Source organism: uncultured Nitrospira sp., from assembly GCA_902500695.1.
Lineage (GTDB): Bacteria > Nitrospirota > Nitrospiria > Nitrospirales > UBA8639 > Nitrospira_E.
In genome coordinates this window covers 1-57,671 of the sequence record CABVRQ010000004.1, presented here as the reverse complement: position 1 = coordinate 57,671, position 57,671 = coordinate 1, and the positions used below count along the sequence as shown (strand labels likewise).

Sequence of the window (57,671 nt, the reverse complement as noted above, 5' to 3'; positions counted from 1 at the left end):
TCTGCGATTGGAGGGCTATTGCGCTGGACGGAAACACGTCAGAACCCTGATGAAACGGATGGGCATCGAGGCGCTCTATTGCCAGCCTAGGACGACGCAGGCGCATCGTGGCCACACCGTGTATCCGTACTTACTCAGGAATCTGTCCATTACGCACTCCAATCAGGTGTGGGCCTCGGATGTCAGCTACATCCCAATGGCTCATGGATTTGTCTATCTGACCGTGATCCTCGACTGGTATATTCGCCGCGTGCTGGCATGGCGCGTGTCGGTGACAATGGATGTGGAATTTATCATGGATGCCGTGGAAGAGGCGCTTGAGACATATGGTTGTCCAGCCATCATGAACACCGATCAAGGCAGTCAATATACCCGTGCGCGATTCATTCAAGCGCTTCAAGATCAAGGCATTCAAGTGAGCATGGACGGCAAAGGCGCGTGGCGTGACAATATTTTTGTTGAACGATTATGGCGATCCGTCAAGTATGAGGATATTTACCTGCACCCCTATGAGACCCCGAACGAGGTCAAGCAAGGGCTGAAACGGTATTTTGCATTCTACAATTCCAGGCGCCCACATCAGGTACATACTGGACTGACCCCAGACACCGCGTATTTCACCCGGTTGCCAGTGGCTGAGGTCGCATAATTTATGGGGATGCGTATCCACTTAAGAATGGGGTTCGAGTGTGCAGAGAAAGGGAACCACCTCTTAACGTCATTTTATTGGGATAACTTTTTCACTTCGGGATGGGGCCAAAGCCAGGCGCTGACGGGAAACTCGCCTTTACCTTACCCATGGGTGACAAAAAACTTCCCGGCATTGCCGCAGAGGATATCGGCAGGTGTGCCTATGGCATTTTTAAGAGGGGCAGGGAATATATCGGCAAAACGGTCGGTGTGGCAGGGGAACACTTGACGGGAAAAGAAATGGCCCCGACTTTCACTCAGGCTTTAGGGCAAGAAAGTCACTACCATGATGTATTTCCGGAATTATATTGAAGCTTTGATTTTCCCGGGGCAGACGACCTCGGAAATATGTTCCAATTCAAACCGGATTTTCAGGAGGTATTTTGCGAGGCCCGTGATCCTGCAGTGGCTCGCGCAGCCTCAATCTTTCACTCCAGACCTTTGCACCCTGGTATCGTTCAATAAACATCGCATTCCGCTGGCGTGAGTGGATCAATATCATGTCTTGTATTGGGTCATCCTTCGTTTCGCTCTTCATCCTTCGTGGCTGTCTCGCCCTCATAGCCCGTATTCCACAATTTCTTTTCCGATCATATTCGGAATCCATCCAATTACCTGGTTAACCGTGGTTTCTCCACATTCGGCCATCTTTTGCCAACAAGGCATCGGCTTCCGGCGGTCCCCAGCTACCTGAGCTATAGGGACGAATGGCATGCGAGCCCAGGCTCTCCCACACTTTGACGATGGGATCGACGATACTCCAGCCCACCTCGACGCTATCACTTCGCTGGAAAAGTGTGGCGTCTCCAGCCATCACGTCGTGTAGGAGGGTTTCATAGCCCGTGCTCGGGGCATCACCGAAATATTCCGCATATTGGAAATCCATATCCACCGTCCCCACCTGGACTTTTGGTCCGGGAATTTTGGCTCCAAAACTTAGGGAAATGCCTTCATCCGGCTGAATGCGAATGACGAGTACATTCGGGGTGAGGCGATCGACGGGAGTCTTACGAAATAACATCAGCGGAGCAGATTTAAACTGAATGACCACTTCGGTAACCCTGGTGTGTAACCGTTTTCCGGTCCGAAGGTAAAAGGGCACGCCTTCCCAGCGCCAACTTTCAATGCCTAAGGTCATGGCGGCAAACGTTTCAGTCAGGGAGGCTGGATCGACATCCTTTTCCGTTCGATAGGGAAGGACACTATGACCATTAATCGATCCGGCCTCATACTGCCCGGCCACCGTTGATTGTAAGACCTCTACGGGGTTCATTGGCTGGATGGCGCGAAGGACCTTGGCTTTCTCGTTCCTGACTGCTTCGGGATCAAATGTATTCGGTGGTTCCATCGCCACGAATGCCAAAATTTGTAAGAGGTGATTGGAGACCATATCGCGGAGCGCGCCGGCTTTTTCATAATAGGCCCCACGATGCTCAACTCCTAACGTTTCCGCCACAGTGATTTGGACATGATCAATGTATTGACGGTTCCAGATGGGTTCAAAGATGCCGTTCGCAAAACGAAATATTAAAATGTTTTGAACGGTTTCTTTTCCCAGATAATGATCGATTCGATAAATCTGACTTTCATCTAACACCTGTTTCAGTGCTTGATTGAGCGATCTGGCCGATGGCAAATCATGTCCGAATGGTTTTTCAATGACGATACGCCGGGAAAAATCTTTTCGATGTTCTACTAATCCTTTGGCGCCAAGTTGCTCAACGATTTCAGCAAAAAATGTCGGAGCCGTGGCCATGTAATAGAGATAATTTCCCTGGGTCTCGTGTGTTGTATTTAATTGTGTCAGCAGGTCATGAAGACGACTGTAGGTCTGGGGATCCCGAAAATCCCCTGACAGGTAATACAGGCGATCAAGGAGCCATTCTTTGATCGTGGCATCGATGGGACGGGGACACAATTCATCAATGTCCTGACGGATCTTTTCCCGAAAGTCATCGGTATGCATGGGAATCCCATCTATCCCAAGGATGGCAAATTCTTGAGGGAGATGATGGCTTGAGGCCAGGTTATACAACGCGGGAATCAATTTTCGCTTCGTGAGATCCCCCTGGGCCCCAAAGATGATAAATAACGTGGGCGGTCGCGTCTGCCCATTACTGGACTGTTGGAAGAGGGGACTTTCTTTCAGTTCATCGGCGTGGTCGAAAACAGGATGGGACGTTTTCACTGACTCTCTTACCTTTCCGGAAGTGTTATTCCCATTGGGGGTTCATGGAGAAAATCACTCAACCGAGGAATGGAACTTGAATCCTTAGAATGGTCTTTTCATGATAAAAAAGACCACAGCAGCTTGCCGCAGCCTCAAACGACTTTGCCTTTCATGAACATCATACCATTTTTATGGCAAAGCGCTATGTCGAGTTAACTCTCCGTATCATCTCATCCTTAGCTAGCGGACCAACCCCTCGACTTACGGCTCCTCCATGGCTCCCTCAAAGGCGAATGAGATCTTGAAGCATGGAATAAGAAGAAAATAGAGCAAGTATCCGGTCGAGCGCTATCTGTGCTCGACCGGGTCCATCTAGGATCAGGAATCATTGCGTAGGCGTGCCAACGTTGAAGCTTCCCCACAGACCACCTGACCACATTTGTGCCGGGCCATCCCGATACAGCCAGTTGCCCTCCTGAGCTTCCGGAATCGTGACAGTTATCGCCTTGCCCACCGAGATGAGCGGACTATGCGGAGATCCGAAATCCGGCAACATGTCCTGGAAATCATGTCCATACACCATGAACGCATGCTGCCGACTTCGTCCATGAGGTTGCAGTACCCTGAATCGTACCTCTTCCCCTGGCTCGGCGGTATACGTGGTGGTGGGGATGGGTTTGTATGCTGAGGTGAAGAAGTTGGTCGGATAGAATGCTTCGTTCAAATTTGCGTCAGGTTCCTGGCCCAGCCGCGTTTGAAAGGGCGCGGTGTGATGGTTAAACGCTTTATCTCCGAGATCGTAGGAATCATCGCAGATCCGACAGTCGGGGATTGGTGAGGTAGAGCCATCTTTTTTTGTGTAATGAAGGTTCAGCCCGTCTCGATAGAGAATCACGTGCTCACGGAAGGAGCGTGAGACTCCCATCTCCGGATCCGGGTATTTGACCTGGACGGAAACCCCTCCGTTTGGAACCCTTTCACCTGAGACCTGATCATGATAGGTTGCCCCTTGGGGCTCGATGATCAATGTGCCGATCAAACCATGAGAAGGCTGATTGATAATATCACCCCAAGATGTGAGGTTCACCGGACCAAACTCCTTTGGTTCGTGCTTTAGCCGATTGTCCTCAATGGTGACCACACCCGCATACCAATAATAGCGTGTCTGTTGACCAGGACCGATCGGGTCCCCACCATTGAATCCGACAGCCGCCCCATTTTGTGAAGCGACGTCATAGGAGACGAGTTGAGGATGCAAGGTTATAGAGGTGGAAGGTCTGATATCATCGGCATCGGATGCTCCCTCTTCTAAATTTTGGTCCACATTGAGCGGGACAATCTTAGGCATTAGAGCATCACCAGGTTTGTCCGATAAGGATTTAGGTAACTGATTGGCTAGTTCGACTCTGATGCAGTCCCCCGCGTTCGCTCGAAGGACGAGCGGCTCAATCGGATCCATAACGGTAGGGTCCTCCAACCGTGCTTGATAGGTTGCTCTTAAATTTTCTCGTAGCTGATTTAACGTTTGATCGTTTGGAGATGTTTCTCCTGGAGCAATTCGCTTCAGGAGAATAAAGGCTAGCGCGTCAGGATCGAAGATGCCTCCAGCGCGATCAAACGGCAAATCAACGCCCAACCAATCAGGAATACTCACCGCGTCGATATAGAAGGTCACCTCCGCCGACTTCCCCTCCTCCCCGAAGTTTTTGGGTTTTAGGCAAGTGCCTTCATAGGGATCCATTTCTGGTAATAGCTCAAGTTTCCCAGAGGGATTGCTTGGTAAGGGCTGAAGCCTTTTCCCAATAGGCTTGAAAAGTGGGTCGGTGGTTTTCAGGGCGTGAGGTGTCCTATTGCCGAGCTGTGCCAAGGTCAGATTCCCCGGATCAGCCGCTGTTTTTCCATTAAAGGCCCGAATGAATCCCCACGCGCCGTTCCAAAGATCATCGACCGCGCCGAAGTCATAGAGGTAATCGACAAAGTGCAGTCCTCGGGTCACGTTGCCGAAACCAAGTTTCATCTCAAAATGCTCCGAGATGCCGATCTCTTGTGCGGCTACCAATGGAGAGTCGGGGTTGGCAATCTCCCGAGGCCATCGCATGCCATGAATGTTCAACATGTGCTGCACTTCTTGCGCACCCTGTATCACCCGCAATTGCGCCAATTCTCCCTCATAGCCTTCGAAAATTTCGGTGAAGGGATCGCCATGCACTTGTGAGTTGAATGCCATGGCCATGTCACCTTCCAGTCCAGATTTCTGACGCTTAATACTGCCATCCGTATCACGCAGGCCAATACGGAGTGGAATGGCTTCATGGCGATAGTTCACCAGGTAGGGATTATGGTGATTTTTTGAAATGGCTTCCGGCAGCAATGGAGGCTCCACCGGGCGACCATTGGCATCCCAATATTCCTGGGCATGTTCTCGGAGCTCATCCACCACGGGCGGATCGATTTCTGCCGCGGCGGCTTTCTCGATCAGTTTCTGCATTCCATGAGGCGTGCTCTCTTCCTGTGTTCGGTTCGGATCATACAAGAGGGCAAAGTCTGCAATGGCCAGAGCGAATTCCCGGTGGTCAGGATGCATCATTTCGTCATGGGCTTTGGTAATCATGGCTTGTGTTCCGACTCCATCTTCAAGCGGATCTCCGTTTGGTTTCAGCCATGTGGATCCTGAAGGTTCGATGAGGAGGGCACTGTAGAATCCATGCTGTTGAATGGAGGAGGGACCAAAATGATCATGGGTAAAGACCGTACGAATAGTGCGATCTTGACATGCCTGTGGAGCCCCCGAAGGCATTCCCCTCACACCGCCCTGGGCTTCACAGAGCTTATAGTCTTCCATTAAGGGATCTGCGAACCAGCGCTGAACGGTGGTCTGATACTCGTTGGCTCCCGGTACGTTCAACGCGATAGGGTGACCATGTGAATCTGTGGCATGACCATCAGGTTGGTGACTGGCTTCAATGCGTTCTCGAATGGCTCCTTGTGCAAACGTGCCATCTTCATAATTCCAGCCGTTGCCCGATCCGTCCGAGGACATCACGTCAAACTTCACGAGGTGGATATGTTGCCCGATGGTATCCGTGGGTGTGGCTACTTGAAAGTCGTCCAGCTCCAGTTCGTGGGAGGTTCGATTCGTATGATAGTAGCGAATGCATTCTCCCGAATTGGCGCGGAAAAAGAACGGCTTGGCTTTATCCGTGCTGACTTTTGTCTTTCCGCTGGGATCGGTGTATTGGCTCACATCAGTATCGAGAACGTTGATACGCCCTTGCGGATCGTGCCATCCTTGCTTGTTGACAATCAGATCCACATCAATCGCCGAAACATGGTAGTCACGGAAGATGATATCCCCTTTGGGATCAACCTGTCCTGCAAGTTTGGCAATAGAGCGATCGCAGGGATCTGAAAACGGAGAGCCAGGTTGGGGGGCATGGCCGTTCACCTCATAGATTGAAGGCGTCCCATCCGGTTTGGCACTGGTATGCCCTGTCGCTTTGGCATGAAACGCCATCGCCGCTTGCTCCGTGGCGGTGCCGTCTTTCGGCAAGACCTCAATCTGTGCTGACTCCAGAGCGACTGACAGGTCTCCGGTCGATAGGGCGCGTTGGACCACCTCCTGGCCTCGTTGCGATTCCGGGATATTTTCAATCTGTGCGTGAGTCATGTGTGAGACCGTTCGAGTTCCTCCGGTGATGATATGGCGAGGCAGTCCGCCATCATGCACCATATCCATCGGTGGCTGCGGTGAGCGATGGCCGGCTTCTCCTGGCATGAAAAAGGGGAAGCCAGGGTTTTGTTCCGGCCCATACCCAGGAGCTGGCGGCATGGCTTGACCGGGAAGCGGGATGATGGCTGCTATAGGAGTGCCTTTGTCCGGATCAGTCGCCCCCGTCTGCGGGTGAGTGCCAGGGCCCCATTCACCGTCCGGAAGACGACGTGAACCGTCTTCCAACACATCATGAACACGCCATAATTCCCACATGCCCTGGGCAAAGTGTGGGTACAGATGGCAATGAAAGATTGAATCGCCAGGCGTTTTGTTTCGATTGCCGCTTCCACCATAGTAAATAGGATAGACAAATCCTTGTTGAGGGGCGATCGTTTGGGAATCCAAATATGTTCCGGTTCCCGAGTCTTTTTGGGCAAGCCATTGATGTGCATGCAGGTGGAAGACATGGGTCTCTTTTGGGCCGGCGTGCAAATTGCGAAACTCTACACGATCGTTCAAATACGAATGATGCACATTGGATGGATCGTCGGCAAACTCAGGCAGGAGTGCCGGATCTCCGTTTGCCCAGGATTCGAGAAAGAATTCTTCGTACGCACATTCAACGCAATCTTTCGCCGGTCCGATGCCTTTACGATTGGCCAACAGAATCGTGCCCATCCCACTGGCACCGTAATTTATCCCAAATCCATCACGTATTCCTGACAACGTATACGACTGCTCGAGCTCGGTGAATTCGTCACGGTAGAAGGTTTTCAATTCATCATGAAACACGGCCGTAAATTCTCGAAACGAAGGCGATTCACTCAACTTGTTGTCAATGATGATGGCGTTCAGATCTCCGTGAACGAGGTCGTAGTCATGGGGGCCGCGCTGTTTCAGGAAATTCAGAATCGGGCTTCCGCCTTCCGCCACCGCATCATAGTTGAGTAATGCGGAGCCCTGTCTTTGGGCTTGAACAGCTTCAAATTCACTTTGAGTGGTTTGGCTCCGGTACCATCGACTCTGTGCCGGCTCAATGTGCAGAGCCCCGAAAAGGCCATGCACGATGCTGCCTCCGTCCCCTTCACCTCCTGCTGGTGCGGCATTACTAAAAAAAAGGTGAGTGGATGGTTGAGCGGTTGTGGCAATGTTCCACTGATAGGTCATCGATTCTCCCGGGAGAATTCCCGCAATCCCGGTTGTGTGAGGATCGAATGTGTCTCCGGCCGGAGTCAATCCTGAAATAGTGATCGAGGCACAACGTGTCCGTGGCCAGTCATTTCGGCGATCAGCAGGATTTGGGGGTGTTCCGGTGGAGAGATTCGAACCGCATCCCTGTGTTAATGCTTCTCCCTCAATAGGCGAACCGGCGGCCTCAACCTCCTCTTCTTCTCCTGGTAAAGGCGGCAGTTCTTTTTCATTCAGATTGGTATAGGGGGCTTCCCAGGTGGTTGAACTCAGATCCGGCTGCTCCGGTGACAACATGTTGTAGAAGTGCACGACGAGATGGTCGCCTGGATTGCTTCGCAAGACCAAGGGGCGTGGGCGTTTTCCGTCCCGAAGTCGAACTTGGCCTGGTTGTGAATCCTTGTCCATCGGACGGCCATCGGTTTTGTTGACCACATCCTGCTTGAGTGCATACATCATCCCGTATGGATTCATGGATCCGAAGCGGTTATAGGTAATCTGATGCTCCAAAGCCACGACCTCGGCGTGAATAGTCCGGGGTAGGGGATGATTCGGTGGGTGCTGCATCGTGGAACAACCGGTCGTCATCACCAGTGCCATCACACCTAACCCGAATCTCATCGAGCCGGAATCATGAATCACCATAGTTGAATTGGTCTTATACCCTGCTTGTGTCTGGTTCATTATTTTCTCCTCAATTTTTGCGAGTTCATGTTTAAGTCAATTCAACGCAATCGATCAGTAAGGCAGAGGGTCTGGCGCTTCCGCCCGGTCGTGGTAGCGCATGTGATGTCGAAATCCCATTTGAAACAATCCAACGAAGGGTCCCGGAAAATTTGGTGACTGGGCGCCAAGAGAAGGCTTGCCAATCGGTGTACCATCGATTTTGCCGTTCGAGTGCTATGGTTTGGGTCAAGACATTTTTAAAGATCGGCTGGGTGTCAACATGATCTCCCTCATAAGCGGCGAACACGGCGAAGTCGTTGGCTGGCGACCAATCAAAACGAGTAAAGGCCCAATGGAACCAGAGGGTTTCTCCGACATTGATGGTGACCTGTTGACATTCAAGGATGGCTCCATCGACGCCTAGAGTGTTTCGACCATCTGCATCTGGGGTAAAAGACAGGTGTGAGGTGTCAACCGGCTGCGGGTCCCCTGGGGCCAGCTTTCGTACCCCATCGCCATCGATCCTTCGTGGATCCTCTAGCAGCGCAAAGAAGTCGCCTCTGACAGGGAGAAACGTGTGCGAACTCAGGAACGTATCAAATGATTTTTGAATTTGACAAAGACCGTGTGTGATGAATCCGTCGAACTGACCCGTTTCAAAATGTTGATTGTGAGGTGACAGTGGCATACTAAACCTCCCTGGTGAGATCATATGAGAATATCGTCCCATCTGCTCCCGGCCCATGTGTTTTAGAAGTAAATATGAATGAGATATTTCCTGATGTTTGCAACCTCAATGCCATTAAGGTTGAATTCAGCAGAATGGAATCATATGCAGGGAATGTTTCATTTAATAGGCCATTTTAAGGCTATTCAGTCACTGTGGATTTTAGATTCTGGACGGACCAGTCGTTTCGGATCAGATACCGGTTGTATCGAATCAGATACTTGTTGTATCGGATTTAATAAGGGACGGTACCGAAATTACTCAGGATAACTTCCCTGAATATCCCATATGTGATATCGGAATCCTGTGCTATTATGTAGCCCTAAATTTGCCCTCACCCATCTCTGTATTGGCTTATGCCGCCTTTTCCGCACTTCCCTTCACTGCCTGTCAGGACACGCTTTGTTAAAAGAAATCCTGGCACAGACTCAATTATTTCCTGTCTATTGGAGTGTGTTGGCAGTTGTCATTCTCATTGGGGATTATGCGGCAGGTCCCACCATTCAATTTCCCATTTTGTATCTTATTCCGGTGTCTCTCGCCTCCTGGTATAGTGGATTTTCCCGGGGGCTGGCCTTTGTAGTGACGATGCCCCTTATCCGTTTGTATTTTTCTGAAATGTTATGGCCCATTCACCTGACAATATTCGATGCCTCGATCAACACCATTATCAGAATACTAGTCTTAGGTGGCATGGAATTTCTCGTAAGTCGAACCGCCGGGCAAACACGAGCCTTGGTCAAAAGGGTCAACGTATTGGAGGGGTTTCTTCCTATTTGTAGTTTTTGCAAAAAGATTCGTGACCAGAATGACACCTGGCAACCGCTCGAACAATTTATTACTGATCGATCTAATGTCCAATTTACCCATGGGTTTTGTCCAGAGTGTGGCCAACGACATTACGGGGATTTTTTGAAATTGAGTGATCAACTGACTAAACAATCCTAATTCTCAGGATGAGGGTATCCAATAAGAGCGAGAACATGATAGGCATAATTTCTGATACGCACGGTCTAGTGCGCCATCAGGTGATTGAGGCGTTGACCGGAGCGGAATTAATTATCCACGCGGGAGATATCGGAAACCCTGACGTCCTGAAGACACTGGAGACCATCGCTCCGGTGATCGCCGTCCGTGGGAATAATGACCGTGAACCTTGGGCGGAGCAAATTCCTCTGACGAATGTCGTCGAACATCAATCGTATTTTTTATATGTTTTGCATGAACTGGATCACTTGGATTTAGATCCTGTTGCCTCGGAATTTTCCGCGGTCATTTTTGGTCATTCCCATCGCGCCTCTGCTGAGAGACGGAAGGGAGTACTCTACCTCAATCCTGGCAGCGCCGGCCCTCGTCGATTTACACTTCCAATTACCGTGGCCCGTCTTCATTTGACGGATACCGGCCTTACCCCTGAAATTATTGAGGTTGAAGATTAAGACGAGAGGGGAGGAGAAATGGTGAGTCTTCTGTGAGCCGCCTTGTCCACTCTTGTGAAATGGTTAAGACTTGGGTGTTTAACCGATTGCTCACTGATCAAGGGATATTGATGTGCAATAATCCTTGAGGACATGAAGTTGATACGAGGATGAGAGCATTGGGTTGAAATTCTTGGGTTAAAGCAATCATGCCTTTAAGAGAGTGAATGCATGGTTAGGTTTCCAGATACAAACGAAGGGTATTTTCATGTCCCAAGGTCACATGTCCGACTTTGCATTCTCCACTTAAGGAACAGGTTCGTTTGATCGCCAGCACAACTGCCGGGCTTTCATCTGAGCGATAAATGACATCTTCAATGCGAATTTCTACCGCTTTTTCCTGATCTTCCTGGTCTAAATATTCGGTTTCACCCATGGACAACCCCTTGTTAATTATGAACGTTTCGCCTTGTGTGTACTATCCAATAGACCAAGAACCGTGCCAGAAATCGCTGATAAAGAAATTGATAAAATGCTTGAAAAGCAGGAGAGTTTTACCTTATTTGTGCTGTGTGGATTTTGACACCGGGCAAGGACTGCCCGGGCTAGGTAAAAAAGATTTGCTGGATCTCTGTGGGATGATGACCCAGAGAGAAGGGTGAAAGATTTCTAAGTTTGCTCTTGAAGGAACCAAAGCACAAATGGCAACCCGCCCACATCCTGCAGAAATGGATAATTCAAGCCAACCCCTGTTGGGCATCGCTCCCGTTTCCCATTCTGCCAATTTGATGTTTTTGGCGTTATCAAAGACTTAAGACCGAAAGCTCTCCTTCAGAAATTGGATGTCGGAGTCCTATCGAGGCAGGATTTTGTCGCACAGGGACTTTAACCCAGGATTATGGGTGTGTTGTTCCGCATCGGGGCTAATTAATAGAGGACAAGTTTTTCATACATGGCATAAGATTTCGAAAAAGCAAATTTTCCTAGGGGGAGCGACTTCCGCAGATTGCTTTAGTGGTCGGTTAACTTGGGACTTGAATAGTTACCCGTTCAAGGATTTAATGTATCGGTTAAAGACCCACCCTGTGAGATCTTGTCCGGAGGAAAGCGCGCCTGGTTCTACCTCCACTTTGGTCCATCGATCCTGTTTTTCCAATGCGAGGAGTTTCGTCCCCTTGGTGAGGGGAGAGGCCACAGTGTCATATTCCGAACCGGGCCCTGAGCGAATATTTAACGCAGATGCCAGCACCTGATACCAATCCTCTTCCTCCTGTGATCTTCCCATCACTAATGCGCGGATATGGCCTAGAGGAAAAGCGGGGCCAGGATCTCGTTTTCGATCCGGGGCAATGTCGTCATGTCCAAGAATGTCCTTTAGGCCATACTGTTGAACCAGGATTTTTGCTAGTTCCACCGAAATGAGAATTTGTTTCTCGGAAAAGGCATGCCACCACTTCGGCTCCGCGTCTAATTTATGGGTGGCAAAGATAGCCTGCGACGTTGGATAGGATTTCCCAAACCACGCCGTCAATTTGGTGCCCACTGGGATTAATGGCCCGGCATTATCCATTTCAATCCCAATCGAATGCTGATTCAGGCCTGTCAGGCCATCCCAATGACTCACCCCCGCATGCCAGGTTTTCGTGGTAAAGGGTGCAAGTTGGGTAATTGTTCCATCCCGGCCTACGACCAGATGGGCTGAGGCTTTTGCTAAGGGGTTTGTTAACCAGGCAATCGAGGATTGGGAGCTTCGTCCGGCTGTATAGTGAAAGACCAAGTAAGACGGGTAGATGATTCCACCCTTATTGGGAGTCTCTACATAGTTGACCTTGTTTCCCTCTAACCGGTGGTTTGCAAGACGAAACGGCGAAGAGTCAGTGAAAAAGGCAGGGTGCCCGCGACGGGACAACCCCGTCTTTGATGAGCTTCGAGTGGAATGTTTGGGAGGGTTTTTTCTGGCAGGAGCCATGCTCCCTTTCCTGTTTTAAAAAAGTTTTTGAAGCCTTCCTGCGTCGGAAAGGTGTATCACGAGAGAAAAAAAGCTGATTCAATTCCAAGAAAATTACGTCAGGGAGAGCCGTCAACAATATTGCATGAGTATATCGATGATAAGAATTGAAGGTGCAAATTCAGCACTGACAGCCTTTATGAAGGCCCAGACACCTTATTCCTTTGGCTTTCGTTTGGCCGACGATTTTGCTGTGACGGGCAAGAGGACGGATTTCCATTGTTGTGCCATGCCTTGGATATCGGTGAGGAATGTCGGGGCGGAATGGTGTTCACCAACGTGTCGAACCAGGGCGCTGCCGATAATGACCCCATCTGCAAATTGTCCAACTTCTCTGGCCTGCTCAGCAGAGGCAATACCAAATCCCACTGCCACAGGTTTTCGGGAAGTTCGTTGGAGTTGTTGGACGTTTTGGCGCACCCGACTGAGATCGGTCAGCTTCGAACCGGTAATACCGGTCAGGGAGACATAATAAATAAATCCATGTGAACGCTGTATCACGACCCGGCGTCGTTCCGCCGTGCTGGTGGGAGCCAGAAGAAAAATATTGACAGGTCCCCCCGCAGCCTGAGCGGCGTGATAGAGGAGGTCAGATTCTTCGGGTGGCAAATCCGGCACGATGAGTCCATCAACCCCTGCTTGAACGGCATTGGCACAAAAATCTTTGATCCCCATGGCCATGAGGCTGTTGTAATAGGCCATCAAAATAAGGGGAATGGACGTCTTCTTTCTCAGGTTTGTGACAGTGGCAAGAATCTTTTTCAGAGTGGTCCCTGAATGAAGAGCCCGTTCTGCGGCTTGTTGAATGACCGGACCATCGGCGATGGGATCCGAAAATGGCACTCCCAGTTCAATCAGGTCGGCACCGCCCTGTTCCAACGCGAACACCAGAGATTCGGTCATGGCTAAGGTTGGATCGCCAGCCATAATGTAAGGGATGAGGGCTTTTTCACCCTTGGTGTGAAGTTGTGCAAATGTAGTTTGAATGCGATTGCTCATATCAAAAGATTTCACGTAGGCAGATGCCTTCCTCTTTTATTTCTCTATACACATGTGGCATGCGTCATGCCGTCTCTAGAGAGGAATGCCTCGCATTTTGGCTAACTGTTGAACGTCTTTATCTCCACGTCCGGAGAGATTCATGATTAGGATGTGTGACTTTTTCATCGTTGGCGCCAGCTTGAGGACTTCTGCAACGGCATGGGCACTTTCAAGCGCGGGAATGATGCCTTCTTCCTTTGCGAGTAGGTCGAACGCCGCTAAGGCGTCAGCATCTGTCGCGGAGGTGTACCGGATTCGTCCTGTATCGTGATAGTAACTGTGTTCAGGTCCGACTGCCGGATAGTCCAATCCCGCAGACACCGAATGGGTGGGGTTGACTTGACCATCCGCATCCTGGAGGAGATAGGTCATCGTTCCATGCAACACGCCGGGTTTTCCTCCTGCAAAGCGCGCGGCATGTTTTCCGCTTTCTATCCCGTATCCCCCGGCTTCCACGCCGACCATTTTAACTTGCGTATCTTTGACGAACGGATAAAATAATCCAATGCTATTGCTGCCGCCGCCAACACAAGCGATAAGACAGTGAGGCAATCGACCTTCCAATGCAAGGATTTGCTTGCGTGTTTCTCGACCAATCACGGATTGAAAATCCCGGACCATCATGGGGTAGGGATGGGGGCCAAGGACCGATCCAAGCAAATAGTGGGTCGTGCTCACATTTGTGGTCCAGTCACGCATCGCCTCACTTATGGCATCCTTGAGTGTGCGGCTTCCGGAATTCACCCCCGTTACTTTTGATCCAAGTAACCGCATTCGGAAGACATTCAATGCCTGTCGTTCCATATCATCGGTGCCCATGTAAATTTCGGCTTCCAGACCGAACATGGCGGCCACGGTGGCGACGGCCACTCCATGTTGCCCTGCACCGGTTTCGGCAATGATGCGTTTCTTTTTCATTCGTCTGGTGAGCAAAGCTTGTCCGACGGTATTGTTGATCTTGTGCGCACCGGTATGACAGAGGTCTTCTCTTTTGAGGTAAATCCTGGCTCCCCCAAGTGTTTTGGTGAGACGTTCGGCGAAGAACAGGGAAGTCGGACGACCGACATACTGTGTCAGACAATCCCGAAGCTCTTGCTGGAAGGGTCGGCTTTCCTTAGCCGCACGATATGCCTTTTCCAATTCATGGATGGCGGGCATCAGGATTTCCGGAGCATACTTGCCTCCGAATTGTCCAAAACGTCCGTGTTTATTAGGAATGGTTGCCATGAGATATTCGACTGCAAAAGGAATCAAAAAGAAAAGAGTATAGCGATGGAACGGTTAACACACAAGACGAACCGATTGGATAAATTCCCGGATTTTTGCCGGATCCTTGCGCCCAGGGCTCTGCTCCACACCACTACTCACATCGACCCCATAGGGGTGAACTTGGCGAATCGCATCTTGCACATTTTCAGGAGTTAATCCTCCTGCTAACAGCATGGGGACTGTCTTGGCTACTTCGCCGGCAAGTGACCAATCGGTCGTGTGCCCCGTTCCCCCGTAAGCGGTATCGGAAAATGTATCAACGATAAATCCTCTCACGCCTATCCGGCCTTTCCATTCTGCCAACGCGAGATAACTACTTCTATCCCGCAGCCGAATGGCGCGTATCACCGGGCGCTGTAGCGATTCACAAAAACCGGGAGATTCGTCACCGTGCAGTTGTGCCAGGCCTAATCCGCAGTCATCGAATAGGCGCTTCACCATATCGAGATCATGATTGACAAATACCCCAACCGGAACGACGAAAGGGGGGAGATTTGCAATAATATGTTGTGCGATAGCCGGTTGGACATATCGAGGGCTTTGAGCGTAAAACACAAAACCCAACGCGTCGGCCCCTTCTCGAACTGCGATGTCGGCATCCTCCTGATTCGTGATGCCACAGATTTTTATTTTAGGGGACATAGGAGCCTTTGCTGTGTGTCAGGAAAATTCTCAACCATCCCGCTGTACCGCTTCAATCTCATTTTTCTACCTTGGCTATACAGGCTCTACTTCATGTTCGACCAGTCTCTCGAAAAGAGAACGGGACATAAGGGATTGCCCCTCAATCGAATCCTAGACCCAACGAGTGGTGGATACGTTTTTTAGGGGAGATGTCGGAGGATGTAATAATTCCTGAATTTTTGATTGAATCGAGTCTGCGCGCAATAACGACTCACCGATCAACATGGCTTTGGCTCCTGCTTCCAGTATCCGCGAGACGTGAGCCCGGCTGTGGATTCCACTTTCACTGACAATGAGTGTGTCTGTCGGCATTCGTTTGGCAAGCCGCTCGGTGACACCCAAATCAGTCTGAAAGGTTTTCAGATCCCGGTTATTGATGCCAATCAGCCTGGCCAAGGGCACCCGTTCAAGGACGGTATCTAATTCCCGTTCATCATGGATTTCAATGAGCACATCCAGGGATAACCCATGTGCGAACGTGAAAAAGTCTTCTAGCTGAAAGCGATCCAACGCGGCCGCAATCAGTAAAACACAGTCGGCTCCATAGGCCCGCGCTTCATAAAACTGAATCTCCTCGATCATAAATTCTTTATTAAGCGCGGGAAGTTGAACCGCCTCTTTCACATTGTGCAAATACTCCAGGTTCCCCTGAAAATAATCCTGATCCGTGAGGACGGATAAGGCACTTGCTCCATGATCCCGATATTGAGAGGCGATGGTCACTGGCTCAAACTGATCTTGAAATTCTGGTCGCATCAGTCCTTGACTGGGCGAGGCTTTTTTGACTTCGGCAATTAATGCGGGGGCTGTGGAAGTCAATCCTGTCTCCAATGCCTGGATGAAGCCCAGCGGTTGAGTTCGATCAACAATGCGGCCCTTGAGTTCAGCCAGGTAGCCCCGGCTTTGTTTTCGCCGCAATTCGGCCTTTTTATGTTCGAGGATACGAGAAAGAATCATGCCGCCAGCTTTTTGGTCAGGGAAATGAGTTTGTCCAACTTTTCAAATGCGGCTCCGTTGTCTACGACACGACCGGCTTCTTCGAACCCTTCTTTCAGCGATGATGCCTTCTGGCAGGCGATAAATGCCGGCGCGGCATTCATGAGGACGATATCTCGTTTGGGGCCTTTTCGTCCCCGAAAAATATCGCGAATGATCTGGGCATTGTCTTCCGGGTTGCCTCCCAATAGGTCTTTGGGCGAAACAGGCTGAAGGCCGAAATCTTCCGGCCCGATGAAATAGCTCACGACTCGTCCTTTTTTTCCTTCGGAAATCCTTGTGCGACTGGTTAAAGAAATTTCATCTAACCCGTCCACCCCATGAAGGACAAAGCAATGTTGTGTGCCCAAACGCAACAGGACTTGAGCCAATTTTTCGTTGAGGGCGTGATCATAGACGCCCAGAATTTGTATTGTGGCCCGAGCCGGGTTGGCCAGCGGTCCCATGATATTCATCAGGGTGCGGATCCCCAACTCTGCCCGAGGTTTGGCGCAATGTTTCATGGCTCCGTGATAGAGGGGTGCGAAGAGAAAGCCAATCCCAATTTCATTGATGCAATCGGCAACCTTTTCAGGAGACAAATCGATATTCACGCCAAGAGCGGCCAACACATCGGCACTCCCTGATTGAGAGGACACCGAGCGATTCCCATGCTTGGCAACGGTCATCCCCCCTCCAGCTACGACAAAGGCGGCAGCCGTGGAGATATTGAACGTGTGGCTTTTGTCCCCACCGGTTCCACAGGTATCCACCACCTGAGGATCGGTAATAGGGATTCGAATCGCCCGTTCGCGCATGGCTCGCACTGATCCGGTGATTTCATCAATGGTTTCGCCTTTCATGCGTAATCCCATTAAATAGGCTGCAATTTGGGCTTCAGTGGCCCCTCCTTGCATGATCTCACGCATGGCTTCTTCCGCTTCGTGTTCTGAGAGGTCGAGGCCCTCGACTAATTTGGCGATATGGTCTTTGAGTATTGGCATGTGAAGGGTCTCATGATCATTTAACTGGAAGGGCTCGGATTTAATGGTCGGTTGAAGAGCAGACGGGCAATAACAAAAAATTCCGCAAAAGATCCATTCCTGCCGTGGTGAGGATCGATTCAGGGTGAAATTGCACGCCTTCTGCTCCAGTTGGGGTATGCCGGAGTCCCATGATTTCGCCTTCCACGGTTTCGGCTGAAATTTCAAATTCCGTGGGCAGGGCTTCCCTTTTGACGATTAAGGAATGATATCGGGTGGCTTCAAAGGGATTCGGGAGGCCTTCAAAAATTGTTTTTCCATCATGATGGACCATGGAAGTTTTCCCGTGCATAAGCCGGGGAGCCCGAATAATTTGACCGCCAAAGGCGTAGGCCAGAGATTGATGCCCGAGACAGACACCGAATAAGGGAAGACGGCCGGCAAAATGCTTGATCGTCGCAACGGAAATGCCCGCCTCGTTGGGCGTGCAGGGGCCGGGTGAAATTAATATTCGCTCAGGTGCCAGGCGGTGAATGTCTTCGATCGTGATGGCATCATTTCGGAAAATCTGGAGGTCGGCTCCCAACTCTCCAAGATATTGGACAAGATTGTACGTAAACGAATCGTAATTATCGATGACCAGGATCATTGGTTTCTTCTTTAGCCCTTTTACGCTAGGCCGTGTTCAGCCATTTCAATGGCTTTCATCATGGCTCCGGCTTTTGTTCGAGTTTCTTCATATTCACGGGTTGGGTCAGAATCGGCGACAATTCCGGCGCCAGCCTGAATGTAGGCCTTCTGTCCTTGAACGACGACCGTACGAATATTGATGCAGGTGTCCATATTCCCGGAAAAACTAAAATACCCGACCGCTCCCGCATAGGGCCCCCGACGAGTGGGTTCCAACTCTTCAATGATTTGCATGGCTCGGATTTTCGGTGCACCAGACACGGTACCGGCCGGAAAACATGCCTTCATGACATCATAGGCGGTGTATTGAGGATCTAATTCTCCTCTGACTTGAGAAACAATGTGCATGACATGGGAATACCGTTCAACTTTCATGAACCGTTCAAGCTTGACCGTTCCGGCTTTGGCCACTCGGCCCACATCATTCCGGCCTAAATCCACCAACATGACGTGTTCGGCTAATTCTTTATGATCGGATAGGAGATCCTGTTCCAATGCCGCGTCAGCTTGTGGCGTCTGGCCACGGGGACGCGTCCCGGCAATAGGCCGCACCACAATATTGCCTTCTTCGCATCGCACAAGGATTTCCGGAGAAGATCCCACGAGTTCGATGCCGGCAATTCGTAAATAGAACATGTACGGCGAGGGATTGAGCACCCGTAAGGCTCGATAGATCTCCAGGGGATTCGTATGGATGGTGGTCTGCCACCGTTGGGACATGACGCCCTGAATGATGTCGCCAGCCTGAATATATTCTTTGGTCCGAAGCACCATTTTTTCAAAATCCACAGGGGTCATATTCGATTGAAATTTGAGTGGCGCACGTCGAATCGTGGCAGTAGGTCGTCTGGTCGGTTTATGAAGCCTGGCAATGATGGATTCAATCCGATTGATGGCATCCTGATAGATTTGGCGAAGCTGGGTCTTCTTCGTGGAAGTAATATGGGCGTTGGCCACGATTTTGAGGGTATGGGCGACATTGTCAAAAATGAGTAAGGTGTCCGTAATGCAAAACGCAAAGAGGGGAGTCTTGATCCCATGTTTCGCTCGAGATGGAATCGGTTCAAAGGATTGGACCACATCATAACCCAAATAGCCGACCGCCCCGCCAACGAATCGTGGCAAACCGGGAACGACAACCGGGTGATACGCGGCCATGGTTTGTTGAATATGGTCCAAGGGGTTTTCCTGCAGCGGAACCCGATGCTGTTTCCGGCCCGTTTGGGTGACGACCTCGCCATTCTCCTCCCACAACATGACGGAAGGATTACTACCCAGGAAGGAATATCTTGCCCAGTTTTCTCCCCCTTCGATACTTTCAAATAAGAAGGCATTGGCTCCCGTATTGATTTTGGAAAATGCCGACACAGGCGTCTCGAAATCTGCCAGAATTTCTCGATAGAGTGGGACGAGATTTCCTTGTGCGGCGAATTGGCAGAATTCGTCAAAACTCACTGAATAATAAGCATTTTTCATGGTTTTGACGGTACCATACGGCCTATGAGGTGTCAACGAAAGTGCCGGTGAGACACGAGGTTTTTAGAGAGAAGAATAAGAAAAGGCCGGAACCGGAGGAAGAAGCCTTCCTGGGGATTCCGACCTTATCTTAAAAAATGAACTGAGGTGAAATTACTGGCCGTTGACGATGAGTTTTTGTCCAACGTGAATGGTGTTATCGGTCAGCTGATTCCAGGATTTGAGATCATTGATGGATACGCCATATTCTTTGGAAATCCGGTAAAGGGTCTCTCCTTTCGCCACAATATGCGATCCTTCGCCATGACCTCCAAGAGTATCCATCATAGGCGAATCCAAAGGAATGCTGTCTCCCAAGTTCAAGTCGGAATCAAGTTTCGTCATATCTGAATCTTTAAAGTCCAGATCATTCAGCCCAAATTCAGAGATCGAAGGTTCGGAAAGTTTCAAATCATCCCCTTTTCCCATCCCTCCCTCTCGCACACGCGAAAGTTCGTCATGGGAACGATTGAGTTGGTCTCGCAAGGCTTCTAATTCGGAATTTAAGTCCCGATTTTGCGATTCCATTGAGCCCATTTGTCGTTGCGTGTCTTGATACTTCACATTTAATTCACCGGTTCGTTTTTCTTCTTGCGCTAAGAGACGTTGGAAATTTAACGCACGCGCCTTCTCGGCCTCGAACTTTTCTGTGCTGACACATCCGGACAAGACCCCACTACAGACCAGCACGCCAGCCACAATTTTCAGGTATCCACACCAGCCCGATGGTTGGGGATCTCCTTGATATTCCCCGAACAATGGTTGCGTCATGTTACGCATTCCTCCTCTGAGGTTCATATGTATCCCTTCTTTAGGGACAATGGTCAATAACGAGAACGCGAAGATCTCCACGATCTAGTCACCTTTTGCTACACAATAATTCGGAATAAGGATAATGTCAAACAACTATTTTGCATACCAGCAGAAGTTACGGAACAGCACGATTCATTGACCATAGAAAAATGGCTGTGATAATTTCACTTACAGATTTCTTTCGTCTTTTTCTATGACCTCTCCATTTTCACATTCTCCAGATCCTTCTGTGATGCATGTCGGGCAGGTTGCCCTTCGCTTGGCTCGTCCCCTTGCACTTCAACAAGCGTGGATGGGCGACCAAGACATTTTACGCCAGCTTCTCGCTTGTTGGTTTATCGTTGATGAAAAAGATGTACCCTTATCACCAAGAATTGTCGGTCAACCTGGTGTGGGAAAGACCACACTCGCCATGGCGGCGACTCAAGAGCGGAAGCAGGAACTCTTCATTTATCAATGTACCGCAGATACCAGACCCGAAGATCTTCTTGTCTCCCCCGTCATTTCTGAAGGAGGCACGATTACCTATCAAGCCTCGCCCTTAGTCACGGCCATGCTGACCGGCAATGTCTGTCTTCTTGATGAAGGCAACCGGATGAATGAAAAGAGTTGGGCCTCCCTTGCCTCACTGCTTGATCATCGACGATCGGTCGATTCGGTGGTGGCGGGTGTCCAAATTCATGCCCATGAAAATTTCCGCTGTTGTGTCACCATGAATGAAGATGCGTCGACTTATGAGGTGCCGGATTATATCCTGTCCCGCCTGCAACCGACACTGAAAGTAGAATTTCCTAACAAGGAACATGAATTAGCCATTTTGCGCTATCACCTCCCGTTTGCGTCGGCGGAATTGATCACGCTCACGGTGAATTTTCTTCAAAAAGCGCATCAACTGGATCTCCCGTTCTCCATTCGGGACGGGATGCACATGGTGCAATACGCCATGAAACGGATGGCCCAAGACCCCCACCATCCCGTGGCCCGTGATCCGGCTTGGCGGGAAGCCCTGGTCAATGTATTGGGAGAAGAAGCGCGGGATCTGGATGTGTTAGCGAAACGCCGATCCCAGACATTACACGGGCAAGCTCTCCCGAAAGGATTAGGGGATTTCTTCTTTGAAGAGGACCATCCTCTGCACCCTGACCAGTAGGCCTTCAGCTCTGTAACCCTAAACGACACCGATGAACGGCCCATTCTCTAATTCTTGAGTGGAAAGGGCTCACCCGTTTTCCTCCAGAACGCACCATGACTCTCGCCGCGTTAACCCCTGACTCGATCTTTGCCTTATCTTCCAATATTCACGTCCTGCCTGTGGTGCATGGAAGTGGAGATATGGCTCATATAGTGCGCGAGATTATTGTGTCGCGCCACATTGATTGTGTGGCCATTCCTCTCCCGCCATCTGTGGAACCCCTCATAGAAGAGGGGATCAATCAATTGCCTGTCATCAGTCTGGTGGTTCTTCCAGAACAGGATGACGATGGAACCTCAAGCTGTTCCTATGTACCAGTTGACCCCTGTCAACCGGTAATCATGGGGATTCGATCGGCCATGTCGGAAGGGATCCCGCGAGCCTATGTTGATCGGGAGGTTCAACATTACCATTCCGCCTCCTGGATCGGGCCTGATCCCTATACCCTAAAGACTGTCCCGTTGGCAGCCTTCTCGGCTGCCACCATCCCTTTCTTGCCCCCTCCTCAAGCCCAAAGCTCCCGTTGGGAGCGCATCCGTTGGATGGCATTTCGACTTCATGAACTCGAACTGGACTTTTCTGCCGTTCTTTTTCTCTGTTCAGTGACGGATTGGCCCTGGTTGCGTCAGTCCTATCAAGAGCGGATGCCGTATATATCACCCGAGGAGCGAACAGGCCCTCCCGAGTGGTGGAAGGTCGAGCCGGCTTCGCTCTACTTTGTGTTGAGTGAATTACCCTATGTCACGCATCTGTATGAACAACGACGTGAAGAAGCCCGTGCCGACACGCATTTGGCCATTGATGGCATCAAAGAACTGGTTCTGGAAGCGCGAGCCCAGTGGATGGTGTCCCGTTCTACGACGATCGCGCAAGAGACTAATTGGGTCACCCCTCAATTATTACAACGCTATTTTCAATACGTGAGGAACCTGACGCTTCTCGAGCATCGACTTAAACCGGATTTGTATACATTGGTTCTGGCCGCGAAACAGATGGCTGGTGATGAATTTGCCCTCAGGTTATTGGAAACTGCCAAAACCTATGACTACCAGACTCAACCATCCGCACTGGATACCAGGCCTGGTGTGTTGCTGGGAATTGGCGAACTTCAGGATCCGGATGGAAACATTCTACCGGCTCTGAATCGTTTGCAAGGAGACCCCTTAGTCTGGCGCCGTGTCACCCTTAGGCCCGATCCTCCAAGACCCAAAACACAATCCTGGGCACAACAATGGAATCCATACCGGCAATGTTCCTGGCCTCCGGAGGATCAGCGCATTGAATCGTTTGCGGCGCATGTTCGTCAGCATAGTCGACAGGTCTTGGGGGCGGATTTGGGAAGAATAGAACGATTTACTCACTCACTGGAAGATGGAATTGATCTGCGGGCGACCTTGCGTGAATGGGCCATTTCCCCGACCCGATCAGTGCGGGATATTCATGTCAAAGTGGTTCCTCCTGTGCGGGGAACCATTGAAGCGTTGGTTTTTTTCTTTGAGGTCCCGGCTGACCCTCAGATGTTTTCCTGGCAAACAACCTGGTATGCCGAACATCAGGAAGAATCCACCCTCAGCTTTTACGCGACTCCCTTTACGACAAACCTGGTCGGACCGGGAATCGGGGAGGCATGCTATGGCGGGGCGCTTTTCCTGTATCCACCACGCCACATTCCTGATATATGGGAAAACCCCGCATTTGATTTTGCGACGTCCCTCGAAGAACGATTGCTTGCGGGAGCCTGTGCCTATTCACAAGAACCCTTTGTGGCTGTCGTCTCTCCCGTTCCGCTGACTTCTGTCTGGCGAAAAATTGCCCGTCGTTTCGGCCGGAAGCTCCTCCCCATTCCTCTGCACCGGTTTTCAGGGCAAACGATTGCTCGTCTACGACGATTTCATGTGTTAAATGGACACGACATCCGAAGTTATGCAGCCAAATTTATTCGGGAATAATCCTGGCGAGACGGGAGAAGAGAGTCCTGCCAAGACTCCTCCAGGTCCTGCCGCGCCATCCGCAAATGTTCGACGGAAGCTAGAAGAGTTGAAGCACGCCATCCGTTGGCATGATGAATTGTATTATGTTCAAAGCCGATCCGAAATCTCTGATGGTGAATATGACCAGCTCTTTCGGGAGTTGCAAGCCTTAGAGAACCAATACCCGGACTTAAGGACACCTGATTCGCCAACCCAACGGGTCGGGGGGGCGCCTCTTGTCCAATTTAGTAAAATTCCCCACGAATTTCCTCTTCTCAGTTTGGATTCGGAAATGGATGAAGAGAGTGTATTGGCTTTTGATCAGAGGATTTGCCGGGAACTGGAAGTGAACCAGCCAATCTATACGGCTGAACCCAAATACGATGGGTTATCTGTTGCACTCACTTATGAGAATGGCATATTTGTCCGAGGGGCAACGAGGGGAAATGGCGCAATAGGGGAGGACGTGACGCACAATCTTCGTACCATACGCGCCCTACCATTACAGTTGAAAGAAGGCGGGACCTATCCCTCCCATGTGGTGGTGCGTGGGGAGGTGTTTATGAAGCTCCCCGATTTCCACCAATTAAATCGACGTCTGACTGAGCAAGGTGAAGAACCCTTTGCCAATCCGCGCAATGCGTCATCCGGAACATTACGCCAATTGGATCCGGCCATTACTGCGACCCGCCCGCTGACAATCATCTGCTACGATTTCATGAGTCCCGGGCCAAAAAGGCCCAGCACCCATTTTGAAGCCGTCACATGCCTGAATGCATGGGGATTGCCCATCCCTCAATTTCGCCGGCACTGTCCCTCCATTCAGGAAGCTATGGAATTTCATCGTGAGATGTTTGAAAAACGGGATGTCTTGCCATTCGAAATTGACGGCATCGTCATCAAAATTGACCGGTTCGATTGGCAAAAGACTCTCGGTGAAAAATCACGAAGTCCCCGATGGGCCATCGCCTTCAAGTTTCCTCCAAGGAAAGAACTGACCAAAGTTCAGGATATTGCCATGTCGGTCGGTCGGACAGGGGCACTCACACCCATTGCCTTATTGGACCCGGTGGAAATCGGTGGTGTGACGGTGAGCCGGGCCTCATTGCATAACGTGGAAGAAGTGGCCCGTAAAGATGTGCGGGTGGGTGATACCGTAAAAGTCGAGCGGGCAGGGGACGTTATTCCGGATGTGGTGGAACGAGTGCCTGTCCCGGGTGAAGAGCGTGGGGCTCCTTTTCAACCGCCAGCAATATGTCCTGTTTGCCAATCACATACCATCCAGGAAGGACCAATTCTGTATTGTACGGGCCAAACGGTGTGTTCAGCGCAACTGAAGGGATCACTTGAACATTTTGCGTCAAAGAGTGCTTTGAATATCGAAGGGCTTGGAAAAAAAACGGTGGCACAGTTGGTCGACAAGGGCTTCGTCAAGGATTTATCCGATCTGTATACCTTAGGCGTCGATGATCTTCTTCAATTGGAAGGTTTTGCAGACAAATCCGCGAGGCAACTTTTAGGAGAAATAGAAAAGAGTAAGGACGTTCCCTTCTCGCGCCTTTTGATCGGCCTCGGTATACGTCATGTGGGGACTCACATCGCCAGGATCCTGGCCAAGGAATTTGTGTCGCTCGACAATTTGAGGAGAGCTACCGAAGAAGAACTTTTGCTAATCCGTGACATTGGACCAGAGATTGCCGCGAGCTTGATTCATTTTTTTCAAGAATCACGCAATTTGATTGTTTGGCAACACATGGAATCATTGGGGGTTCGGGTTCAACAGGAAACCAATATGTCGGAGCTTCATGCTCAACCGCTAAGGGGGAAGATTTTTGTGCTAACCGGAACGTTAAAAGGCTATTCCCGTCAGGAGGCGAAACGCAGAATTGAAGAATTGGGAGGACGTGTCACAACCAGCGTGAGTAAACAGACTGATTACCTCATAGCCGGCGAAGACCCCGGTTCTAAATATGACAGTGCCACAAAATTAGGAGTGCAGATAATTGACGAAAATGAATTCTCCTTATTCAGTCAGTCCGGGAACCTTGAACCTTCATCCTCCAATGAGTAAAATTTCTATCGAATAATCTAAGAGGGTTTTATCTCACCAGGAAATAGAATGAGTGACCACAAAAGGGATAGAGCAATCTCTTGGCTGCAATGATAAGGGGAGACCACATGAAGGTGTATCAGCAGGACAAAGGAAAATAAATCAGAAGTCTTTGTTAGGATTCTGAAGACACGGTAGACGGTTCGGTGGGAGGGGTTTCCGGAACAGGCTCTTCCTTGATGATCTGCACGCTTTTGATTGAGCGTTCATCTGCGTCATGTACCACGAGGAGGCAGCCGTCAGTTTCAACCTTTTCGCCAATAGCGGGAATATGTCCTAGCTCTTCTAGGATGAGCCCGCTAATGGTATTTTGCTCTTCTTCATCTAATTCGACTTTAAGAAATTCATTGATACGTCGAACTTCAGTCCGGCCATCCACTAAAATTTGATTTTTTCCTGTCCGGCGAATCCATTCTTCGTGAAGATCGCCTTCATCCAGAATTTCTCCTACCACTTCTTCAAGAAGGTCTTCGACGGTAATTAAACCCATCACTCCACCAAATTCATTGACCACAATCGCAATATGCCGTTTTTCTTGTTGGAATTGCCGCAATAAATCATCAGCCGTTTTGGTAGAGGGAATGAACAATGCCGGTTTCGCAAATGATTTGAGGGTAAGGTTTGTATGACTTTGAGCCAGTTCCATCAAGGCATGATTCCGATAGAGAATGGCGGTGATATTATCGGGATTTCCTTCGTAAATGGGGATCCGTGAATATTTCGCTTTAAATAACTCTTCCCGTGCTTCTCCCAGTGTTTGATTACCATCGAGAGCGAACATATATATTCTTGGAGTCATGGCATCTTCAGCCGTCACGTCATTGAAATCAAACACGTTTTTAATCATTCTCACTTCATCCGTCTCTAAGACCCCCGCTTTACCTCCGGCATCGAGCATGATCTTAAGTTCTTCTTCCGTAATAAACGGCACGGTTAACCCACGACCCCCGGTTAGTTTTAATATAAACGGTTCCAAGAAATAGAGAAAAGGAAAGAATAGTTGTTCTAGGAGATAGATAGGGTAAGCCAGTAATTGCACGGCCGTTTCGGAATATTTTGCACAGAGCGTTTTGGGTACAATCTCGCCGAATAAGAGAACCATAAAGGTTAAGAGACCCGTAGCCACAGCTACAGCCTCAGAACCAAACATGCGGATGGCAATCAAGGTAGCCATGGAGGCCGCCATAATATTGACCAAATTATTGCCAATCAGAATGGTCGAGAGAAGTCGTTGTGGATTCGACCGTAATTTCAGGGCAAGTTTTGCCCCTTTATGACCTTCATCGGCCAGGGCTTTCAACCGGCTTTCCGTTATTGAAAAAAAAGCGATCTCGGCGCCAGAGAAAAAAGCGGAAAGTCCTAGACAAATAAGGACGGCGATAAAATCCATAGAGGGATTAACGAGCTCCGACGTGACAAAAATATGTCGTTACAGCAGAATTAGCTGCAAGATCTCGTAGTCTGGTCTTGGAGGAAGTTGGTATCAGAAGAGTTTGAGAGGGATTCATAATAAGGCCAAACGTCTCATTGTTGATGAGAGGTTTTGAGCCCTCACTGCTTGCTTGGGTCCAAAGTACCATAGGGCACAGGTTTAAGGCAATTAAACTGGATAAATTATCATATTAGCTCTTTTATTTCAGTTAGTTACCCTGAATTAGAAGAGGATCGAGATCGAATTCTTTTTCTAGTTCTATCGCCACGATTTTTGCCTTTTGCTCAGAGGGATATGTCCCAACCTGAACACGGTGCCATTGGCCGGATGGAAGGTCCACGGTCGTCAATCGTATATTGGGATATTGATTGGCCAATTGTTCCTGTAAGGAAACCGCTTGGGTTAAAGTCGTGAAGGAGCCTATCTGCACCCAATAACTAGCAGCCTCTCCCTTCGACATATAGCCGGAACTGGCGTTTGGGGATTCGAGGATTGTTAAACTGACGTTCTCCGTTCCTCTTCCAATCATGGCCAACTCCCTGGCAGCTTCATAGGACAGATCAATGATCCGACCCCGAATAAAAGGACCACGATCATTGATGCGAACGGTCACGGATTTCCCAGTTTCGACACTTTGAACGAAGACCCGTGTGCCAAAGGGAAGCGTACGATGTGCGGCAGTGAGTGCCCACATGTCATAGGGTTCACCGTTGGCAGTCGGATTACCATGAAAACTTGGACCATACCAGGAAGCCACTCCCCGTTGAAAAGTTCCTGAGGTCATTGGCTCAGTACGGGAATGGCCAGCTCCAGCGCATCCGGCCATGAGCAGGAAAGCCAGGAGGAGGCAGATCCTTCCAGCCGGTGAACCACGAAATTGCATTACACGTATTCCCAACTTTTTGGTGAAGGAAGCACTTTTATCGAGTTGGATGATATTGGGGACGCACCATGAGACCCAGGGACCCACCAAGATGGTCAGTACTTCTAGGGAGTCTGGTCCATCGTTCGTCGGTCAATAAAACGGTAGCTCTGTCGATTGAACACCGGATATACAGAAAAAATCGGTGTTCCAAATGGTATAACGGCACTGTCAATGCCATGGCTTAATTGAAGGTGGAGATTCACGAAATTAAAACTCAAGCCTTCTTGCCAGGGTTGGGATAAATTGTGCACATATGATTCAACTTTATCGGAAGCGTACGTTCTGGTCATGAGACCCGCCCCCCCTTGCAACCCATAATCAGGTAGATCCGGTGCCCCTTGAATGAGGAGCGAAACCATAGAGGCATCAAACCACACCTTGATGTTACAACTGACCTGAATAAACGGCCCCAAACTACCGGCATGTTCTAACACGGTCATAGGATAGACCAAATCTGGTGGGAGAGAGGGGTCGGTTTGAGAGGCTTGAATGATAAACTCAGGGTCCTTAATAGCCGATACAGAGAAAAAGATAAGATTAGGATCGCGGAGGTCCACATCCAGCACTTGGCCGTCATGGTAACTGCATAATTTCCCCATCTCATAGCGCAAGGGAAATGAATATCCAATTTTTCCATAAAAAATTCGAATCCCGGCTTCCAATGGCTCTTCCGGGCTTCGACTAATTTTTAAGTCAAATGGTAACACAATATGAAAGGCATTAGTCCGGGCATTGATAAAGGGAGCGCAGGCACCGGGAAATTCCTTGTGGATCGCAAGGTTGTCTGGTTCAAACTTTTTCGCCGCCCCGCCAAAATGCTGGGCAGTTTTTGCCTCTTTGGTTAATCGGTATTTTTCCTGGTAATAGGTGGAAGCCCGCTTTTGAGCCGTTTCGAGGAAATATTCAGGGACATCAGTTTCGACAATTAAGCTTTGTCGATCTGGGGATTGTGACCGGGCCACCTTCATTGCGTCATTGTAACGTTGAAGATCGCTTTGGGTTTTTTTGATCAAATGTTCCAGGTCACGGCCTAATTCAGGGTCGTTATAGCGTGTGTTCGGTAAAATTTGGTAGGCTTTTTGCAATAACTCTAGTTTCGTTGTGTAGCGTTTTGGTTCGGCAGAAAAGACTGTTGCTATAGCCATCAATAAATTAAATTGTTCCTCAGGGAGGAGGGATAATTTGCTCAGATCGTTTTCTTTCACAAATGCTAAACCTAACGGACCAAATGCTTCCTCCTGGCGTAGATGGAGGGTAAGTAGATAGTTGAGATAGGCGCGAGCGTCTTCTTGAGTCATAGGAATCCTTATTTTACGGGAGGGAATTGTAAGGTATGTTCGTGATTGGAGCAAGGTATCGTATGAAGTTTAATCCAATTTTTTTGGGAAACTCTGTTGTTTTGATGACAATGAGAAGCATCAAGTTTGAGCTTGCGAGAAAACAGCGTTTTTGAAAGAAAGGATTTAATATGCAACAAGCCTTTTTGCAAAAACTCAGAGGTGCCGTCTTTATACTGGGATGGGTTATTGCCTGTCTATTCCTGGGAATCGACGTGACATTTGTTTCGGCAGAAGATTCAGCCGTCAAGAGACCAGGACCGGTCGCAGCTGGAGGTGAGGATTTTTCCACCGAGAATCTGAATAAACAAATTACAGATTTAGAAACACAAATACAGAAGCTCCGGGATCAAAGCATCGAGCTGCAAGAAAAAACTCGAGCCAAACTTCAAGCCCAACTCGAGAATTTCAAAAAACAACAAGATACCCTCATTCCGCGTATTGAGCAACTTCGTGACAATAGTGAAACAGCATGGCAGGACATCAAGGAAAACATTCAAAAGGCCATTGAGGATCTCAAGCTTTCCGTTGACTCCATGAAAAAGTAGAGATGTGCCGGGCTCTCAGTTTATCTCCACTTTGGCAGTGTATTACTTGCCAGGGACCTTTCGCTTTTTTATCCTTCCATCTTTCTTTTTCACTCATTTTTTATGGCTCGGCTAAATTCAAAACCTGCATCGCTAGAAACGTCTTTTTATCCTGATCCCCTATGATAGTATCCCCCATGGTCCAACACACAGAACAGGTCTTGGAATGGCCTGTTTTAATCAACTGCCTTGCCAAGGAAGCTGCCTCCTCGTTAGGGGAGGCCTGCTGTCATACCCTCGCCTTTGCATCTGACCTTGAGACTGCACGGATTCAACAACAAGAAACTACAGAAATGGTTCACATTCTCGAGGGTGCCCATCCTCTGCCCTCCCTGGTGTTTCCCGATATCCGTCATGTGCTGGCACGAGCTGAAAAAGAAGGAATGCTGGAAGGACCGGACCTGCGAGATATTAGTTTGGTCTTAGGCCTTGGGCATACGGTCAGACAGCACTTGCAGATTCATGGCTCCTCGTTGCCGAGGATCAGAACTCGTTCCTTGAACCTTCAAGATCTGGCGTGGGTTAAGCAAATGCTTGATTCATGCATTGATCACAACGGCCATCTGCGGGAATCGGCGAGTCCTGAGCTCTATCAATTAATCCGAAAACGGCAGGATCTCGGTCAAACAATGCGACGACAGTTGGAAGGGATGTTGGCTTCGCAAGAATATGAAGATCTCCTTCAAGGACGGTACTTTGCAGAACGTGAGAATCGATATGTAATTCCGATAAAAGCCGAACGCCAACACGCGATTGATGGGATTGTCCATGACATTTCCGGTAGTGGAGCTACGGTGTTTATTGAGCCTCGCCATTTGATCGAATTAAATAATTCAATTAAATTTAACGACTTGGAGGTGGCTCAAGAGGAACGGCATATACTGCAAGATTTGTCCGCCTTTGTGGCTGAGCATGTTTGGGCCATCCGTGAAAATTTGTCCTGCCTGGCCGATCTTGATTGTCTCATGGCCAAAGCACGATTAAGCATCAGAACGCATGGCTCTCCCATTCACCTTAACCAAGGACATGGTATTGATCTGCGGCAAGCCAGGCATCCACTCTTGGCGTTGACCAAGGACGAGGTCATACCCAACTCCATTCGGATTGAGGGCGACACCTCAGTTCTCATCATTTCTGGACCGAATGCGGGCGGGAAGACGGTGTCATTGAAGCTGGTGGGCTTGTTCGCGATGATGGTGAAAGTCGGACTTCACCCAACTTGTGACCCTGATTCTCATATGGCACTTTATGGGCAGGTGTATGCGGATATCGGAGATTCTCAAGATCTCAGTAAAGATGTATCCAGTTTTTCTGGCCATATCCTCAACATGATTGCATTATTAAAAAATATCGGATTGCCAGGGGAGCCAGCGAACCGTGATGCTCTTGTCCTTCTCGATGAAGTGGGCAGCTCGACTGATCCCATTGAGGGCGCTGCATTAGCCGAAGCGCTCTTAACCCGTCTTTGCGAATTAGGATGTACGATTGTCGCGACCACTCATTACCCCGCCTTGAAAACTCTTGCCTTTCGAAATCCTCATGTTCGGAATGCCAGTCAGGAATTTGATCTGATCACCCTCGCTCCAACATACCGGCTCATCGACGGAATTCCTGGGGGGTCTTCAGCCCTGGATATTGCCGGACGATTAGGATTGGATTCGACAATCATTCAGTCTGCCAAGTTTTTAATCCAACGGCAAGACTTTGATCTTGATGCCATCTTTAGAGCTCTGCAGGACACGCACACTCGATTGGAACGTGAATGTGAGCAGGCTCAATATCTTCGTCAAGAAGCCCAACGCTTGCTTGAGGAGGCGCAAGTGACTCGCGACCAATTGACAGTCCAGGAACAGGAAGATCGCCAACGATATCGAAAACAATGGCAAAAAGAATTTTCCAAAGCACAACGGCATCTGAATCAAATTGTGAACGACTTAAAAAAGGACAAAACTCTTTCCAAGATGAAATCTATCCAACAAACGATAAGCACGCTTAATCAGGAAATACTTTCTCACCTCCCAAATAATTCATGGGTATCATCTGAACCACTGCATGAAGGGGACCTGGTAGAAATTAATGCGCTGGGGACTGTAGGGATCTTGCAGGAAAGTCTTGAGGGAAAAAGACAGGTATCTATTCGTGTGGGTACTCGGACAATTAAAACAGCCCCTTCTGCCATACGTCGAGCCACACCTTCGCCGGGTAATAAACCCTTGTCGGGTCAACAACAATTGGGTGGGAAGCGATCTCTGTCCACAATTTCCACTGATCTGGGTTCCCCAGCCTTAGACCAGGAAACAGGGCTCTATCAACAGGAATTGGTTATTCGTGGGTTCCGTTTTGACGATGCGATGGAGATGACGCTTGCGGCCCTAGACCATGCCTTGGTCACCCAAGCCAAATATCTTAAAGTCATTCATGGCCAGGGCTCTGGCGCACTCAAAATAGGAATTCGAAATCTTTGTCAATCTTCTCCCTATATCAAAAGCTTTCGAGCGGGAGATCCATCCGAGGGAGGAGACGGGGTGACCGTGATTGAATTACGATAAAGGAATCCGTGGAGCGTGATTCTCAAGTCCAATCTGGACATTGCGGATAAATCCCTCGTGCTTGGGTCGGCGTAAGGGGCTCCCTTTTGTGAGCGAATGAAATTCATCTTTTGTCAGATTGGCCAATGAGGATAATTGCGGATGTAATGTCCATGGAAATGGTTGGAATCCTGGCTCAGTAGTGGGATTAGCATTCACGTTAAAAGGACAAATATCCAAGCAATCGTCACAACCAAAAATTCTATTGCCTATTTTTTTTCTCAGCTCGGCTGGCACATCATCCACACCACCACGGTATTCAATCGTCAAATACGAGATGCATCGCTCCGCATCGAGGAGATAGGGTTCCACGATCGCTCCAGTGGGGCAAGCCTGAATACAGAGCGAGCAGGTTCCACATAAATCCATGGCGGGTTCACCACCATCCAATGGCAGGGTCGTGAGAATTTCTCCGAGCAGCAGCCAAGATCCAAAATCGGTAGAAACAATATTTGTATGTTTGCCGATCCAGCCAATACCGGCCTCTTGGGCCCACGCTTTTTCCATGATGGGACCTGTATCCACATAACTCCTCGTCTGAATATCCGGTACGTGTGAGTGAAGGAAATTTTCTAATTGGGTTAATCGATCCCTCATGAACCCGTGATAATCTTTTCCCCAGGCATATCGGGCAATTCGTCCAGAAACCTTTGACTCATCTGGAGTATGATTGGTGAAATAATTCATCCCCACGACCACCAGAGATTGGCAGCCTGGAAGCACTTCTGCTGGGTTGGATCGGCGTTTCGGGTTCTTGGCTATCCATTCCATAGTGCCATGAAATCGCAAGTCAAGCCATTTTTCCAGGCGTCTCCATAACCGCAAAGTAATCGATTCTTCCGCAAAGGGAATCGTACTTTGAGCCGGAGGGAATGGCATGCTGGGAGGAGGCGTTGGAAGGCGAGCGATTCCTACAGCATCAAAACCTAAGCGGCGGGCCTCTTCTTTGATTTGATTTGACAGGATTGACCGAGGAGACATGAGTCCTCCTCCTTCTCAGGGGAAAAAACGAGATTTATTTCTGTCCAGGGATTTCTGGATTAGCAGGAGGAACATTGTTCTCGCAAATAAACATCACCATAAATCTTCCTGTACATTGATCAGTTGTGCAAGCTTGGCATGATCCGACAATGGACGTTTTCCAGTCGGTTTGGCTCTCGTTAAATTGGCACGAAGTTCCCCCTCCTTTGGAAATATCAACCCAGGGTTCGGGATACCCGGGAAACTTGGCCACAGAACAGCCATTGGGAATGGGAACTTGGCATTCAGCCTTTGGATCGCCTTTCACCATGCCAATGGTACAATTCGCTTCCGTTCTCGACCGGGAGTCGGTTGCTTCCCCCTTATTGATAACCCCAAACAAGCCGTTTCCGGTAATGAGAAAAGCTATAATTGGCCACATCAATAGCTGACGGGTTTTTATTTGACTAATTCTTGCTTTCATTGTACTTGGATATGAATTCATTGCTAGCTATATCGTGGTAAAAGAAGGAGGCAAGTTCCATGATACAATAGGAGAATTTCGTAAAGATGGACTTTCTTATACCACAGGCGCCAAACAATCTGTCAAAATTTTATCTCCTTTTGCAGGCTATCATACTGTATTCTGGGGATTATCCTAAATACAAGAAATGTGATATCTGATGGGGGAAGGAATTAAAGATTCGGAAATTGAAAAACCCCCTGGAAGATTCAATCCTCCAGGGGGCTTTCGCTATATTCGTGAGTCGGATTTTAGAATCCGCCCATGCCGCCCATGCCGCCCATCCCATGGTCATGGCCGCCAGGCATCCCAGCACCTTCTGGCTTCGCTTCTGGGATTTCTGTCACCATGACTTCGGTGGTGAGCATAAGTCCTGCAACACTGGCAGCATTTTGCAACGCGCAACGTGCGACCTTAGTCGGATCAATCACACCGGCCTCAACCATATCCACAAACTCTCCCGTGCCTGCATTGTATCCTCGGTTTGTGGTTTCACCCCGAACTTTTTCCACAATAATGGAGCCCTCTGCACCTGCATTGATGGAAATTTGTCGAATAGGTTCTTCTAGTGAACGCTTGACGATATTCACCCCGACTTGTTGATCGTGGTCTAGTTTCATCTTATCCAATGCCGGAACGCAACGAAGAAGAGCCACGCCTCCACCAGGAACAATACCTTCCTCTACTGCGGCTTTTGTCGCATGAAGCGCGTCCTCTACACGAGCTTTCTTTTCCTTCATTTCGGTTTCGGTCGCTGCGCCTACGTTAATCACTGCAACGCCACCAACCATTTTCGCCAATCGCTCTTGTAATTTTTCACGATCGTAATCGGATGTAGTTTCGTCAACCTGCGTCTTAATTTGCTTGACCCGACCTTCAATCCGTTTGGGATCCCCGGCGCCTTCCACAATCGTGGTATTATCCTTGTCGATGTTCACCCGTTTGGCGCGTCCAAGGTCTGTCAGCTTCACGCTTTCAAGTTTGAGGCCTACTTCCTCAGAAATCACCTGTCCGCCCGTCAAGGTGGCAAGATCCTCCAACATGGCTTTCCGTCTATCACCAAAGCCCGGAGCCTTTACTGCTGCCACATTCAATGTTCCACGAAGCTTATTGACCACCAGGGTTGCCAGAGCTTCGCCTTCGACATCTTCAGCAACAATGACCAACGGTTTGCCCATTTTTGCTACCTGCTCGAGAATGGGGAGCAAGTCCTTCATGGCACTGATTTTCTTTTCGACGATCAGCAAAAACGCGTCTTCCAAGGAAGCTTCCATCCGGTCTGCATTGGTCACGAAATAGGGAGAGATGTACCCGCGGTCAAACTGCATGCCTTCAACGACATCTAATGACGTAGTCATGGATTTGGCTTCTTCTACGGTGATGACGCCATCTTTTCCCACTTTATCCATTGCCTCGGCGATCAGGTCACCAATGGTGTGATCGTTATTCGCGGAGATTGAACCGATTTGGGAAATTTCTTTTTTGGTCTGGCAGGGCTTGCTGATTTTTTTTAGTTCTTCAATTGCGACTTCAACGGCCTTGTCAATGCCTCGCTTAATTTCCATTGGATTGGCGCCTGCGGTGATATTCTTGACGCCTTCACGGTAAATCGCTTGTGCTAAAACGGTTGCGGTGGTTGTTCCGTCACCTGCGATATCACTGGTTTTGCTTGCCACTTCCCTAACCAATTGGGCACCCATATTTTCATAGGGATTTTTTAATTCGATTTCCTTGGCCACCGTTACGCCGTCTTTGGTGATCGTTGGGGCGCCAAACTTCTTATCGAGAATGGCATTCCGGCCTTTTGGTCCCAATGTCGTTTTTACGGCATCGGCTAATTGGTTCACTCCGCTCAAAATGGACGCACGTGCCTTTTCACTGTATTGCAACTGCTTAGCCATACAAATCCTCCTTAGAAATCATTTTGTGGTGTGGAATACAAATCAAGAAACTGGGTTCGAAAGTGACGGCGGCGTTAATTTTCAAATACGCCCAAAATATCTTCTTCTTTTAAGATTAAACAATCATCATTCTCAACCTTGATTTTGGTTCCAGAATACTTGTCAAACAACACCTGATCGCCAACCTTTACATTTTCAACATCAGGGCCTGCGGCTTCGATGGTGCCTCTTTGGGGCTTTTCGCGAGCCGAGTCCGGTACGTAAATTCCCCCTGCAGTCCGCTCTAATTCTTCAGTATAGGCCACGAACACCCGGTCCCCTAAAGGACGGAATCCCTTCGCACTGCTTCCCCCTTTCGATTCCTTCTTTTCCTTCTCTTTTGTGGCTGCCATGTCTGCCTCCTTTTTTGGTTGTTGGCCAATTGAATGAGAAAATGGTGAGAACTGTAATCAACTATTGGGATTACGCACATCTGCCTGAATTTTCATATAGATGCGGCATCTTGAAAGGAAAGATAAGTCCGCTTGATTTGAAGTCAAGAGGGAAAGGCAAGATTTTCAACAGGGAAGGGTGCCGGACATGCCATCTTTAAGGAAGATATACACTCAAAATCCTGTGGCCAACCGATTTTCATACGTATATAAACTTACAACACTATTTCCTGAGATGTTCAAAGTCCTGAATATCTTTTTTCATAAGCTCTCGCAACTTTTTAATTATTTTGGCCTCAAGCTGACGAGTCCGCTCTTTGGTAATCATATATTTTCTTCCTAAGTCTTCTAAGGTCACAGGAGATTCCGAGAGAAGTCGGTTGCGAAGTATGTCTTCCTCCCGCTCTGAAAGTGTTTGTGCAAATTCTGCCAACTTTTTTCGGAAGAGGAGTCGCAGTTGTGAGTCACCCAACTGGTCATCAATGGGAGGTTGAGTAGACGGAAGGAGATCATGAAACGTGCCTTCCCCGTCAGCGGTCATTGGTTGATCCAGGGAAAGTTCCCAACTTCCCAAACGTTGATCCATTTCCACAACATCTCGTTCACGCACATTAAGGCGGTCCGCCAATAATTTAGGATCAGGGACATAGCCTTGTCGTTCCAATTTGGCTTTTTCGCGACGAAGATTATAGAAAAGGCGTCGTTGTTCTTGGGTCGTGCCTATTTTGACAAGACGAAAATTATTGAGGAGATATCGCAGCACAAAGGCTCTAACCCACCAGGCCGCATAGGCATAAAAGCGAACATTTTTTGTAGGATCGAATTTCTTTATGGCTTGCAAAAGCCCGACATTCCCTTCCTGGATAAGGTCCATTTGATCAATTCCGGCAAGACCATATTCTGAGGCAATCGACACACACACACGCAGGTTAGCTAGAATTAATTTCACTGCAGATTCTCGTGTCCCTGCTGTCTGATATTCATGGAAAAGTTGAAGCTCTTCCTCTTTCGAAAGGAATGGGTAACGGCGGACTTCGGCTAAGTATCGACTGAGCGTTGTGGTCGGAGTAAGTGCGGTTGAAACCGAATCCCAAGTCGTCTTATTCTCGGATGCCTCTTCACTTTCGGGTTGGTGCTCCTGTTCCCCGGTTTCATCGAGGAGTATTTCTTCATGGACTTCTTCGTTCGGCAGCTTAGAAAGAGAGTCTTTCGGCACAAGGTCGATCACATTGGAAATCCGCTTTTTTGATGATTTCTGTTTCATGCTTTGGCTTAATGATCAAGAAGGCAGGGTTCGCCACATTCTACTGTTATTGTAATGAATTTTTCTTGGATCGCCAAACACATTCACGAAATTTTCTAATTTCGAGGTAATAACCGGGTTTTCAGAAGTTCCTCTTCAGAGAAATATTGGCAATGTCAGATAAAACTTTTTATAGTTGGTTCATGACAGCAGGCTTGAGAAATGCAAAAAGAAAGGTCTTCCCATGCCCTTGAAAGAAACATGTTGAAAGACGTTTTCCATTCACTTCGTTCCGGGCATTGGCCAACTCTCCTTGGTGCGTGGCTCCACTTTGAAGTAAGTTTTATGGTGTGGCTGCTTATCGGGGCCATGGGCATCGCCATATCTGGGGAATTTTCTCTCTCGGCCTCTCAAAAAGGGTTATTAGTCGGCATCCCATTGCTAGGCGGCGCATTACTTCGAATAATTGTCGGGCCGCTAGGAGACCAGTTAGGGGCCAAAGTTGTGGGATTGGGCATTTTGGGCTTGGAAGGCGTCGGGTTGCTGCTGGGATGGCTGGGAGGAACTAGCTTCGAGTCTATGCTGGGAATTGGTCTTTTTTTAGGATTTGCCGGGGCCAGCTTTGCGATTGCTCTGCCTCTGGCCAGCCAAGCCTATCCCTCAGCACACCAAGGGTTGGCCATGGGAGTCGCAGGAATTGGAAACAGCGGCGTGCTATTGGCTGCATTTTTTGCCCCGCGCCTTGCGGAAGCATTTGGCTGGCATCAGGTTTTCGGCATTATGCTGCTACCTGTTATGGGGGCGGCTCTCATCTTTTTCTGGCTGGTTCCATCGGCTCCGGAAAGGAATGAAACCGACTTCTCAACAAAAGACAGTATTAGGATACTCTTGCGAAAAGGACTTCAGGATCCAGTCATGTACTGGTTGTGTTGTTTATATGGGGTGACGTTCGGAGGGTTTGTGGGGCTTTCGAGTTATCTCCCGATTTTTTTTCATGATCAATTTCAGGTGGACATGGTAAAGGCTGGAACATTGACCGCCTTTTGCGCTTTAACGGGAAGTGGTGCCCGCCCTCTGGGAGGATTTCTTGCGGATCGGTTCGGGGGGTTAACCTTATTACAAGGGCTCTTTCTTATAGTAGCCGCCTTATGCCTTGCCTCAGGGAATCTTGATCATTTTGTCTTGACCTATACCCTGATTCTCCTAATAATGTTTTGTTTAGGATTTGGAAATGGAGCCATTTTCCAGGTGGTTTTCAATCGATTTAAATCCATAATGGGAACGGCTTCCGGCTTTATTGGTGCTGCAGGAGGTCTTGGGGGGTTCCTTTTACCATCTGGGTTTGGATGGTTGAATGAAATAACCGGAACCTTTTCTTCTGGATTTTTCGTTCTGGGCCTGGTTTCAGGATTAGCAGGTATTAGTGTTATGATAGTCCAACGTTCGGTCTGGTTAGGCAAGCCCAAATCCATTCCAGACATTTAACCAGCTGAAGCTGAAACGTTTGACGGTCAAGTGAGTCACCCATGAAAAAAGAAACAGCCCCAATACACAAGCCTCAATTTCACACAATTGCCGAAACTTTACAGGATATTCAAGCTGGTAAATGCATCATCCTTGTTGACGATGAGGATCGGGAAAATGAGGGGGATCTGGTTATGGCTGCTGAAAAAGTCACGCCTGAACATATTAATTTTATGGCGAAATACGGACGAGGTTTAATTTGTCTGGCCCTCACCCCAGACCGAGTTGAGGAATTGAAACTTCCCCCCCAGGCAAACGAAAATACCGCACCTTTCGGTACGGCTTTTACCGTATCGATTGATGCCGCCAAAAATATTACCACAGGAATCTCGGCTGCTGATCGAGCCACCACCATTCAGTTGGCCGTTGACCCAAAAGCCAAGCCAAGCGACTTTGCAAGACCTGGGCACATTTTTCCATTAAAAGCCCATAAGGGCGGAGTATTACGCCGTGCCGGACAAACCGAAGGGTCTGTTGATCTTTCCCGCCTGGCTGGACTGTATCCCGCGGCAGTCATCTGTGAAATTATGAATGATGACGGCACGATGGCCCGGGTTCCTCACTTAATGGAATTTGCAAGGCACCATAGCCTGAAAATCATCACAGTTAAAGATTTGATTCAATATCGGTTACATCGGGAGACGTTTGTGAAACAGGTAGCCACAGCGAATCTCCCTACACGCTTTGGTCATTTTCAGTCTGTGGTTTTTGAAAACGAACTTGATGCCGGAACACACATCGCCCTCGTGAAAGGGGAGATCGATAACCTTCCAACCTTGGTACGAGTCCATTCTGGCTGCCTGACAGCTGATGTCTTTGGGTCTTTGCGATGTGATTGCCGTGAACAACTGCATCGAGCAATGGAAATAATTGAACGGGAAGGCAAAGGGGTCCTGCTGTACTTAAATCAGGAGGGGCGGGGAATTGGACTCACCAATAAAATTCGGGCCTACCACCTTCAGGACCAGGGTAGTGATACAGTCGAAGCCAATTTGCAATTGGGGTTTAAAGCTGACTTGCGGGATTATGGAATTGGCGCCCAAATTTTAGTGAATTTAGGTCTCAAGAAAATCAGACTCATTACCAATAATCCAAGGAAAATTGTGGGGATCGAGGGTTATGGATTGGAAGTGGTCGAACGCGTGTCCATTGAGATTACGCCCCAGGAGTCAAATGTGCACTACTTACGCACGAAAAAAGCCAAATTAGGACACCTCTTGAATAATGTGTAATGGGGACTTGCGGTTCCCATCGGCAAGTGGTACACACTGATCCCGACTCTCTCGCTTTTTGAGGGACTGAGTTTTGAAGGAATTTCTGAACTAGCATGGTGAATCAGGAGCGCCGTGGGGATGAGGTAGATTGTCAGGTAGCGATCGTGGTCAGTACTTTTAACGAGGTCGTGACCAGCCGCTTACTGGCTGCAGCTGAATCCACCTTAACCCAATTAGGAACCCCACCAGACCACAGGCAGGTCATTCGGGTTCCTGGGGCATTTGAGATTCCATTAATTGCAAAGACACTGGCCCAATCTCATCGATTTGATGCCGTCATCTGTTTAGGGGCAGTGATCCGCGGGGAAACGCCACACTTCGAATATATTTGTGCAGAGACAAGTCGCGGGATCGGCCAGGCATCTCTGGATACCGGAATTCCCATTATTTTCGGTGTCCTGACTACGGATACCGTTGCTCAGGCAATGGAACGTTCCGGAGCACCTGAACGAAATAAAGGGGCGGACGCAGCCCGCACCGCTCTTGATATGGCCGTCTTAATGAAACGTTTGAGTAAGACCAGTATTCGCCAGTCTGGTTTCTTAAGAGAATCCACAACATCATGACTATGACCGTTCCATCAGGTACCCCACCAGCTAATCAGACACAGGGTCGGCCATCCAGACGCCTGGCCCGGCAGCTTGCGCTGCAAATGCTTTTCCAATATGAATTTCAAGATCAAAACCCATCCTGGCAAGAAAAGTTTTGGGCAAGTCAATCGGCTTCACCGGAAGTCCAAACATTTACCTCAAATCTCTTTCTTGGGGTCATTACGAATCAGCCTGAAATTGATCAAATTATTCGTGCCTTTGCCATCGACTGGTCCTTGCAACGGATGCCGGTCGTGGATAGGAATATCCTGAGGTGTTCCATTTACGAATTGTTATGGGAGCCCGATATTCCGGCCATGGTGACCATCAATGAAGCGGTTGAATTGGCTAAACTCTTTGCGGATGATGAGGCCAGACGATTCGTGAATGGACTTTTAGACCATGTTCTCCGTGCTGAGCCAAAGCTTGCTATCAAGCGAAGCCAAATTCAACAAAAATATCCTGCGCCGGAATTCTCTGATCCATCACCTACCTCCTAATTGCCCTTTCCCATGATTGACCGCTACACGTTACCCCGTATGGGGGCCGTTTGGACCCAGACCCACAAATATGAGTTGTGGTTACAGGTCGAACTTGCCGTGTGCGAAGCCATGGAAAAGATGAGACAGATTCCTCCCGGCGTGGCAGCCCGCATTCGAAAAAAAGTCACGGTTAATCCTTTACGAATCGCGGCTATCGAACAAATCACTAAACATGATGTTATTGCTTTCCTGGAATCGGTGGCGGAGCAGGCAGGGAATGATGGTCGATTTCTGCATGTCGGGCTCACCTCTTCGGATATCGTCGATACGTCCCTTTCGTTGCAGTTGGTGGAAGCCGCCCAATTGATTCGTGAGGATCTTAAAGTATTGCTTAGTGCCTTGCGGGATTTAGCTTTTGCGCACCAGGATACCCTGATGGTGGGGCGTTCGCATGGTATTCATGGAGAGCCTATTTCCTTTGCGTGGAAGGTGGCCATTTGGTATCAGGAGTTTCAACGACAGCAACTCCGCCTAGAGGCCGCGTTCGTGGACATTGCTGTCGGCAAGCTTTCCGGGGCCATGGGCACATTTGCACATCTTTCTCCCTCAATAGAAAAAACGGTATGTCAACGCTTAGGGTTGAAGCCGGCGCCTATTTCAAATCAGGTGCTTCAGCGGGACCGTCACGCGGCCTTCCTTTCGGTATTGGCTCTGATGGCAGCCAGTATTGAAAAAGTTGCCACTGAAATTCGTCATTTGCAAAGAACCGAAGTCTTGGAAGCCGAAGAGTACTTTGAGCCTGGCCAAAAGGGCTCTTCCGCCATGCCTCATAAACGGAACCCGATCAGCTCGGAAAATTTATGTGGTCTTGCCAGAGTGGTTCGCAGTAACAGTCTGGCTGCCATGGAAAATGTTGCATTGTGGCATGAACGAGACATTAGCCATTCATCGGCTGAGCGGATAATCCTTCCGGATAGCACGATTCTGATCAATTACATGCTGGTCCGGTTAACGAACATGTTGTCCAAGCTGGTGGTCTATCCTGAACGGATGATGGCCACGCTGAATCAAACGGGTGGGCTGATCTATTCGCAACGAGTGTTGCTGGCGCTGTTAGATAAAGGTGCGATCAGAAAAGACGCCTATGAGCATGTGCAGCAACAGGCAATGGCTGCATGGAAAGGGGCAGGAAGTTTCCAAGCCCTTATAGAGGAGGATCCCTTTATTGCCAAACACCTGAGTGCAAAAGAGATCGCGACCTGCTTTAATCCCAGAGCCTATTTGCGAAACCAGCAGCAGATTTTTAGACGGGTGTTTGGAAGGCACGCTCAGAGCGTGCGTTCAACACCACCCCAAGCCACTATCTCAAAAAAAGCATCAACCAAGAGGAAGAGAGCATGACTAAGGGAGATATGCTTTACGAAGGGAAAGCCAAAAAGATTTTCCTGACTGAAAAATTAGACGAAGTCATTCACTACTTCAAGGACGATGCCACAGCATTCAATGCGCAAAAACGAGGGACTATCTTGGGAAAAGGGGTGGTGAACAATAAAGTTTCCGCCACGCTTTTTCAGTATCTTGCGGAAGCCGGCACTCCCAGCCATTTTATCCAGCGACTCAATGATCGAGAAATGTTAACGCGACGGGTGAAAATTATTCCCGTGGAAGTTGTGGTGCGCAATCGAGCCACGGGCAGTATTGTCAAACGCCTGGGTTTAGAAGAAGGCTTAATCATTGATCCCCCATTAGTCGAGTTTTTCTATAAAGACGATTCGCTGGGCGACCCTCTGATTTCCGAAGACCATATTCGCCTCCTTAAATTGGCCACACCCTCGCAAATTCAAGAACTCCGGCAACAGGCTCTCAAAATCAACGAAGTGCTCAAACCTTTTTTCCAGAAAAGGGGCATGATGCTGGTGGATTTTAAGTTGGAATTTGGTTTATGGAATGGTCAGATTATCTTAGCAGATGAAATTTCCCCCGACACGTGCCGTTTTTGGGACATCCAAACCGGGGAACGCATGGATAAGGATCGTTTCCGTAAAGACTTGGGGCGTATCGAGGAAACCTATCAAGAAGTTCTCAAACGGGTTTGCGGATAAATCGTGTTTTTCGAGTAAAGCGATCGTTCTTTGGCAAAGGCCATGTTGGCAAGAATCCTGGCTGTGCCGTAAAGCCTTTATTCACCTGGTGCATGTCGAATCTTCTGTGAAATCATGAAAGCCAAAATTTACATTACCCTCAAAAACGGAATTCTGGATCCTCAAGGGCGAGCCATTCAACAATCGCTTCAAACTCTTGGCTTTGAAACGGTTGGAGAGGTCCGCATAGGAAAATTCATCGAGGTGGATCTTTGTGAAACAGACACGACATCTGCAGGAAATAGGATAAAAGAGATGTGCGAAAAGCTCCTTGCCAATACCGTCATTGAAGAATATCAATACGAGATCCTTGAGGCATAACTAATGGTCTGTTGGTTGTCGCTCATGATTGAATTCGCTTTTTTCTCTGCTAACCCTTCTCGTCTCAGTAGAAATGGCAACAGGGGGAGAGCGTTATGAACATCGGTATCATTGTCTTTCCCGGATCCAATTGTGATCGTGATTGCGCGCATGTTCTTTCGGAGGTCATGGAACAAACCGCTCATTTCATTTGGCATCAAGAGAGATCCCTCAAAGGAATGGATGCCATTATTCTGCCAGGGGGTTTTTCTTATGGGGACTACCTTCGTACAGGTGCCATAGCCCGATTCTCTCCCATCATGGACGCGGTCGTTGAGTTTGCTGAGCGGGGAGGAATGGTCTTGGGCATATGCAATGGATTTCAAATGCTTTTGGAGCTTGGAATATTACCCGGTGCTATGTTGCGCAATAGGGATCTTTCTTTTATTTGTGAAGATCGCTATATACGGGTAGAAAACGCTGACACTCCGTTCACCAATCACTGTGAACCCGGGCAGGTTCTGAAGCTGCCGATTGCCCATGCTGAGGGAAATTATTATACAAACCCCGTGACTCTGTCCGCATTGCAGGCCAATGCGCAAATCGTTTTTCGATTTTGTGATCGCGAAGGCAAAGTGACTTCTCAAGCCAATCCCAATGGATCGCTGGATAACATTGCGGGAATTCGTAACGCGGCGGGAAACGTCCTTGGCCTGATGCCTCATCCGGAACGAGGCGCAGAACATCTTCTCAATAATGAGGATGGGGTGTATATTTTTCGATCTATGATTGCAGCGTTGGAAAAACACAAAACACCTCAACCTGTATAGGCGAGATTACTGCAATCCGCCAATGTCTCCATTGTTTGTCATTGCCAGCATGGAAATTTTTCCAGGAATTACGATGACTCCAGACACTTGCCATGGGAAACCATGTGTAGCAGGCACCGAGGTTGATGTGGCCACTGTGGTTGGAACACTTGGCATCGGGAAATCTTTTGATGACGTTCAGGAAGCTTTGAACCTGACATATGAACAAGTGCTTTCGGCGTTGCGATATGCCTCTTACGTCACGGATCATTTGCCCCTTCGCCTGCCTTCAGGTCATTAAGCCATAGGACAGAATGGGTGCGTTTATGCTAAGTTTTCATTTCATTGAAATGACTGTTCTTCTGACTTTCTTATGTACATTTCCGTGAGCGTTGAGGAAATGAATCGCGTGGGTTGTATTCGAAATTATTAGTATCATATTCTGTTTTCACCTCTCTCATTCCCTTTTTCCTAGTGAGAAAAGAATCATATCAGGATGAGTTACCTCCTATGACACGGGACTCAAAAACCTTGCAGCACGTACCCCTTACGCCACAAATTATTAAACAGCATGGCCTGTCTGATGATGAGTATGTGCAAATCATCAAGCATCTTGGTCGTGAGCCGAATCTCACTGAGTTGGGTATCTTTTCTGTGATGTGGAGTGAACACTGCAGTTATAAGAGTTCACGCATTCATTTGAAACGATTTCCGACCGAGGGAGACCGGGTGGTTCAAGGGCCTGGTGAAAACGCTGGAGCCGTGGATATTGGAGAGGGACTTGCGGCAGTGTTTAAGATGGAATCGCACAATCATCCGTCATATATTGAACCGTTTCAAGGGGCGGCCACCGGTGTCGGTGGGATTCTACGCGATATTTTTACCATGGGAGCACGCCCGATTGCGCTATTGAATTCCCTGCGATTCGGTGAATTGGACCTTCCCAAAAATCAGCATATCCTCAAAGGAGTCGTTTCCGGGATTTCTTCCTATGGGAACTGCATGGGGGTGCCAACGGTAGGTGGGGAAATTACGTTTAACGATATTTATTCAAAAAATCCACTGGTGAATGTCTTTTGTTTGGGTATTGTGAAAAAAGATCGTCTCCTGAGGGGCTTAGCTAAAGGTGCCGGAAATCAAGTGTTGTACATAGGTGCCAAAACGGGACGAGACGGGATCCATGGCGCCACTATGGCCTCTGACAGTTTTGACGACGCCTCAGAAAAAAAGCGTCCGAATGTACAAGTTGGCGATCCATTTTTAGAAAAACTATTACTTGAAGCTTGCCTTGAATTTTTGGAACAGGACCTGTTGGTCGGGATTCAAGACATGGGGGCCGCTGGACTCACCAGTTCGTCCTGCGAAATGGCCTCCCGCGCCGGAACCGGTATTGACATGGACCTGGCCAAGGTCCCTCGCCGTGAACCGCACATGACTCCCTATGAGATTCTGTTATCGGAATCTCAGGAGAGGATGTTGCTGGTGGCTCAACCTGGCAAGGAAGAGGCAGTTCTTGCCATCTGCCGAAAATGGGGCATTGATGCTGCCGTGGTCGGACAGGTGACGGATGATGGGTTTCTTCGAATCAGGGAAGGCCATGAGATTGTGGCCGAAATACCCGCTCATGCTCTCGCCGAGGAAGGTCCACGCTACGAACGGCCTGCCGCGCCACCTCAGTATCAAGAATTTTTGCAGTCCTTAAATATTGACGCTCTTCCTGACGTAAAGGACCCTGCCGAGGTATTACTGAAACTCTTAGCTTCACCAACCATCGCGAGCAAACGTTGGGTATTTCGGCAATATGATCATATGGTAGGAACCAATACCGTGGTGTGCCCAGGCTCCGACTCCGCCGTAGTTCGCATCAAAGGGACCACCAAAGCCTTGGCCATGACGACAGACGGCAATAGTCGTTTCTGTCTGCTGAATCCCTATTTGGGAGGAGGATTAGCGGTTGCTGAAGCCGCACGGAACTTGGTTTGTGCGGGGGCCCAACCGATCGGGGTCACCGACTGTCTGAATTTCGGCAACCCTGAGCGTCCTGACATCATGTGGCAATTTATTATGGCCGTCGAAGGGATCGCTGACGCATGTCGAACATTCGAAATTCCTGTCGTGAGCGGGAACGTCAGTTTTTATAACGAAACGAATGGACTCTCTATCTATCCAACTCCGATTTTAGGAATGGTCGGACTCATTGAGCGCACGGAAAACATTATCACTCAATGGTTTAAGCAATCAGGAGATCAGATTCTCCTTCTGGGGGAGACAAAGGAGGACTTAGGCGGGACGGAATACCTCAAGGTCATCCATTCCCGTGAACAAGGTAATCCTCCCTGGTTGGATCTGGATCGAGAAAAGGACCTCCACTCTTGCCTACTCTCATTGATACAAGACGGGCTGGTGGAATCAGCGCATGATTGCTCGGAAGGTGGATTACTCGTGACATTAGCCGAATGCTGTCTGACGCATCCTTCCGCACCATTCGGGGCAACTGTTATACTGACTCAAGATCGCCTGCGTCTAGACGCCCTGCTTTTTGGAGAAAGTCCTTCCCGGGTTGTCATCTCAATTAACCCCGAGAATATTAAGCAGGTAAGGGAGTCCGTTGAACGCTTCGGAGTGCCGAGCACTGAATTGGGACAGGTTACTCAAGAAAATATGGATATCACTATTCGTGGCAGCAATAACCAGTCCGTGTCTCAAATAACCCTGTCACTTTCCGAAATGGGAAATGCATGGCACCACAGTCTCGCACGCCAATTAGGAACAGAAACATCGTGATAACCGGTTGTCCCTCGATTTATTTGACATGGTCAGCCCTTTCTGCTGAACAGGCGGGTCCGGCATATGTGAGGATCTCATGAGGAAGTTACCCATGATGCCGGCCATGCCTTCCTCAGACGGGTTTCATGAAGAATGTGCTGTCTTCGGGATTGCGGGATCGAAGGAAGCCGCCAATCTGACCTATCTCGGCCTCTATGCCTTACAACACCGGGGACAAGAAGGTTCCGGAATTGTGTCTTCGGATGGAGATCAATTCTTTCAAAAAAAAGGGTTAGGCCTCGTTGCCGATATTTATTCAAAGAAAACGTTACGCGAACTTCCAGGCACGAAAGCGATCGGCCACAATCGGTATTCCACGGCTGGCAGTGGACAATTGCAAAATGTTCAACCCTTGACCGTCAATTTCGCATTTGGAAATCTGGCATTAGCCCACAATGGGAATTTAATTAATGCGGGTGTGCTTCGTGGTGAACTCGAGGCCTATGGCGCTATTTTTCAATCAGACTCCGATAGCGAGGTCATCATCCACTTAATCGCTCACTCAAAAGGGGATACCATCGTCAATCGCGTGATTGACGCATTAAGCTTGGTCCGAGGAGCCTTTTCGCTGGTGCTTTTAACTGATAATCATTTGATTGCGGCCCGTGATCCGTTTGGTTTTCGTCCCCTCTGTTTGGGGCGTTATAAAGGTAGTTGGGTTGTGGCCTCTGAGACCTGCGCATTCGATCTCATTGATGCCAAATTCGTCCGTGAAGTTGAGCCAGGAGAAATCGTCGTCATTCACGATTCCGAAATAACCTCCTATCATCCGTTTCTGGAACGGCCGCACGCCCAATGCGTATTTGAATACGTCTATTTCGCCAGACCCGATTCGAAAATTTTTGGCCCGCATGCCGTGTACCCGGTTCGCAAAGCCTTTGGCCGTCAGTTGGCTAAAGAATGTCCAGCAGACGCGGACATGGTCATCCCGGTTCCCGATTCGGGTGTTCCAGCGGCGTTGGGCTATGCTGAAGGGATGGGATTACCATTTGAAATTGGATTGACCCGCAATCATTACGTGGGAAGGACCTTTATTGAACCGCAACAAGCCATTCGCCATTTTGGGGTGAGGCTGAAATTAAATCCGGTTCCGGATGTCTTAGAAGGAAAACGGATTGTGGTCGTGGATGATTCCCTTGTTCGGGGTACCACCAGCCGGAAAATTGTCAAAATGCTTCGGCAGGCCGGTGCTCGAGAAGTTCACCTGCGAATCAGTTCCCCCCCGGTCATTGCCCCATGTTTTTATGGCATTGATACGCCGACACAAAAGGAACTCATCGGGTCAAATCTCAGCATTGAAGAAATACGTCGTTATGTGACGGCCGATAGCTTAGGCTACCTTAGCCTAGAAGGCATGTTAGCAATGGCTCCCGGCTTTTCCGATCATTATTGCAATGCCTGTTTTACCGATAATTATCCCATCACGTTGACTAAAGCCGAGCAACTTCAACTCGGCTTATTCGAACCCGATCAAGTCTCTCGTTTCTAAATGTTTTACCGTTTTGTTGCCGCCCCAAAAATTCGTGTGTTAGGCTTTTAGAGATGTGAAAGTTAAATCTCTAAGTTTATGCCCAATGAGGCCCCATGAACAGGAGGAACCTATGAAATGGAAAATTCATCAGGTACTGATCGTAGCCATATTCATACTGAGTACGAGTCTGATCGTCCACGCGGGAAGTTTTTTTAAAGTCGGGGAGTCCGCTCCTAATTTCTCACTGACGGGTCTGGATGGGCAAACTCTTTCTCTTGACCAGTTTAAGGGTAAGGTGGTGGTTCTAGGCCTCTTTCATATTTGCGAGCCGTGCTTAATCCAAAGTACCAATCTGCAGATGGTGCATGAGGCTATAAAAGACAAGGCTGTGGCGGTGATCGGAGTCAATTCATCTGGCGATTCCCTGGCTGATGTCAGGGAATTTATACAAGGATTCCCGGTGAAGGTGACGTATCCCTATCTCCTGGATCCTGAGAAAAAAACAGACAAACTCTATGGCGGGGGAAAATTCATTCCCAATGTGTATGTTATTGATCAAAATGGCCTCATCCGTTGGCAGCGCGTAGGGAATTTCTTTACTGATGGCACATTAGCCGGCCATGAAGCGATTTTGCAGGAAGTGGAGAAATTATTGGAGGCCCCGCCTACTCCCTCGACCATGTAGGTCGATGATTCTTTATACGCATTCTTGAACCAATGTTAGGGCACAATGGACGAATTAGAAGACGGAAAACAGAAATTTCTTGAGATCGTGAAAACCCTGGATGCATCTGTGGAGGTGGTCATCCCTACCACTCCTTCGCGGAGCCTGTTACTCATCTCTCTTACAAAAGGGCCCAATCGTAAATTTATTACCGTCCATGAGGATGACATGTTAGACCTTCCAGAAGAACCTGGCGTTCAAACAAAAGTCACAACCCTTCTTCAAGAAACCCTGGAAACCTTATGAAAACCATTCTACCCAATATTTCTGAATGGTCTTGGTTCTCTGAAGAAAAACAGATTAATTTTAACGGACATTTATTAGCTGTGGGAGAACATCGGATATTAGTCGACCCGCCACCCATGAGCGATGGTGATATGGCCATGACGCAGCGGGGAGGGTCCCCAGATTATATCATATTGACTAATCGGGATCATGAACGGGAAGCGGCCAACTTCAGGAAAACCTTCAACTGTCAGGTAATGGCTCCGGAATTGGATGCCAAAGAAATGACCCTGCCCATTGATAAAACCTTCAAAGACGGTGAATTGCTTCCAGGGGGAATTTGGGTCGTTCAACTTTCTGATCAAAAATCTCCTGGGGAAAGCGCCTTATTCTTGCAGCAAGGCCAAGGGGTGCTGATTGTGGGAGATGGAATCATTGGGGATCCAGGAGGTTCCCTCCGGCTTCTACCTTTAGAGAAATATGACAACATCGTCAAAGCCAGGGAAGGTCTTCGTAGATTGTTAAAGTATACGTTTGACAGCCTTCTTGTTGGGGATGGCACTTCCATACTCACTGGGGCCAAGCCCGCACTCGAACACCTCTTGCTAGATAAATGAATCAATCAATATCATGAAAATGGCGTGGAAGCTCTTTTCCCTGTTCTGTGACCCTGAGTGAATATGTATGGCCTGGTCTCAATCCGCCAATCTCAATTCTTTAGGCAATCAGCATTTTTCGAAAGGCTTTTATACCGAAGCTTTTCAATATTATGCGCAGGCCCTGGAGGTTGATCGTCAAAATGGAGACCAACGATCTTTGGCCACCACGCTGGGGAACCTTGGTAATATTTGCGCTGTGAGTGGTCGACGGGAACAAGCCAGAGCCTATTATAGTGAGGTGTTAGAACTTCAAAAAATTCTTGGTGATGATCGGGGGATTAGTACGACTTTAGCCAATTTGGGGAACCTTTCGGCCGATGCTGGCGAATGGGAACGAGCCCAGGCTTATTATTTAGAGGCCTTGGATTTAATGAATCATTTGTCCGACTATGCCGGAAAGGCGGTTTTACTTTCTGATTTGGGATTAGTCGCGAGGGAAACAGGCAAGGAAGAAGATGCGCTCGCCTACTATCAGGAATCATTAATCCTGATGCGCCGGGTCGGGAATGAAGCCGGGCAATCCGATGTCTTTCGTATGATGGCACGGTTATATTTGAGTCAACGACGATTTGAGGAAGCGCAATCCTGCACCTTGACCAGTCTGGATGTCGCCAGGCGGCTGAAGGATGAACTCCGTATGGGCGGTGCGTGGTATGTTCTTGCCAGTTGCCATGAGGCTCAAGGCCAATGGAGCCAAGCAGTGCAATATTTACAAAAAGTTGTTCGTGTCGACCAAAAATATCAATTACCAAAACTCACCGAAAATACCCAGCGATTACATGCCTTAAAATCTCGTCTGAGCACCACAACTGGACACACGCATGAGTGAATCTTCAGACCCCTCACCCCTGTGGCCTCAGGCCAGGACCTATCTTGTGAAGGAAATTCACGGGTGGTTGGATATCCATTCCCCTGACGCCTTAACCCTCCCCTTACCAGATGAAGACTGGTTGCTTGAAATCACTGCGGACGGCAAACTTGTGTGCATGGCAGGGTACGATCTGGATGACATGAAAAGCATGCTTTCGGATGGGACGCCAGAAGATTTAGGAACCGATGAACTCGCGAAACAAGCCAAATTTTATCTACAACAAACGGTTTCCAAGCACCGTCCAAAACTCCTGCGCCAAGGTTTCACAGAACGAATTGAGATGAATGAGTCGCATGTGGCTGCGCATTATGAACGCCCGGTCGATTTCGGAAAACTGACCGATCTTTATCAGCAAATTAAGACCTGTCTGACCTTGTTTCCGGCTTGACACTAAGACCCATCGGCCTCCAACATCAAGCTACGTACTCACGCCAGCCTGATCATCGTGAAACAGACTCCAACGTTCATCACATCCTTCAAACAATTTCGAGACGTCGCCTATGCCTTTCGATTGCCACGGATTATTTTTTCCGCATTAGATCTTGATTTATTTACGAAGATGGAAAATCGGGATTGGACGATTCCTGAGTTAGCCAAACGTGTACGGGTGAGCCAACGTGGACTCGCAATCTTGTGCAGAAATCTTGCTAGTGTAGGATTATTAGTCAAGTCACAATCGGGATACCAACTTGCCCCGTTTTCCAAACGCTATCTTCAAGAATCCAGTCCGGACTTTCGAGGAGACTATCTGGGACTCATGCAGCGTCAATGGAGCGAATGGTCTCATCTGACAGAAGTCATTCGTGTCGGTCAGCCACGGGACAGCAAGGAACCGGAAACCACCGAATATCGACGATCGTTTTCCTGGGCCATGCATCATCGCTCCCTCCAACCGGCCAAAGAGGTCGCACAACAGATTTCTCTAAAAGCGGCTCGTTCCCTTCTCGACTTAGGCGGCGGCCCCGGCACCTATGCTTTGGCCTTTTTAGCGCTGAATCCAATCCTTCACGCCACCGTGATGGATCGGCCTGCCGCTCTGGATGTGGCACGTATGCTGGCGGAACAGTCTTTCTTGGGAACCCGCTTAACCTATCAATCTGGTGATTTTTTAACTGCACGCATTTCAGGAACGTATGATGTTGTCTGGTATTCCAACGTCCTGCATATTTATTCTCCTGCAGACAACCTGAAAATTTTCAAAAAAATCAAACGAATTCTCAACCCTGGCGGACGCCTGCTCATCCAAGATACCTTTTTGCAGGACCCAAAAGAACTTCAGCCTCTTGAAGCAAATCTCTTTGCCGTCTCCATGTTGCTCTATACTGAGCGGGGGAACACGTATTCCGTGCGCGATGTTCGAGAGTGGCTTCAACGAGCCGGACTCACTCGTTCACGGGTTCTCCATATGAAAGAGGGGACCGGAGATTGGGAGGGGCAACTGATTGAAGGACGACACCCGCGCACCGGTTAACGTTTATTTATTTTCCCTTAACCGGCTCTCATCATCAGTAATATCGCTCCCTGAAACGCCGTGTGTGGAGCTTCCGTCCCTCACGTGGCTACAGGTCAACTCTCCAACTATGACTGGATATATCGATCGAACCGTTCAGCCGGTGTTTCAATCAATGCTATCGGTGTTCAGGTTTGGGCAACACACTCTGAGTTGGGGAAACTGATGTCGGTGCTGGTGAGCTTGGGAGGTTCACAAGAAAGGTGGCTCCCCCTCCTTTCACACTTTGTACTTCAATACTTCCACGATGTTCTTGAATGATTTGATGGGCAATGGCCAAACCCAAGCCTGTTCCCTCATGTTCCTGACTCAAATGTTTTGTGGTAAAAAAAGGATCAAAAATATGCTCGATGTCTTCCGGATTAATCCCTTTTCCGGTATCTTGAATGTCCACCTGCACCCAATTCTGAGCCAGCCCTGAACCAATTTTTCGAGTTCGCACTGTCAACACGCCACCCTCTGGAAGCATGGCTTCCACGGCATTAAACAGCAGATTGAGGAATACCTGCTTTAATTGTTGCCGGTCGGCAAAAACATTTGGTAATCCATGGGCTAAATCTGTTTCGACAATAATCAATTCATGAGAAGGGCGAATCCTGAGGGTATACAGACAGGATTCCACAATATCATTAAGGTCTTCTTCCTTGAGAAACGGTTCCATCGGTTTGGCATAATCCAAGATCTCCCGAGTGAGCCGTTCAATTCGACACACATCTTCTTTGACAACCTTACTGAATCGAACGAGAAACTGCTCATCATCCTTTCGTTCGGGTGCCAGGTCCACAAAGGCTTTGATCGACGTCAGTGGATTTCTGATTTCGTGAGCTAATCCGCCTGCCATGGTCTCCAGAGAACGAAGCCGATCAGTTCGACGAACTAACGACTGAGAGCGCTTGAGCTCTTCATACAGTAAGGCATTGTCTAACGCCACGGAAGCTTCCTGCGATAAGGTCGTCAATAAATCCAAATCCTGGGTCGTGTACCCTCCACCACTTTTCGTATTAGGCCCAAACACACAAAAACCTAGGAGCCGTGTTTTGTTGACCAAGGGCAAACAGACTTCTGTTCCAATCTGCGCAAGCTGCGCGATGACGGCTTCAGAGTCAGAGTTGATGGTAGAGAGTTCCAATTCATTGATGACAAAACAGAACGTGCCTTGTCTCCACATTTCTAACAAAGTCGGAGTTTTATGCAAATAGAGGACAGGCAGATCATTGGTGGATTTCCCAAAGCTGGATACCGGTCGATAATCCTGACTGCTGGAACTTCGTAGATATAAGACTCCCCATTGCAATCCTAATGTTGGACAAATGGATTCCACGATGGTCGCCGTCAAATCTTTTAATTCCAGAATGGAGACGAGTGACTTAGAAAAATGCACGACCGTTTCATGTCGGTTATATCGTTCTTTGAACAATGATTTCGTGATTAATGTTTTGGCTTCCCGTTTCAGGAAGGACGCTCCAAGCACCAAGATAAGCAATACGCTCAATTCCACAAAAGAATAGGCGATATTAATTTGCCCAAAGTACAGACTTTGCCCAAGAAGGAGGATCGGATACGCAGGGAAAGCCACGAGCGCTAACAAGAGGCTTCCCGTAATACCTCGTTCAACAGCCGTCCCGAGATCCATGAGCCGGTATCTCAGGAGCGTATAGGCTACGACGGACGTATAGACAGTCAGAAGAATTGTCCCGTTTGGTGGGATCTCAACCCCATACCAGAGCGGAAAAGTCGTCAACCCTCCTGCATACGCAATCACGGATCCGATGGTGAGAAGGTAAAACCTCGAACGTTCAGGACCAGTTCTGCCCCGTGCTCCATGGTAGAGCAACCATGTCCCATAAACGGTCGATAGGCCAAACCCCAACAGATAGAAATGGAAAAAAGGTCCGGGTTTCGGCCAAAAGAGAAAATTACCGACATGATGAACATCGGCCACAAAATAGGAGGTAAAGTTCGCGCAGAAATAAATAAAACTGATTCCCCATCCAAGACGGATAATCCATCTGTTCGATTCCACATCATCCAATAAGGTTAGGACGTGCCACAGATAGGCTGCTGGAAGAAAGATGGCTCCGGCCATCAGCAATCGAACAAAGAAAAGGGCGAGATCGTGGGATGACGCAAGCTGCCAGGCGCAAAACCCATACCCCCAAATGGCGGCAGCTAAACAATACAGGGCATAGGCTTGATGTTTGGAACTGCGAGGGTTTTTGGCGTAAACAATAAGGCCGGAGGCCGTGGCGGCGAGACCATTGAGGAGTCCGCTGAAGGCGTAAAAATTCACGTCTAAAACACTGAAAGATAATTGATTAAACTAGGTCATTGGCTATGTACACCATTTGAAAGGCTATTGGACAATAAACGCATGCAGAAGTCAAAAGGGTTGGCAATTTGACTGTCGGAGGGCCCCTCTTCTTATCCCATCGTCAGGGACGCTCTGCTGTACAATCCGTGTCCAGTCAATGGCATTGATGTGTGCTGTCCGCGGGATGTGGCACCCCTAGGAAAAATTTGCAGAAAGGAGAAGCCTTATGCCACTTGTTTCAGAACTCCTGGTCGCAGATTTAATCTTGTGGAGTGTTTTTTATTCCGGATCATTGATCTTTGCGCTTGGGCGAAAACGATTGGTTTGTCCAATACGATGAGATAGGCTTGTCCTGCAAACGTCGGAAAAATCCTCGCATTCGTACGACCCAAAGTTACGATGATCGATTCCCATTGGGTTTGATCAAAAAAACAAAATTGACCTTCTTTTTCGGCCTGTCGGATTTTCCCATAATTATTCAAGAGATTCCGTGCTTCATCTCGTTGCTGTGGGAGGGCAGCATTACTGACCAGACCCTGGTAAATCCCCGAAAAGTCACCATTCGGTTTTAAATTGGAAATGATCATTCGCCCACCTGGAGCAAGAACACGATATAGTTCCCGCAATGCAGCGCATGGATCCTGGACATATCCAATCACTAAATTAGAGACAATTCGGTCAAATCGGTTGTCGGGAAAGGGAAGCGGCTGACCTAAATCGACTTGTGCCCATGACTGAGTGACGAAGGGTGCTAAAGATCTCCTGGCATGTTGCCATTCTGTGCTGGCTGCCACCATTGCCTGGTTGGCTCGCTTCAACGCGTCAGGAACGACATCAATCCCCACATACTGAATGGATTCCTCCAGGCATGGGATCCCAGAGGAAATGGTGGAGGCGAGCTCATTCAAAAAATACAATCCCGCATTGCCGTTTCCACACCCGGCATCCAGAAATTTTTGGCCGGAAGTGATGGGGCCCAAGGCATGAAACACATGGTCGAGGAGTTTCACATAATCCCGGCATTTAGCCACCGACTGAAAGTGACCCAAGTAATCCTGCCAAAAGCCTGTCCCGACGTCGGTCTCTACCTGTTGTTGTTGCGCAAATTTTTCTCGTCGATTTTGACGTCCCAAGTCTAGTCGATTGGGGTTGTGGATCACCTCAGAAGAAGGATTCTGTGCGAGATGCGCATGGCATTGTGCGATGAGTTGTCGATAGGTTTCATGGGCCATTTTGGGGTTTTCTTGTAGACGATGCAATGCATTAGGCACCACAATCCATTGTTCAAGACTTCGGCCCAATGCGTTCCGAAACGCCTGAAGATCATCGGGAGCCACCCAGGCATCTTTTTCGGCAGAAACCAGCATGACAGGGCAGGTTAACGATGCCGCATCAATCAGTGTGTGTTCAAGCGTGACGAATTGGTTGGCAATTGCATCACCCAAAAATTTATTTCCCACATTAAAGCCCAAAAAATTGGCCGAGTCAGGGCACTGCCCATTGGCATAGCCTGCGAAGAGATCTTCCTGATGAACCGTGGCTGCAGACCGTTCAACATTGACAATGCTCATGAGCATGATCAAGAGGGATAATGATGGACATTCAACCTCGGCTTTGAGGGCGACTCGCGAAGCTAAACTTGAGGCCACGCCGATTATTGGGGAGTGCGGCCAAGTTGCCCTGACATAACGGATCACGGTTTGAAAGTCATCCTTCATTGATGAAAGACATATTTGATAGTGCAGTCCATCACTTTCGCCGACATGATTGGTATGGTCATAGCGCACGACATGAAATCCATTGCTGGCAAAGTAATATGCCAAGGTCAAATAATCCCGCTTCGTTTCCCCGTACCCAGGGGCAATGACGACGACAGGTCCTTCTGTTGAATCTCCCATAGGTCGGTCATGGTAGGCACGAATCCTCTGCCCATTGCCTTTTTCAATGGTAAGACGTTGACTGTGCACGCCTGTTTTTTGGGGATTAATGGACTCGTCCTTAATCTTATTTTTCCTCTCATGAGGGTAAAAATCAGGAACTGAATCCGAGGCTTCTGGCTTAACGTGTCCATAGACCACGAGTCCCTCTCCTTGATTCGGCAGGACTCCGGTAACCGACGAAGTTGAACAGTGTAAAAGAATGTCTGTTGTTCCTTCCCAGGCGGTCTGACCTGTTTCCACATGGATATCTATAATCATTCCCTGGA

47 protein-coding genes and 1 pseudogene (1 of these 48 running past the window's edge) are annotated in these 57,671 nt (G+C 48.7%); 26 read left to right on the top strand and 22 right to left on the bottom strand.

Features of this window, described 5'->3' with window-relative positions; genetic code table 11:
* Positions 1–649 (top strand): annotated as a pseudogene (locus AAH187_RS01770) (IS3 family transposase) (it extends 473 nt beyond the left edge of the window).
* 101 nt (positions 650–750) lie between these two features.
* A complete protein-coding gene (locus AAH187_RS01765) occupies positions 751–1,002 on the top strand; it encodes an NmrA family NAD(P)-binding protein (protein ID WP_342346708.1) in 252 nt (83 codons plus the stop codon).
* A gap of 307 nt (positions 1,003–1,309) precedes the next feature.
* Here the strand turns inward: AAH187_RS01765 and zwf are convergent, their stop codons facing one another.
* From zwf to AAH187_RS01750, 3 genes are all read right to left on the bottom strand, one after another.
* The gene (zwf, locus tag AAH187_RS01760) at positions 1,310–2,878 is read right to left on the bottom strand and encodes a glucose-6-phosphate dehydrogenase (RefSeq protein WP_342346707.1); all 1,569 of its coding nucleotides are present in this window, start codon (positions 2,876–2,878) and stop codon (positions 1,310–1,312) included.
* A 367-nt stretch (positions 2,879–3,245) separates the two neighbouring features.
* Complete coding sequence (locus AAH187_RS01755; RefSeq protein ID WP_342346706.1) at positions 3,246–8,444, bottom strand: hypothetical protein; 5,199 nt, start codon at positions 8,442–8,444, stop codon at positions 3,246–3,248.
* A gap of 31 nt (positions 8,445–8,475) precedes the next feature.
* The gene (locus AAH187_RS01750; protein ID WP_342346705.1) at positions 8,476–9,114 is read right to left on the bottom strand and encodes a hypothetical protein; all 639 of its coding nucleotides are present in this window, start codon (positions 9,112–9,114) and stop codon (positions 8,476–8,478) included.
* Positions 9,115–9,555: 441 nt separating this feature from the next.
* Here AAH187_RS01750 and AAH187_RS01745 point away from each other — a divergent pair, with 441 nt between their 5' ends.
* Both AAH187_RS01745 and AAH187_RS01740 read left to right on the top strand, forming a co-directional pair.
* Entirely contained in the window at positions 9,556–10,101 is a 546-nt protein-coding gene (locus AAH187_RS01745; protein ID WP_342346704.1) for a hypothetical protein, read from the top strand.
* A gap of 35 nt (positions 10,102–10,136) precedes the next feature.
* The gene (locus AAH187_RS01740) at positions 10,137–10,592 is read left to right on the top strand and encodes a metallophosphoesterase family protein (protein WP_342346703.1); all 456 of its coding nucleotides are present in this window, start codon (positions 10,137–10,139) and stop codon (positions 10,590–10,592) included.
* Positions 10,593–10,806: 214 nt separating this feature from the next.
* Here the strand turns inward: AAH187_RS01740 and AAH187_RS01735 are convergent, their stop codons facing one another.
* The 10 genes from AAH187_RS01735 to AAH187_RS01690 all read right to left on the bottom strand — a co-directional run bounded on the left by AAH187_RS01735 (position 10,807) and on the right by AAH187_RS01690 (position 20,507).
* Complete coding sequence (locus tag AAH187_RS01735) at positions 10,807–11,007, bottom strand: hypothetical protein (protein WP_342346702.1); 201 nt, start codon at positions 11,005–11,007, stop codon at positions 10,807–10,809.
* 606 nt (positions 11,008–11,613) lie between these two features.
* Positions 11,614–12,540 carry an N-acetylmuramoyl-L-alanine amidase gene (locus tag AAH187_RS01730; protein ID WP_342346701.1) on the bottom strand — a complete coding sequence of 309 codons (927 nt, stop codon included), beginning with the start codon at positions 12,538–12,540 and terminating at the stop codon, positions 11,614–11,616.
* 195 nt (positions 12,541–12,735) lie between these two features.
* Positions 12,736–13,593 carry a tryptophan synthase subunit alpha gene (gene trpA, locus AAH187_RS01725; protein ID WP_342346700.1) on the bottom strand — a complete coding sequence of 286 codons (858 nt, stop codon included), beginning with the start codon at positions 13,591–13,593 and terminating at the stop codon, positions 12,736–12,738.
* Positions 13,594–13,653: 60 nt separating this feature from the next.
* Complete coding sequence (gene trpB, locus AAH187_RS01720; RefSeq protein WP_342346699.1) at positions 13,654–14,847, bottom strand: tryptophan synthase subunit beta; 1,194 nt, start codon at positions 14,845–14,847, stop codon at positions 13,654–13,656.
* 54 nt (positions 14,848–14,901) lie between these two features.
* The gene (locus AAH187_RS01715; protein ID WP_342346698.1) at positions 14,902–15,531 is read right to left on the bottom strand and encodes a phosphoribosylanthranilate isomerase; all 630 of its coding nucleotides are present in this window, start codon (positions 15,529–15,531) and stop codon (positions 14,902–14,904) included.
* 153 nt (positions 15,532–15,684) lie between these two features.
* On the bottom strand, positions 15,685–16,530 hold the full coding sequence (gene trpC / locus AAH187_RS01710; RefSeq protein ID WP_342346697.1) for an indole-3-glycerol phosphate synthase TrpC: 846 nt from the start codon (positions 16,528–16,530) through the stop codon (positions 15,685–15,687).
* A complete protein-coding gene (trpD, locus tag AAH187_RS01705; RefSeq protein ID WP_342346696.1) occupies positions 16,527–17,552 on the bottom strand; it encodes an anthranilate phosphoribosyltransferase in 1,026 nt (341 codons plus the stop codon). Before trpD ends, trpC begins: the two co-directional genes overlap by 4 nt.
* A 40-nt stretch (positions 17,553–17,592) precedes the next feature.
* Entirely contained in the window at positions 17,593–18,180 is a 588-nt protein-coding gene (locus AAH187_RS01700; protein WP_342346695.1) for an aminodeoxychorismate/anthranilate synthase component II, read from the bottom strand.
* 20 nt (positions 18,181–18,200) lie between these two features.
* Entirely contained in the window at positions 18,201–19,697 is a 1,497-nt protein-coding gene (trpE, locus tag AAH187_RS01695) for an anthranilate synthase component I (protein WP_342346694.1), read from the bottom strand.
* Positions 19,698–19,850: 153 nt separating this feature from the next.
* Positions 19,851–20,507 (bottom strand): LysM peptidoglycan-binding domain-containing protein, encoded by a 657-nt coding sequence (locus tag AAH187_RS01690; protein WP_342346693.1) that lies wholly within the window; start codon positions 20,505–20,507, stop codon positions 19,851–19,853.
* A gap of 235 nt (positions 20,508–20,742) precedes the next feature.
* On the opposite strand from AAH187_RS01690, the gene AAH187_RS01685 reads away from it, so the two are divergent.
* The 3 genes from AAH187_RS01685 (at position 20,743) to ligA (ending at position 25,782) form a co-directional block, all read left to right on the top strand.
* A complete protein-coding gene (locus tag AAH187_RS01685; RefSeq protein WP_342346692.1) occupies positions 20,743–21,699 on the top strand; it encodes an AAA family ATPase in 957 nt (318 codons plus the stop codon).
* 95 nt (positions 21,700–21,794) lie between these two features.
* Positions 21,795–23,690 carry a hypothetical protein gene (locus AAH187_RS01680; RefSeq protein ID WP_342346691.1) on the top strand — a complete coding sequence of 632 codons (1,896 nt, stop codon included), beginning with the start codon at positions 21,795–21,797 and terminating at the stop codon, positions 23,688–23,690.
* Positions 23,644–25,782, top strand: a complete 2,139-nt coding sequence (gene ligA / locus AAH187_RS01675; RefSeq protein WP_342346690.1) for an NAD-dependent DNA ligase LigA — start codon at positions 23,644–23,646, stop codon at positions 25,780–25,782. Before AAH187_RS01680 ends, ligA begins: the two co-directional genes overlap by 47 nt.
* Positions 25,783–25,936: 154 nt before the next feature.
* Here ligA and AAH187_RS01670 read toward each other — a convergent pair whose 3' ends face one another.
* From AAH187_RS01670 to AAH187_RS01660, 3 genes are all read right to left on the bottom strand, one after another.
* Positions 25,937–27,211, bottom strand: coding sequence for a hemolysin family protein (locus AAH187_RS01670; protein ID WP_342346689.1), 1,275 nt, complete (start codon positions 27,209–27,211; stop codon positions 25,937–25,939).
* Positions 27,212–27,461: 250 nt separating this feature from the next.
* Positions 27,462–28,136, bottom strand: coding sequence for a septal ring lytic transglycosylase RlpA family protein (locus AAH187_RS01665; protein ID WP_342346688.1), 675 nt, complete (start codon positions 28,134–28,136; stop codon positions 27,462–27,464).
* 104 nt (positions 28,137–28,240) lie between these two features.
* Positions 28,241–29,476 carry a hypothetical protein gene (locus AAH187_RS01660; protein ID WP_342346687.1) on the bottom strand — a complete coding sequence of 412 codons (1,236 nt, stop codon included), beginning with the start codon at positions 29,474–29,476 and terminating at the stop codon, positions 28,241–28,243.
* A 170-nt stretch (positions 29,477–29,646) separates the two neighbouring features.
* Between AAH187_RS01660 and AAH187_RS01655 the strand changes: the two genes are divergently transcribed.
* Positions 29,647–30,063, top strand: a complete 417-nt coding sequence (locus tag AAH187_RS01655; protein WP_342346686.1) for a hypothetical protein — start codon at positions 29,647–29,649, stop codon at positions 30,061–30,063.
* A 176-nt stretch (positions 30,064–30,239) separates the two neighbouring features.
* Positions 30,240–32,651, top strand: a complete 2,412-nt coding sequence (locus AAH187_RS01650) for a Smr/MutS family protein (RefSeq protein WP_342346685.1) — start codon at positions 30,240–30,242, stop codon at positions 32,649–32,651.
* Here the strand turns inward: AAH187_RS01650 and queG are convergent.
* The 4 genes from queG to AAH187_RS01630 form a co-directional block, all read right to left on the bottom strand.
* Complete coding sequence (queG, locus tag AAH187_RS01645) at positions 32,643–33,671, bottom strand: tRNA epoxyqueuosine(34) reductase QueG (protein WP_342346684.1); 1,029 nt, start codon at positions 33,669–33,671, stop codon at positions 32,643–32,645. The genes AAH187_RS01650 and queG overlap by 9 nt on opposite strands.
* Positions 33,672–34,424: 753 nt before the next feature.
* A complete protein-coding gene (gene groL, locus AAH187_RS01640) occupies positions 34,425–36,074 on the bottom strand; it encodes a chaperonin GroEL (RefSeq protein WP_342346683.1) in 1,650 nt (549 codons plus the stop codon).
* A 74-nt stretch (positions 36,075–36,148) separates the two neighbouring features.
* The gene (locus AAH187_RS01635; protein WP_342346682.1) at positions 36,149–36,466 is read right to left on the bottom strand and encodes a co-chaperone GroES; all 318 of its coding nucleotides are present in this window, start codon (positions 36,464–36,466) and stop codon (positions 36,149–36,151) included.
* Positions 36,467–36,728: 262 nt separating this feature from the next.
* On the bottom strand, positions 36,729–37,769 hold the full coding sequence (locus AAH187_RS01630; RefSeq protein WP_342346681.1) for an RNA polymerase factor sigma-32: 1,041 nt from the start codon (positions 37,767–37,769) through the stop codon (positions 36,729–36,731).
* 240 nt (positions 37,770–38,009) lie between these two features.
* Here AAH187_RS01630 and AAH187_RS01625 point away from each other — a divergent pair, with 240 nt between their 5' ends.
* The 17 genes from AAH187_RS01625 to AAH187_RS01545 all read left to right on the top strand — a co-directional run bounded on the left by AAH187_RS01625 (position 38,010) and on the right by AAH187_RS01545 (position 53,115).
* Positions 38,010–39,233, top strand: coding sequence for an MFS transporter (locus AAH187_RS01625; RefSeq protein WP_342346680.1), 1,224 nt, complete (start codon positions 38,010–38,012; stop codon positions 39,231–39,233).
* 41 nt (positions 39,234–39,274) lie between these two features.
* Positions 39,275–40,504, top strand: coding sequence for a bifunctional 3,4-dihydroxy-2-butanone-4-phosphate synthase/GTP cyclohydrolase II (locus tag AAH187_RS01620; protein WP_342346679.1), 1,230 nt, complete (start codon positions 39,275–39,277; stop codon positions 40,502–40,504).
* Positions 40,505–40,599: 95 nt separating this feature from the next.
* Positions 40,600–41,112, top strand: coding sequence for a 6,7-dimethyl-8-ribityllumazine synthase (gene ribH, locus AAH187_RS01615; protein WP_342346678.1), 513 nt, complete (start codon positions 40,600–40,602; stop codon positions 41,110–41,112).
* On the top strand, positions 41,109–41,636 hold the full coding sequence (gene nusB / locus AAH187_RS01610) for a transcription antitermination factor NusB (RefSeq protein WP_342346677.1): 528 nt from the start codon (positions 41,109–41,111) through the stop codon (positions 41,634–41,636). The genes ribH and nusB overlap by 4 nt, the downstream gene beginning before the upstream one ends.
* A gap of 12 nt (positions 41,637–41,648) precedes the next feature.
* Positions 41,649–43,019, top strand: coding sequence for an adenylosuccinate lyase (gene purB, locus AAH187_RS01605; RefSeq protein ID WP_342346676.1), 1,371 nt, complete (start codon positions 41,649–41,651; stop codon positions 43,017–43,019).
* A complete protein-coding gene (gene purC, locus AAH187_RS01600) occupies positions 43,016–43,720 on the top strand; it encodes a phosphoribosylaminoimidazolesuccinocarboxamide synthase (RefSeq protein ID WP_342346675.1) in 705 nt (234 codons plus the stop codon). Before purB ends, purC begins: the two co-directional genes overlap by 4 nt.
* 114 nt (positions 43,721–43,834) lie before the next feature.
* Positions 43,835–44,080 carry a phosphoribosylformylglycinamidine synthase subunit PurS gene (purS, locus tag AAH187_RS01595; RefSeq protein ID WP_342346674.1) on the top strand — a complete coding sequence of 82 codons (246 nt, stop codon included), beginning with the start codon at positions 43,835–43,837 and terminating at the stop codon, positions 44,078–44,080.
* Positions 44,081–44,175: 95 nt separating this feature from the next.
* Positions 44,176–44,889: a phosphoribosylformylglycinamidine synthase subunit PurQ gene (gene purQ, locus AAH187_RS01590; RefSeq protein ID WP_342346673.1), complete on the top strand. Its 714-nt coding sequence runs from the start codon at positions 44,176–44,178 to the stop codon at positions 44,887–44,889.
* A gap of 73 nt (positions 44,890–44,962) precedes the next feature.
* A complete protein-coding gene (locus tag AAH187_RS01585; RefSeq protein WP_342346672.1) occupies positions 44,963–45,169 on the top strand; it encodes a DUF433 domain-containing protein in 207 nt (68 codons plus the stop codon).
* Between the two features lie 209 nt (positions 45,170–45,378).
* Entirely contained in the window at positions 45,379–47,652 is a 2,274-nt protein-coding gene (gene purL / locus AAH187_RS01580) for a phosphoribosylformylglycinamidine synthase subunit PurL (protein WP_342346671.1), read from the top strand.
* Between the two features lie 79 nt (positions 47,653–47,731).
* On the top strand, positions 47,732–49,183 hold the full coding sequence (purF, locus tag AAH187_RS01575; RefSeq protein WP_342346670.1) for an amidophosphoribosyltransferase: 1,452 nt from the start codon (positions 47,732–47,734) through the stop codon (positions 49,181–49,183).
* Between the two features lie 112 nt (positions 49,184–49,295).
* Positions 49,296–49,850: a TlpA disulfide reductase family protein gene (locus AAH187_RS01570; RefSeq protein ID WP_342346669.1), complete on the top strand. Its 555-nt coding sequence runs from the start codon at positions 49,296–49,298 to the stop codon at positions 49,848–49,850.
* A gap of 45 nt (positions 49,851–49,895) precedes the next feature.
* Complete coding sequence (locus AAH187_RS01565; protein ID WP_342346668.1) at positions 49,896–50,135, top strand: hypothetical protein; 240 nt, start codon at positions 49,896–49,898, stop codon at positions 50,133–50,135.
* A complete protein-coding gene (locus AAH187_RS01560) occupies positions 50,132–50,731 on the top strand; it encodes a hypothetical protein (RefSeq protein ID WP_342346667.1) in 600 nt (199 codons plus the stop codon). Before AAH187_RS01565 ends, AAH187_RS01560 begins: the two co-directional genes overlap by 4 nt.
* Positions 50,732–50,798: 67 nt before the next feature.
* Complete coding sequence (locus tag AAH187_RS01555; protein ID WP_342346666.1) at positions 50,799–51,602, top strand: tetratricopeptide repeat protein; 804 nt, start codon at positions 50,799–50,801, stop codon at positions 51,600–51,602.
* On the top strand, positions 51,595–52,032 hold the full coding sequence (locus tag AAH187_RS01550; protein WP_342346665.1) for a hypothetical protein: 438 nt from the start codon (positions 51,595–51,597) through the stop codon (positions 52,030–52,032). Before AAH187_RS01555 ends, AAH187_RS01550 begins: the two co-directional genes overlap by 8 nt.
* Positions 52,033–52,089: 57 nt before the next feature.
* The gene (locus AAH187_RS01545; RefSeq protein ID WP_342346664.1) at positions 52,090–53,115 is read left to right on the top strand and encodes a class I SAM-dependent methyltransferase; all 1,026 of its coding nucleotides are present in this window, start codon (positions 52,090–52,092) and stop codon (positions 53,113–53,115) included.
* 157 nt (positions 53,116–53,272) lie between these two features.
* Here AAH187_RS01545 and AAH187_RS01540 read toward each other — a convergent pair whose 3' ends face one another.
* Positions 53,273–55,444 (bottom strand): ATP-binding protein, encoded by a 2,172-nt coding sequence (locus AAH187_RS01540; RefSeq protein ID WP_342346663.1) that lies wholly within the window; start codon positions 55,442–55,444, stop codon positions 53,273–53,275.
* 245 nt (positions 55,445–55,689) lie between these two features.
* Positions 55,690–57,671, bottom strand: a 1,982-nt coding sequence (locus AAH187_RS01535; RefSeq protein WP_342346662.1) for an alpha/beta hydrolase, incomplete at its 5' end; no start/stop codon positions are given.

Excerpts from the sequence above, each read along its gene's own strand:
- AAH187_RS01765 (WP_342346708.1), top strand. The coding sequence starts at position 751 with ATGGGGCCAAAGCCAGGCGCTGACGGGAAACTCGCCTTTACCTTACCC.
- AAH187_RS01755 (WP_342346706.1), bottom strand. The coding sequence starts at position 8,444 with ATGAACCAGACACAAGCAGGGTATAAGACCAATTCAACTATGGTGATT.
- AAH187_RS01750 (WP_342346705.1), bottom strand. The coding sequence starts at position 9,114 with ATGCCACTGTCACCTCACAATCAACATTTTGAAACGGGTCAGTTCGAC.
- AAH187_RS01740 (WP_342346703.1), top strand. The coding sequence starts at position 10,137 with ATGATAGGCATAATTTCTGATACGCACGGTCTAGTGCGCCATCAGGTG.
- AAH187_RS01735 (WP_342346702.1), bottom strand. The coding sequence starts at position 11,007 with ATGGGTGAAACCGAATATTTAGACCAGGAAGATCAGGAAAAAGCGGTA.
- AAH187_RS01730 (WP_342346701.1), bottom strand. The coding sequence starts at position 12,540 with ATGGCTCCTGCCAGAAAAAACCCTCCCAAACATTCCACTCGAAGCTCA.
- trpB (WP_342346699.1), bottom strand. The coding sequence starts at position 14,847 with ATGGCAACCATTCCTAATAAACACGGACGTTTTGGACAATTCGGAGGC.
- AAH187_RS01715 (WP_342346698.1), bottom strand. The coding sequence starts at position 15,531 with ATGTCCCCTAAAATAAAAATCTGTGGCATCACGAATCAGGAGGATGCC.
- trpC (WP_342346697.1), bottom strand. The coding sequence starts at position 16,530 with ATGATTCTTTCTCGTATCCTCGAACATAAAAAGGCCGAATTGCGGCGA.
- trpD (WP_342346696.1), bottom strand. The coding sequence starts at position 17,552 with ATGCCAATACTCAAAGACCATATCGCCAAATTAGTCGAGGGCCTCGAC.
- AAH187_RS01700 (WP_342346695.1), bottom strand. The coding sequence starts at position 18,180 with ATGATCCTGGTCATCGATAATTACGATTCGTTTACGTACAATCTTGTC.
- trpE (WP_342346694.1), bottom strand. The coding sequence starts at position 19,697 with ATGAAAAATGCTTATTATTCAGTGAGTTTTGACGAATTCTGCCAATTC.
- AAH187_RS01690 (WP_342346693.1), bottom strand. The coding sequence starts at position 20,507 with ATGACGCAACCATTGTTCGGGGAATATCAAGGAGATCCCCAACCATCG.
- AAH187_RS01685 (WP_342346692.1), top strand. The coding sequence starts at position 20,743 with ATGACCTCTCCATTTTCACATTCTCCAGATCCTTCTGTGATGCATGTC.
- AAH187_RS01680 (WP_342346691.1), top strand. The coding sequence starts at position 21,795 with ATGACTCTCGCCGCGTTAACCCCTGACTCGATCTTTGCCTTATCTTCC.
- ligA (WP_342346690.1), top strand. The coding sequence starts at position 23,644 with ATGGACACGACATCCGAAGTTATGCAGCCAAATTTATTCGGGAATAAT.
- AAH187_RS01670 (WP_342346689.1), bottom strand. The coding sequence starts at position 27,211 with ATGGATTTTATCGCCGTCCTTATTTGTCTAGGACTTTCCGCTTTTTTC.
- AAH187_RS01665 (WP_342346688.1), bottom strand. The coding sequence starts at position 28,136 with ATGCAATTTCGTGGTTCACCGGCTGGAAGGATCTGCCTCCTCCTGGCT.
- AAH187_RS01660 (WP_342346687.1), bottom strand. The coding sequence starts at position 29,476 with ATGACTCAAGAAGACGCTCGCGCCTATCTCAACTATCTACTTACCCTC.
- AAH187_RS01655 (WP_342346686.1), top strand. The coding sequence starts at position 29,647 with ATGCAACAAGCCTTTTTGCAAAAACTCAGAGGTGCCGTCTTTATACTG.
- AAH187_RS01650 (WP_342346685.1), top strand. The coding sequence starts at position 30,240 with ATGGTCCAACACACAGAACAGGTCTTGGAATGGCCTGTTTTAATCAAC.
- queG (WP_342346684.1), bottom strand. The coding sequence starts at position 33,671 with ATGTCTCCTCGGTCAATCCTGTCAAATCAAATCAAAGAAGAGGCCCGC.
- groL (WP_342346683.1), bottom strand. The coding sequence starts at position 36,074 with ATGGCTAAGCAGTTGCAATACAGTGAAAAGGCACGTGCGTCCATTTTG.
- AAH187_RS01635 (WP_342346682.1), bottom strand. The coding sequence starts at position 36,466 with ATGGCAGCCACAAAAGAGAAGGAAAAGAAGGAATCGAAAGGGGGAAGC.
- AAH187_RS01630 (WP_342346681.1), bottom strand. The coding sequence starts at position 37,769 with ATGAAACAGAAATCATCAAAAAAGCGGATTTCCAATGTGATCGACCTT.
- AAH187_RS01625 (WP_342346680.1), top strand. The coding sequence starts at position 38,010 with ATGTTGAAAGACGTTTTCCATTCACTTCGTTCCGGGCATTGGCCAACT.
- AAH187_RS01620 (WP_342346679.1), top strand. The coding sequence starts at position 39,275 with ATGAAAAAAGAAACAGCCCCAATACACAAGCCTCAATTTCACACAATT.
- ribH (WP_342346678.1), top strand. The coding sequence starts at position 40,600 with ATGGTGAATCAGGAGCGCCGTGGGGATGAGGTAGATTGTCAGGTAGCG.
- nusB (WP_342346677.1), top strand. The coding sequence starts at position 41,109 with ATGACTATGACCGTTCCATCAGGTACCCCACCAGCTAATCAGACACAG.
- purB (WP_342346676.1), top strand. The coding sequence starts at position 41,649 with ATGATTGACCGCTACACGTTACCCCGTATGGGGGCCGTTTGGACCCAG.
- purC (WP_342346675.1), top strand. The coding sequence starts at position 43,016 with ATGACTAAGGGAGATATGCTTTACGAAGGGAAAGCCAAAAAGATTTTC.
- purS (WP_342346674.1), top strand. The coding sequence starts at position 43,835 with ATGAAAGCCAAAATTTACATTACCCTCAAAAACGGAATTCTGGATCCT.
- purQ (WP_342346673.1), top strand. The coding sequence starts at position 44,176 with ATGAACATCGGTATCATTGTCTTTCCCGGATCCAATTGTGATCGTGAT.
- AAH187_RS01585 (WP_342346672.1), top strand. The coding sequence starts at position 44,963 with ATGACTCCAGACACTTGCCATGGGAAACCATGTGTAGCAGGCACCGAG.
- purL (WP_342346671.1), top strand. The coding sequence starts at position 45,379 with ATGACACGGGACTCAAAAACCTTGCAGCACGTACCCCTTACGCCACAA.
- purF (WP_342346670.1), top strand. The coding sequence starts at position 47,732 with ATGAGGAAGTTACCCATGATGCCGGCCATGCCTTCCTCAGACGGGTTT.
- AAH187_RS01570 (WP_342346669.1), top strand. The coding sequence starts at position 49,296 with ATGAAATGGAAAATTCATCAGGTACTGATCGTAGCCATATTCATACTG.
- AAH187_RS01565 (WP_342346668.1), top strand. The coding sequence starts at position 49,896 with ATGGACGAATTAGAAGACGGAAAACAGAAATTTCTTGAGATCGTGAAA.
- AAH187_RS01560 (WP_342346667.1), top strand. The coding sequence starts at position 50,132 with ATGAAAACCATTCTACCCAATATTTCTGAATGGTCTTGGTTCTCTGAA.
- AAH187_RS01555 (WP_342346666.1), top strand. The coding sequence starts at position 50,799 with ATGGCCTGGTCTCAATCCGCCAATCTCAATTCTTTAGGCAATCAGCAT.
- AAH187_RS01550 (WP_342346665.1), top strand. The coding sequence starts at position 51,595 with ATGAGTGAATCTTCAGACCCCTCACCCCTGTGGCCTCAGGCCAGGACC.